The organism is Pseudoxanthomonas dokdonensis, assembly GCF_001431405.1.
GTDB classification, from domain to species: domain Bacteria; phylum Pseudomonadota; class Gammaproteobacteria; order Xanthomonadales; family Xanthomonadaceae; genus Pseudoxanthomonas_A; species Pseudoxanthomonas_A dokdonensis.
Genome location: NZ_LDJL01000017.1, coordinates 56,190 through 113,228 on the forward strand (window position 1 = coordinate 56,190; position 57,039 = coordinate 113,228).

52 protein-coding genes (2 of these 52 running past the window's edge) are annotated in these 57,039 nt (G+C 62.3%); 33 read left to right on the top strand and 19 right to left on the bottom strand.

Annotated features, from left to right (window positions below; all coding sequences use genetic code 11):
- The 3 genes from ABB29_RS14615 to fusA form a co-directional block, all read right to left on the bottom strand.
- On the bottom strand, window positions 1–209 hold the 5' portion of the coding sequence (locus tag ABB29_RS14615) for a DUF3861 family protein (protein ID WP_057660354.1). It extends 106 nt beyond the left edge of the window; the window shows 209 of its 315 coding nt (coding positions 1–209); it begins with the start codon at window positions 207–209; its stop codon lies beyond the left edge, outside the window.
- Between the two features lie 177 nt (window positions 210–386).
- A complete protein-coding gene (locus tag ABB29_RS14620) occupies window positions 387–785 on the bottom strand; it encodes an HU family DNA-binding protein (protein WP_057660356.1) in 399 nt (132 codons plus the stop codon).
- A 221-nt stretch (window positions 786–1,006) separates the two neighbouring features.
- Window positions 1,007–3,052 carry an elongation factor G gene (gene fusA / locus ABB29_RS14625; protein WP_057660358.1) on the bottom strand — a complete coding sequence of 682 codons (2,046 nt, stop codon included), beginning with the start codon at window positions 3,050–3,052 and terminating at the stop codon, window positions 1,007–1,009.
- Window positions 3,053–3,335: 283 nt separating this feature from the next.
- Between fusA and ABB29_RS14630 the strand changes: the two genes are divergently transcribed.
- Window positions 3,336–3,773 carry an OsmC family protein gene (locus tag ABB29_RS14630; protein WP_057660360.1) on the top strand — a complete coding sequence of 146 codons (438 nt, stop codon included), beginning with the start codon at window positions 3,336–3,338 and terminating at the stop codon, window positions 3,771–3,773.
- A 110-nt stretch (window positions 3,774–3,883) separates the two neighbouring features.
- Window positions 3,884–5,551, top strand: a complete 1,668-nt coding sequence (locus ABB29_RS14635; RefSeq protein ID WP_057660361.1) for an amidohydrolase — start codon at window positions 3,884–3,886, stop codon at window positions 5,549–5,551.
- Window positions 5,552–5,600: 49 nt separating this feature from the next.
- Here ABB29_RS14635 and ABB29_RS14640 read toward each other — a convergent pair whose 3' ends face one another.
- On the bottom strand, window positions 5,601–6,479 hold the full coding sequence (locus tag ABB29_RS14640) for a PhzF family phenazine biosynthesis protein (RefSeq protein WP_057660363.1): 879 nt from the start codon (window positions 6,477–6,479) through the stop codon (window positions 5,601–5,603).
- 28 nt (window positions 6,480–6,507) lie between these two features.
- A complete protein-coding gene (locus ABB29_RS14645) occupies window positions 6,508–7,389 on the bottom strand; it encodes a PhzF family phenazine biosynthesis protein (RefSeq protein ID WP_057660534.1) in 882 nt (293 codons plus the stop codon).
- A 140-nt stretch (window positions 7,390–7,529) separates the two neighbouring features.
- Here ABB29_RS14645 and ABB29_RS14650 point away from each other — a divergent pair, with 140 nt between their 5' ends.
- From ABB29_RS14650 to ABB29_RS14665, 4 genes are all read left to right on the top strand, one after another.
- Window positions 7,530–10,190, top strand: a complete 2,661-nt coding sequence (locus tag ABB29_RS14650) for a bifunctional aspartate kinase/diaminopimelate decarboxylase (protein ID WP_057660364.1) — start codon at window positions 7,530–7,532, stop codon at window positions 10,188–10,190.
- Between the two features lie 90 nt (window positions 10,191–10,280).
- Entirely contained in the window at window positions 10,281–11,639 is a 1,359-nt protein-coding gene (gene murL / locus ABB29_RS14655) for a UDP-N-acetyl-alpha-D-muramoyl-L-alanyl-L-glutamate epimerase (protein ID WP_057660367.1), read from the top strand.
- Window positions 11,620–13,023 (top strand): UDP-N-acetylmuramoyl-L-alanine--D-glutamate ligase, encoded by a 1,404-nt coding sequence (gene murD, locus ABB29_RS14660; protein ID WP_057660369.1) that lies wholly within the window; start codon window positions 11,620–11,622, stop codon window positions 13,021–13,023. The genes murL and murD overlap by 20 nt, the downstream gene beginning before the upstream one ends.
- Window positions 13,024–13,072: 49 nt before the next feature.
- Window positions 13,073–13,861, top strand: coding sequence for a dienelactone hydrolase family protein (locus ABB29_RS14665; RefSeq protein ID WP_057660371.1), 789 nt, complete (start codon window positions 13,073–13,075; stop codon window positions 13,859–13,861).
- A gap of 600 nt (window positions 13,862–14,461) precedes the next feature.
- Here the strand turns inward: ABB29_RS14665 and ABB29_RS14670 are convergent.
- Complete coding sequence (locus ABB29_RS14670; protein WP_057660372.1) at window positions 14,462–15,460, bottom strand: polyprenyl synthetase family protein; 999 nt, start codon at window positions 15,458–15,460, stop codon at window positions 14,462–14,464.
- 155 nt (window positions 15,461–15,615) lie between these two features.
- Here ABB29_RS14670 and ABB29_RS14675 point away from each other — a divergent pair, with 155 nt between their 5' ends.
- The 5 genes from ABB29_RS14675 to ABB29_RS14695 all read left to right on the top strand — a co-directional run bounded on the left by ABB29_RS14675 (window position 15,616) and on the right by ABB29_RS14695 (window position 21,444).
- Window positions 15,616–16,101: a single-stranded DNA-binding protein gene (locus tag ABB29_RS14675; protein WP_057660374.1), complete on the top strand. Its 486-nt coding sequence runs from the start codon at window positions 15,616–15,618 to the stop codon at window positions 16,099–16,101.
- 187 nt (window positions 16,102–16,288) lie between these two features.
- The gene (locus tag ABB29_RS14680; RefSeq protein ID WP_245622650.1) at window positions 16,289–17,566 is read left to right on the top strand and encodes a site-specific integrase; all 1,278 of its coding nucleotides are present in this window, start codon (window positions 16,289–16,291) and stop codon (window positions 17,564–17,566) included.
- Entirely contained in the window at window positions 17,553–19,133 is a 1,581-nt protein-coding gene (locus ABB29_RS14685; RefSeq protein WP_057660378.1) for a site-specific integrase, read from the top strand. Before ABB29_RS14680 ends, ABB29_RS14685 begins: the two co-directional genes overlap by 14 nt.
- Window positions 19,126–20,982, top strand: coding sequence for a hypothetical protein (locus ABB29_RS14690; protein WP_057660380.1), 1,857 nt, complete (start codon window positions 19,126–19,128; stop codon window positions 20,980–20,982). Before ABB29_RS14685 ends, ABB29_RS14690 begins: the two co-directional genes overlap by 8 nt.
- Before the next feature lie 6 nt (window positions 20,983–20,988).
- Window positions 20,989–21,444: a hypothetical protein gene (locus ABB29_RS14695; RefSeq protein WP_057660382.1), complete on the top strand. Its 456-nt coding sequence runs from the start codon at window positions 20,989–20,991 to the stop codon at window positions 21,442–21,444.
- A gap of 140 nt (window positions 21,445–21,584) precedes the next feature.
- Here the strand turns inward: ABB29_RS14695 and ABB29_RS14700 are convergent, their stop codons facing one another.
- Both ABB29_RS14700 and ABB29_RS14705 read right to left on the bottom strand, forming a co-directional pair.
- A complete protein-coding gene (locus ABB29_RS14700; protein WP_157062673.1) occupies window positions 21,585–21,929 on the bottom strand; it encodes a hypothetical protein in 345 nt (114 codons plus the stop codon).
- Complete coding sequence (locus tag ABB29_RS14705) at window positions 21,923–22,354, bottom strand: hypothetical protein (protein ID WP_057660384.1); 432 nt, start codon at window positions 22,352–22,354, stop codon at window positions 21,923–21,925. Before ABB29_RS14705 ends, ABB29_RS14700 begins: the two co-directional genes overlap by 7 nt.
- A gap of 119 nt (window positions 22,355–22,473) precedes the next feature.
- Here ABB29_RS14705 and ABB29_RS14710 point away from each other — a divergent pair, with 119 nt between their 5' ends.
- The 8 genes from ABB29_RS14710 to ABB29_RS16200 all read left to right on the top strand — a co-directional run bounded on the left by ABB29_RS14710 (window position 22,474) and on the right by ABB29_RS16200 (window position 33,048).
- Window positions 22,474–22,755: a helix-turn-helix domain-containing protein gene (locus ABB29_RS14710; RefSeq protein WP_057660386.1), complete on the top strand. Its 282-nt coding sequence runs from the start codon at window positions 22,474–22,476 to the stop codon at window positions 22,753–22,755.
- A 138-nt stretch (window positions 22,756–22,893) separates the two neighbouring features.
- A complete protein-coding gene (locus ABB29_RS14715; protein WP_057660536.1) occupies window positions 22,894–23,085 on the top strand; it encodes a ribbon-helix-helix domain-containing protein in 192 nt (63 codons plus the stop codon).
- Window positions 23,082–25,481 carry an EcoAI/FtnUII family type I restriction enzme subunit R gene (gene hsdR, locus ABB29_RS14720; protein WP_057660388.1) on the top strand — a complete coding sequence of 800 codons (2,400 nt, stop codon included), beginning with the start codon at window positions 23,082–23,084 and terminating at the stop codon, window positions 25,479–25,481. Before ABB29_RS14715 ends, hsdR begins: the two co-directional genes overlap by 4 nt.
- Window positions 25,482–25,514: 33 nt before the next feature.
- Window positions 25,515–26,981 carry a type I restriction-modification system subunit M gene (locus ABB29_RS14725; protein WP_057660390.1) on the top strand — a complete coding sequence of 489 codons (1,467 nt, stop codon included), beginning with the start codon at window positions 25,515–25,517 and terminating at the stop codon, window positions 26,979–26,981.
- Window positions 26,978–28,666 (top strand): restriction endonuclease subunit S, encoded by a 1,689-nt coding sequence (locus ABB29_RS14730; RefSeq protein ID WP_057660391.1) that lies wholly within the window; start codon window positions 26,978–26,980, stop codon window positions 28,664–28,666. Before ABB29_RS14725 ends, ABB29_RS14730 begins: the two co-directional genes overlap by 4 nt.
- 1 nt (window position 28,667) lies before the next feature.
- On the top strand, window positions 28,668–30,245 hold the full coding sequence (locus ABB29_RS14735) for an AAA family ATPase (RefSeq protein WP_083487959.1): 1,578 nt from the start codon (window positions 28,668–28,670) through the stop codon (window positions 30,243–30,245).
- A 5-nt stretch (window positions 30,246–30,250) separates the two neighbouring features.
- Entirely contained in the window at window positions 30,251–31,114 is an 864-nt protein-coding gene (locus tag ABB29_RS16445) for an HNH endonuclease (protein ID WP_157062674.1), read from the top strand.
- An 8-nt stretch (window positions 31,115–31,122) separates the two neighbouring features.
- Window positions 31,123–33,048 (top strand): ATP-binding protein, encoded by a 1,926-nt coding sequence (locus tag ABB29_RS16200; protein ID WP_083487961.1) that lies wholly within the window; start codon window positions 31,123–31,125, stop codon window positions 33,046–33,048.
- 428 nt (window positions 33,049–33,476) lie between these two features.
- Here ABB29_RS16200 and ABB29_RS14750 read toward each other — a convergent pair whose 3' ends face one another.
- Together ABB29_RS14750 and ABB29_RS14755 are read right to left on the bottom strand one after the other, a co-directional pair.
- Window positions 33,477–33,845: a hypothetical protein gene (locus tag ABB29_RS14750; protein WP_057660394.1), complete on the bottom strand. Its 369-nt coding sequence runs from the start codon at window positions 33,843–33,845 to the stop codon at window positions 33,477–33,479.
- 227 nt (window positions 33,846–34,072) lie between these two features.
- A complete protein-coding gene (locus ABB29_RS14755) occupies window positions 34,073–34,825 on the bottom strand; it encodes a hypothetical protein (RefSeq protein WP_057660396.1) in 753 nt (250 codons plus the stop codon).
- Between the two features lie 310 nt (window positions 34,826–35,135).
- Between ABB29_RS14755 and ABB29_RS14760 the strand changes: the two genes are divergently transcribed.
- Together ABB29_RS14760 and ABB29_RS14765 are read left to right on the top strand one after the other, a co-directional pair.
- Window positions 35,136–37,520: a catalase gene (locus ABB29_RS14760; protein WP_057660400.1), complete on the top strand. Its 2,385-nt coding sequence runs from the start codon at window positions 35,136–35,138 to the stop codon at window positions 37,518–37,520.
- 155 nt (window positions 37,521–37,675) lie between these two features.
- Window positions 37,676–38,284: a ferritin family protein gene (locus ABB29_RS14765; protein WP_057660401.1), complete on the top strand. Its 609-nt coding sequence runs from the start codon at window positions 37,676–37,678 to the stop codon at window positions 38,282–38,284.
- Between the two features lie 223 nt (window positions 38,285–38,507).
- Here ABB29_RS14765 and ABB29_RS14770 read toward each other — a convergent pair whose 3' ends face one another.
- Complete coding sequence (locus tag ABB29_RS14770; RefSeq protein WP_057660403.1) at window positions 38,508–40,868, bottom strand: membrane-bound PQQ-dependent dehydrogenase, glucose/quinate/shikimate family; 2,361 nt, start codon at window positions 40,866–40,868, stop codon at window positions 38,508–38,510.
- Window positions 40,869–41,226: 358 nt separating this feature from the next.
- Between ABB29_RS14770 and ABB29_RS14775 the strand changes: the two genes are divergently transcribed.
- Window positions 41,227–41,619, top strand: a complete 393-nt coding sequence (locus ABB29_RS14775) for a response regulator (RefSeq protein WP_057660405.1) — start codon at window positions 41,227–41,229, stop codon at window positions 41,617–41,619.
- Between the two features lie 21 nt (window positions 41,620–41,640).
- Here the strand turns inward: ABB29_RS14775 and ABB29_RS14780 are convergent, their stop codons facing one another.
- Window positions 41,641–41,823, bottom strand: a complete 183-nt coding sequence (locus tag ABB29_RS14780) for a hypothetical protein (RefSeq protein WP_057660407.1) — start codon at window positions 41,821–41,823, stop codon at window positions 41,641–41,643.
- A 207-nt stretch (window positions 41,824–42,030) separates the two neighbouring features.
- Here ABB29_RS14780 and ABB29_RS14785 point away from each other — a divergent pair, with 207 nt between their 5' ends.
- Window positions 42,031–42,261 carry a hypothetical protein gene (locus ABB29_RS14785; protein WP_157062675.1) on the top strand — a complete coding sequence of 77 codons (231 nt, stop codon included), beginning with the start codon at window positions 42,031–42,033 and terminating at the stop codon, window positions 42,259–42,261.
- Window positions 42,262–42,341: 80 nt separating this feature from the next.
- On the top strand, window positions 42,342–44,225 hold the full coding sequence (locus tag ABB29_RS14790) for a mechanosensitive ion channel domain-containing protein (RefSeq protein ID WP_170185879.1): 1,884 nt from the start codon (window positions 42,342–42,344) through the stop codon (window positions 44,223–44,225).
- Between the two features lie 219 nt (window positions 44,226–44,444).
- Here the strand turns inward: ABB29_RS14790 and ABB29_RS14795 are convergent, their stop codons facing one another.
- The 7 genes from ABB29_RS14795 to ABB29_RS14820 all read right to left on the bottom strand — a co-directional run bounded on the left by ABB29_RS14795 (window position 44,445) and on the right by ABB29_RS14820 (window position 48,785).
- Window positions 44,445–44,624, bottom strand: a complete 180-nt coding sequence (locus ABB29_RS14795) for a hypothetical protein (protein ID WP_057660413.1) — start codon at window positions 44,622–44,624, stop codon at window positions 44,445–44,447.
- 159 nt (window positions 44,625–44,783) lie between these two features.
- Window positions 44,784–44,948, bottom strand: a complete 165-nt coding sequence (locus ABB29_RS16450) for a hypothetical protein (RefSeq protein ID WP_157062676.1) — start codon at window positions 44,946–44,948, stop codon at window positions 44,784–44,786.
- On the bottom strand, window positions 44,923–45,216 hold the full coding sequence (locus ABB29_RS14800; protein ID WP_157062677.1) for a hypothetical protein: 294 nt from the start codon (window positions 45,214–45,216) through the stop codon (window positions 44,923–44,925). Before ABB29_RS14800 ends, ABB29_RS16450 begins: the two co-directional genes overlap by 26 nt.
- A 66-nt stretch (window positions 45,217–45,282) precedes the next feature.
- Window positions 45,283–45,516 carry a hypothetical protein gene (locus ABB29_RS14805; protein WP_057660417.1) on the bottom strand — a complete coding sequence of 78 codons (234 nt, stop codon included), beginning with the start codon at window positions 45,514–45,516 and terminating at the stop codon, window positions 45,283–45,285.
- 192 nt (window positions 45,517–45,708) lie between these two features.
- Window positions 45,709–47,007, bottom strand: a complete 1,299-nt coding sequence (locus ABB29_RS14810) for a BON domain-containing protein (protein ID WP_057660419.1) — start codon at window positions 47,005–47,007, stop codon at window positions 45,709–45,711.
- 274 nt (window positions 47,008–47,281) lie between these two features.
- Window positions 47,282–47,482 (bottom strand): hypothetical protein, encoded by a 201-nt coding sequence (locus ABB29_RS14815; RefSeq protein WP_057660421.1) that lies wholly within the window; start codon window positions 47,480–47,482, stop codon window positions 47,282–47,284.
- Entirely contained in the window at window positions 47,475–48,785 is a 1,311-nt protein-coding gene (locus ABB29_RS14820) for a sigma-54-dependent transcriptional regulator (protein WP_157062678.1), read from the bottom strand. The genes ABB29_RS14815 and ABB29_RS14820 overlap by 8 nt, the downstream gene beginning before the upstream one ends.
- Before the next feature lie 200 nt (window positions 48,786–48,985).
- Between ABB29_RS14820 and ABB29_RS14825 the strand changes: the two genes are divergently transcribed.
- From ABB29_RS14825 to ABB29_RS14865, 9 genes are all read left to right on the top strand, one after another.
- A complete protein-coding gene (locus ABB29_RS14825; protein ID WP_057660424.1) occupies window positions 48,986–49,606 on the top strand; it encodes a COG4315 family predicted lipoprotein in 621 nt (206 codons plus the stop codon).
- Window positions 49,603–49,812: a hypothetical protein gene (locus ABB29_RS14830; RefSeq protein WP_057660427.1), complete on the top strand. Its 210-nt coding sequence runs from the start codon at window positions 49,603–49,605 to the stop codon at window positions 49,810–49,812. The genes ABB29_RS14825 and ABB29_RS14830 overlap by 4 nt, the downstream gene beginning before the upstream one ends.
- A gap of 3 nt (window positions 49,813–49,815) precedes the next feature.
- Window positions 49,816–50,478 carry a DUF6766 family protein gene (locus ABB29_RS14835; protein WP_057660428.1) on the top strand — a complete coding sequence of 221 codons (663 nt, stop codon included), beginning with the start codon at window positions 49,816–49,818 and terminating at the stop codon, window positions 50,476–50,478.
- Between the two features lie 235 nt (window positions 50,479–50,713).
- Window positions 50,714–51,769, top strand: a complete 1,056-nt coding sequence (gene rfbB / locus ABB29_RS14840; RefSeq protein ID WP_057660431.1) for a dTDP-glucose 4,6-dehydratase — start codon at window positions 50,714–50,716, stop codon at window positions 51,767–51,769.
- Window positions 51,766–52,680, top strand: a complete 915-nt coding sequence (rfbA, locus tag ABB29_RS14845) for a glucose-1-phosphate thymidylyltransferase RfbA (RefSeq protein ID WP_057660436.1) — start codon at window positions 51,766–51,768, stop codon at window positions 52,678–52,680. The genes rfbB and rfbA overlap by 4 nt, the downstream gene beginning before the upstream one ends.
- Window positions 52,677–53,234: a dTDP-4-dehydrorhamnose 3,5-epimerase gene (gene rfbC, locus ABB29_RS14850; protein ID WP_057660438.1), complete on the top strand. Its 558-nt coding sequence runs from the start codon at window positions 52,677–52,679 to the stop codon at window positions 53,232–53,234. The genes rfbA and rfbC overlap by 4 nt, the downstream gene beginning before the upstream one ends.
- Window positions 53,231–54,127 carry a dTDP-4-dehydrorhamnose reductase gene (gene rfbD, locus ABB29_RS14855; protein WP_057660440.1) on the top strand — a complete coding sequence of 299 codons (897 nt, stop codon included), beginning with the start codon at window positions 53,231–53,233 and terminating at the stop codon, window positions 54,125–54,127. The genes rfbC and rfbD overlap by 4 nt, the downstream gene beginning before the upstream one ends.
- A 128-nt stretch (window positions 54,128–54,255) precedes the next feature.
- A complete protein-coding gene (locus ABB29_RS14860) occupies window positions 54,256–56,211 on the top strand; it encodes an alpha/beta hydrolase family protein (RefSeq protein WP_057660442.1) in 1,956 nt (651 codons plus the stop codon).
- 150 nt (window positions 56,212–56,361) lie between these two features.
- A protein-coding gene (locus tag ABB29_RS14865; protein ID WP_083487965.1) for an alpha/beta hydrolase family protein crosses the window boundary here: on the top strand, window positions 56,362–57,039 show its 5' portion. It continues 1,269 nt past the right edge of the window; the window shows 678 of its 1,947 coding nt (coding positions 1–678); its start codon is at window positions 56,362–56,364; its stop codon lies beyond the right edge, outside the window.

A 57,039-nucleotide genomic window follows, 5' to 3' on the forward strand; every position in this document is an offset into this window, starting at 1 on the left:
TGCAGCAGTTGTACCGCCACCACCAGCGCTGATCGTTCGTCGCCACTCAGGCCACGGCTGCGCTGGTTGCTTTCCAGCAGGCGCATCCAGTCCTGCTCGCAGGCCTGGTCGAATTCAATACTGCAGCGCCCGCTGCATGGGAGCCCGTCGGTTTCGACCGGGGTCACGGTGATGCGGTAACGACTGGGTTTGCGGGGCAGGGTCGACATGGCGGCGGTCTGGCGGGAGTGTGCCTACACGATAGGACCGGCCCGCGCCGGCTGCGAGTGGCGTAGCCGCGACGGAGTGTTCCAGCGCCGCCGCGGCGCTGGCTTCAGCCGCCAGCCAGGCAAAAAAAACGGGACGGCAAGCCGTCCCGTCTTCAACACATGTCGCTGGCGCGCAGATCAGGCTGCGGCGTCCTTCAGCTTCTTCAGCGGACGGACCTTGACCTTGACCGAAGCCGGCTTGGCAGCAAACACCTGCTCTTCCTTGGTGAACGGGTTGATGCCCTTGCGCTTGGGCTTGGCCGGCACCGCCACGGCGGTGATCTTCAGCAGGCCCGGCAGGGTGAAGGAACCGGCGCCTTTCTTGTGCACCGAAGCGTGCACGGCCTGTTCCAGCGATGCCAACACTGCGCGGACGTCCTTTGCAGCCACGGAGGTGGCTTCCGAAATGTGGGCGACCAGCCCGGACTTGCTGAGGGCGTCCTTGATCGGCTTCAGCGCGGCCGGCTTTGCAGCGGCTTTCGGTGCAGCTTTCTTGGCGGCCTTTTTGGGCGCTGCTTTCTTGGTGCTCTTTGCCATAGTGTCCTGTCTCTACGCTAGTAAGTGGGTAATCGTGAGCAACTGCTCCGGGCCGGAAACATCCGGCATGCGAAATGTAGGGCAAAGCCCGCGTGTCGCCAAGTCCAAAACGCAAAAAAACCGGCTTTTTCGTACTTTTCATCCCGAACATGACATCGCGGGCGCTTTTTTTGCCTTCGCTGCCCGACCCATGTGATGTCCTTGCTGCAAGACAGCAGCGTTCAATCGTCATCCGCACGCGGGCGATACTGGCTTGTCAGTCGCTGCTGTACCGCCGCCGGCACCGGCTCGTAATGGCTGAATTCGATGGCGTAGCTGCCCCGGCCGGCGCTGATCGACTTGATCTCGGTGGCATAGCCATCCAGTTCCGACAGCGGCACCTGCGCCCGCACCACGATGTCGCCGCGTTCGCTGTCGGTGCCATTGATGCGTGCACGCCGTGCCGCCAGGCCGCCGGTGATGTCACCGACCTGGGCCTCGGGTACCCGCACTTCCAGGTCAACGATCGGTTCAAGCAGTTGTGGCCTGGCCTTGGCAATCGCCTCCAGGAACGCTTTGCGACCGGCCACCACGAACGCGACTTCCTTGCTGTCGACTGGATGGTGCTTGCCGTCACGTACAGTCACGCGCACATCCTGCAGCGGGTAACCGGCGATGGCGCCGCTGTCGAGCACCTGGCGCACGCCTTTCTCCACCGCGGGGATGAATTGCCCCGGAATGGTGCCGCCCTTGACCGCGTCGATGAACTCGAAACCCTGGCCACGCGGCAGTGGTTCCACGCTCAACTGCACTTCACCAAACTGGCCGGCACCGCCGCTCTGCTTCTTGTGCCGGTGCTGGCCATCGGCGCTGGCGGCAATGGTTTCACGGTAGGCGATGCGCGGCGGATGGGTAGTGACCTCAACGCCATGTCGTTCCTTCAGCCGCTCCAGCATGACCCGCAGGTGCAGGTCGGACAGGCCGCGAATCACGGTTTCGTTGAGCTCGGCATTGTGTTCGACGACGAAGGCCGGGTCTTCCTCGGCCAGCTTGGCCAGGGCGAGCGCCAGTTTCTGTTCCTGGCCCTTGCTGGTGGCCTCGATCGCCAGGCCGAACATCGGTGCCGGCAGCTCCAGCGGGGCCAGGTGCACCTGGTCCTCGTCGTGGCTGTCATGCAGCAGCGCATCGAAATGCAGATCATCGATGCGGGCGATGGCGGCGATGTCACCGGCGATGGCGGCGTCGATTTCCTCGTGATCCTTGCCGCGGATGCGGTAAAGGTGCGCCACCTTGAACGGTTTGCGGGCCTCGTCCAGCAGCAGCGAGGCGTCCTTGCGCACCGAGCCCTGGTAGACCCGGAAGATACCCAGCTTGCCGACGAACGGATCGTTGATCAGCTTGAACACGTCGGCGATGACATGGCCATCGGCGGTGGCGTGGGCGCTGAAGCGGACGCTGCCGGTACCGTGGCCACGGACCAGCGCCGGCGGATTGGCCTCGGTCGGATTGGGGAACAGTGATTCGATGATCGCCAGCAGTTCGGCCACGCCGGTGCCAGTGCGCGCGGAGACGAAACACACCGGCAGCAGATGGCCTTCGCGCAGGCATTGTTCGAACGCGTCGTGCAGTTGCTGGCCTGACAGAGCCTGTTCGCCGGCATCCAGGAACCGCTCCATTACGCTCTCGTTGACTTCGACCACCTGGTCGATGATGTGCTGGTGCCAGCGGGCGACGTCTCCCAGATCGCAGTCACCGTCGGACTGGCGGAAGCAATCGACCACCCGACGGCCGTTGTCGGCGGGCAGATTGAGCGGCAGCGCTTCCGGCCCCAGTTGTTCGCGCAGCCCGGCCAGCACCCGCGCGCAGTCGGCATCGTCCTGATCAATCTTGTTGACCACGATGGCGCGGCACAGGCCACGCTGGCGGGCGCGCTCCAGCAGTCGGCGGCCACCATGGGTCAGGCCGCTGTCGGCGTCGATCACGATTACCGCGGTGTCGGTGACCGACAATGCCGACAGCGCTGGACCGCGGAAATCCGGATAGCCCGGGGTATCGATCAGATTGAGGTGGATGCCGCCGTGATCGAAGCTGGCAATGGCGCTGTCCAGCGAATGGCGCCGGCTCTTTTCCATCGGATCATGGTCGGACACGGTGTTGCCGCGTTCGATGGTGCCTGTCGCTTGCAACTGGCCGCCGGCATGCAGCAGGGCTTCGAACAACGTGGTTTTGCCGGTGCCCGCATGGCCTGCCAGGGCGAGGTTGCGGATGTCTTGGGTGGTGTATGACATGAGGCCGGACTCCTGATCGTGATCGAGGAAGTGCCTGCGCGGGGCAGGTGGCCGTCACGGCGAGCCGGGCAACGCATGCGGACACAGCGGCGCATGCACGGGCGGCAGCCCGGCCGGTGGTCATGGCGGGCAGACAGCATCGGCAGCTGCGTCGCGGCGGTCAAGCCGCAGTGCGGTATCGGCTATGCCGGCGATGGCCTGGCCCGGATCATCAAAAAAGCACGGGGCGCGTTCTACACTGCGGATTCCTTGTCCGATTATTTTTTTCTGGGAGGGTATCGAGATGACACTCAAACGCTACGCCGAAGCGGTCTGGACGGGCGACCTGCAAAGCGGCCAGGGCGCATTGACCACGCCGCAAAGCGGCCTGTTCGACGCCCAGCCGTATTCATTCAAGACCCGCTTTGGCGATGCCAAGGGCACCAATCCGGAGGAATTGCTGGCTGCCGCGCATGCCGGTTGTTTCAGCATGGCGCTGTCGGCGATGCTCGGCCAGCAGGGCTTCGCGGTCGAGGCCATCCAGAGCCGGGCCGAAGTATCGATGGATCCGGGCATGCAACCGGGGCCGACCATCACCGGCATCCGCTTGATCGTATCGGCCAGGGTCCCGGGCATCGACGTCGCCCGCTTCGAGGCGATCGCCGGGCAAGCCAAGGCCGGCTGCGTGATTTCACGCGCGCTGTCGGTGCCGGTGACGCTGCAGGCCAATCTGATCGAATAAGCCATCCCGGCCTGACCTGATGAGCTGGCCAGCATCAGCGGTTGTTGCTCGCTGCTGCAGCAGGCATAGTCGCGGCAACCAGAACAACTGGCACAGCCGGGGAGGCTTGCATGCGTCGTGGTCTTTTGCTGATGGTGTGTTGCAGTGTCTGTGCGCTGGCGTCGGCGGCCGACACGGTGACGGTGCTGACCGCCGAACGCATCCACACCCTGGATCCGGCCCAGCCGCTGGTGCAGGCGATGGCCTGGGACGGCGAGGGCAAACTGCTGGCGCTGGGCAGCCGTGAACAGCTGCTGGGCCGTTTTGCCGACGCGCGTCGGGTTGAGGCGAATGGCAGCACGGTGATTCCCGGTCTGATCGATGCGCACGGCCACATCATGGGGCTGGGCTATGCGCTGACCCGCGCCGATCTGACCGGCACCGCCAGCAAACAGCAAATCGTCCAGCGGCTGCGCGACTATGCCGCGCAGTTGGCGCCGGGTGCGTGGCTGCTCGGCGGCGGTTGGGACCAGAACGACTGGGCGCAGAAGTCCTTTCCCGATGCCGCCGACCTGGATGCGGCATTCCCGGATCGGCCGGTCTGGCTGGAGCGGGTGGACGGCCATGCCGGTTGGGCCAACAGTGCAGCCCTGCGTGCGGCCGAAGCTGGCGCGGGCAAATCGCTGGCCGGCGACTGGCAGCCCGACGGTGGCCGCATCGAACGCATCGATGGCCAGCCCAGCGGCGTGTTGATCGACGGCGCGATGGCGCTGGTCAATGCGGTGGTGCCGGCGCCGACCGCCGCACAGCGCGAACAGGCATTGACCACGGCGTTGCAGGCGGCGGTCAGCAATGGCCTGACCGGCGTCCATGACATGGGCGTGTCGCGCGAGGATCTGGCGTTGATGAAGCAGCTGGCGGATCAGGGCCGATTGCCGTTGCGCATCGACGCCTATGCCGACGGCGACCATGCCGCGCTGGACGATCTGTGCCACAACGGACCGTACCGTCATCCGGGCGGGCGTTTGCAGATGGATGGCGTCAAGCTGTATATCGATGGTGCGCTCGGCAGTCGTGGTGCGGCTTTGCTGCAGGATTACAGCGACGATCATGGCAACCGCGGCCTGCTGGTCACCGATCCACAGACCTACGCGGCCGACGTCGCAAAAGCCCGTGCCTGCGGCGTCCAGGTAGCCACCCATGCGATCGGCGATCGTGGCAACCGGATTGTGCTCGACACCTACCAGAAGGTGCTCGGCACGCATGCCGGCGACGACCACCGCTGGCGGATAGAGCATGCCCAGGTGCTGGCCCCGGAAGATCTGCCACGGTTGGCCCGGTTGGGCGTGATCGCCTCGATGCAGCCGACCCATGCGACCTCGGACATGCCATGGGCGCAGGATCGGCTGGGGCCGGAGCGGATCCACGGCGCCTATGCATGGCAGGCGTTGCTGGACAGTGGTGCGCGGTTGGCGCTGGGTTCGGATTTCCCGGTGGAATCGCCGGACCCACGACTGGGCCTGTATGCGGCGGTCACCCGCCAGGATCGCGATGGCCAGCCACCGGGCGGCTGGTTGCCGGAGCAGCGATTGAGCATCGCCCAGGCGCTGGCCGGTTTTACCCGTGACGCGGCGTTTGCCGGTGGCGATGAAGACGTGGTCGGCACCTTGGTTGCGGGAAAACGCGCCGATTTCGTCATCCTGCGCCAGGACCCGCTGACCCTGGAGCCGGCGCAGCTGGATGCGATGGACATCGAATCGACCTGGGTCGACGGTGCGGCGGTCTACCAGCGCAAGTGAGCGAGGCCGGACGGCAGCGTGCGCGGGAGGGCGACCATGAAACGTTCGCTCACCAGTCCAGCTGCCCGCTGACCACGGTCTGCACGCAGCCGCCGGACCAGACGTCACCTGCGGCGTCGACGTGCAGTACCAGCCGCGCATCGTGGCCGACTTCGCGACCCTGGCTGACGGTGTAGGTGTCGCCGCCACCGGGCATCGCGCCGCGCGAGGCCAGCCATGCCGCCAGCGTCGCATTGGCGGCACCGGAGGCGGCATCCTCGAAGGCCGCGGTGGCGCCGACAAACGCGCGCACCGCCAGATCGTAGGGTTGTCCGTGGCAACGCGCATACGCGCACACGCCCATGCTGTCAGTGGCCTTGGCCAGCGCCATGATGGCAATCCAGTCCGGCTGGGCCGCGCGCAGGCTGGCTTCGTCGCGCAGTTCGGCCAGCCACCAGCGGCGGCCGCCGTCCATCAGCACCGGCGGCAACGCCCCGGCCGGCATGCCCTTGAGCGCATCGCCCAACACCGGCAGTGTCGCCACATCGCCCAACTGCACGACATGCGCGCGCGGCGTGCGCACCGCAATGCTGCGGTCCTTGCCGCTTCCGGTCACCCGTAGTGGCAACAAGCCGGCGATGCCCTGCTGGACCAGCATGCCATCAACCGCGCTGGCGATACCGGCATCGAGCACCGCGTGTGCGGTACCGACGCTGGGATGGCCGGCAAACGGCACTTCCCGGCGTGGGCTGAACATCCGGATCGCATAGCTGGCACCGGCTTCGCTGGGCGGGAACACGAACGTGGTTTCCGGCAGCCGGGTCCAGCGCGCGATCGCCTGCATGGTGGCGTCGTCCAGGCCGTCGGCCTGCAGCACCACCGCCAACGGATTGCCGGCACCGGGCTGATCGGCAAACACGTCCACCTGGACGAAACGGCGTGAGGTCATGACGGAACACTCGAAAGGGCTGGGCAGCTTACCAACTGAGCGTGCCCTGGATGACCAACTGCACCTGACCGCCGATCCAGACCTCGCCTTGCGCATCCACCCGCAGTTGGATACGGCCGTCGCGTTGCAGCTCGCGTCCCTGGCTGGCCAGATAGTGGTCGTGGCCACCCGGCAGGCGGCCGGCCGCAGCCAATGCATGGGCGATGCAGGCATTGGCGCTGCCGGTGACCGGATCTTCAGGCACGTTGTCGGCCGGACAGAAGGCGCGGGTAACCAAGGCTGCCTGCCCGGCGTCGGCGGCAGCGGTCAGCGCGAACACGGCCAGCCCGACCGCGCCGGTATCGCGGCTCAACGCGGCGATCGCGGCCAGGTCCGGTTGCAACCGGCGGACCTCGCTGGCATCGGCCAGTTCCACCAGCCACCAGCCTGGGCCGTTGTTCCACAGGGCCGCGCCCAGCTGGCCGATGCGCGCGCCAGGCAGCCAGCGCGAGCAGGCATCGCCGGTCGCGGCCGGTATCGGCATCCGGCGTGCGGCCGGTGTGCGCAGCTCGATGATGCGGCTGCCCGCGAGCACGCTGTTGCGGACCGGCAGCACGCCGGCGGCGCACTCCTGCTGCAGTTCCGCAACTTCGTCGACCAGGCCCGCATGCAGGGCCGCCCAGGCCGCACCAACGCTGGGATGGCCGGCGAATGGCAGTTCCTGGCCGGGGGTGAAGATACGGATGCGGTAGCGCTGGCCGGGTTGTTCGACCGGCAGGAAAAACACCGTTTCCGACACGTTCAACCAGGCCGCCATTGACTGCATCGCGGCACTGTCGAGGCCGTCGCTGTCCAGGATCACGGCGAGCGGATTGCCGGCGCCGGGGCGGTCGGCGAACACATCCAGTTGCAGGTAGCGGCGGGTGGTCATCGAATGGTTGCTCATGAAAGGAGTTGCGGGGCGGTGTGGAGACACGCTGAAGCAGGTTTTTCAGGGCGATTTACCGGTGGCGCATCGTTTAGAATCGACGGTTCTCGCCCAAGGCCGGGCTTTCCCCACATCCATCTTCCATGTCTTCTGCCAATCCTGCATCTGATCGTTGGGTCGTACTCAAGTTTGGCGGCACTTCGGTGTCGCGTCGCCATCGCTGGGACAACATCGGCCGGATTGCGAAAAAACGGGCGCAGGCGCAGGAGGCGAGGGTGCTGGTGGTGGTGTCGGCCTTGTCCGGGGTTACCAATGAACTGACCGCGATCGCCGATGGCGCCGCCGACAGCAACCAGCGGGTCCAGCAACTGGTCCAGCGCCACCGCGATTTCGTCAGCGAACTGGAACTGGATGCCGAGACGGTGCTTGGCCAGCGGCTGGCGGCGCTGCAGGCGTTGCTGGTCGATGAGCGCGCTGGTCCCCGCAGTCTCGACTGGCAGGCCGAGGTGCTGGCACAGGGCGAACTGCTGTCCTCGACCATCGGCGCCGCCTACCTGGCCGCGCAGGGACTGGATTTTGGCTGGATGGATGCGCGCGACTGGCTCGATGCCACCCTGCTGCCCAACCAGACCGCGTGGGCGCAGCGGTTGTCGGTGTCGTGCCAGACCCGGCGCGACGATGACTGGCGCGCGCGTTTCAACCAGCAACCGCATGGCCTGCTGCTGACCCAGGGCTTCATTGCCCGCCACCCCGAACACGGCACCTGTGTGCTCGGCCGTGGCGGCTCGGATACCTCGGCCGCTTACTTCGGCGCCCTGCTCGGCGCGCAGCGGGTCGAGATCTGGACCGACGTGCCGGGCATGTTCACCACCAATCCGCGCGAAGTGCCCGACGCACGCCTGCTGACCCGGCTGGACTACCACGAGGCACAGGAAATCGCCACCACCGGCGCCAAGGTCCTGCACCCGCGCTCGATCAAACCATGCCGCGATGCTGGCGTGCCGATGGCAATCCTCGATACCGAGCGTCCTGAACTGCCCGGCACCAGCATCGACGGCAACGGCGTCACCGTGCCGGGGGTCAAGGCGGTCAGTCGCCGCAACGGCATCGTGCTGGTGTCGATGGAAGGCATCGGCATGTGGCAACAGGTCGGCTTCCTTGCCGACGTGTTCGCGATGTTCCGCAACCACGGTCTGTCGGTGGATCTGATCGGTTCCTCGGAAACCAACGTCACCGTGTCGCTGGACCCCAGCGAGAACCTGGTCAATACCGACGTGCTGGCGGCGCTGTCGAATGACCTGTCGCAGATCTGCCGGGTCAAGGTGATCGCGCCGTGCACCGCGGTGACCCTGGTCGGCCGCGGCATGCGCTCGCTGCTGCACAAGTTGTCCGATGTCTGGGCGATGTTCGGCCGTGAACGCGTGCACCTGATCTCGCAGTCGTCAAATGATCTCAACCTGACCTTCGTCATTGACGAGGCCGACGCCGAAGGACTGTTGCCGGTGCTGCATGCGGCGCTGATTGACAGTGGCGCGATGCCGACCGGCGACGCCAGCGTGTTCGGCCCGCGCTGGCGAGAAATCGAAGGCCAGGTGCGTCGCCGCGAAACGCCCTGGTGGCATGCGCCCGAGCAGCGCGAACAACTGCTGGCGCTGGCCCAGGCCGGCACACCGCACTACGCCTATCACCTGCCGACGGTGCGCGCCCGTGCCCGCGCGCTGGCGGCGATCAGCGCGATCGATCGCCGCTTCTACGCGATCAAGGCCAACTCGCACCCGCACATCCTGCGCACGCTGGTCGAAGAAGGCTTTGGCCTGGAATGCGTATCGCAGGCGGAGCTTGAACGGGTGTTGCGGGAAGTACCGGCGCTGGCGATGGACGACATCCTGTTCACCCCGAGTTTCGCACCGCGTTCGGAGTACGCGTTCGCGCTCGACAGGGGCGTCAACGTTACCCTCGACAATGTCGAGGCGCTGCAGCGCTGGGGCGAGTTGTTCCAGGGCCGGGCGATCTGGCTGCGGGTCGATCTGGGCCGCGGCGATGGCCATCACGAGAAGGTCAACACCGGCGGCAAGGCCTCCAAGTTCGGCCTGCCGTTGGCGCGCCTGCCTGAATTCGTCAATCTCGCACAGCGCCTGCAGGTACGCATCGTCGGCCTGCACGCGCACTTGGGCAGCGGCGTTGAGACACCGCAGCACTGGCGCCAGGTCTGCGACGAACTCGGCGGCATCGCCGAGCAGATTGGCAGCATTGAAACCATCGACATCGGTGGCGGTTTGCCGATTCCGTACACCGCCGACGACGAGCCGTTCGACCTCGAGGCATGGGGCGCCGGACTGGAGGAAATCAAGGCGGCGTACCCCGGTTACCAGCTGGCCATTGAACCGGGCCGTTTCCTGGTGGCCGAGTCCGGGGTGCTGCTGAGCCGGGTCACCCAGGTGGTCGACAAGCAGGGCATCCGCCGGGTCGGCACCGATGCCGGCATGAATGCGCTGATGCGACCGGCGCTGTATGACGCCTGGCATGACGTCGCCAACCTCAGCCGACTCGCGGATCACCAACAGGATTATTTCGACGTGGTCGGGCCGATCTGCGAATCCAGCGACGTGTTCGGCAAGCGCCGTCCGTTGCCGGCCGCCACCAGCGAAGGGGATGTGTTGCTGTTCGCCGATGCCGGCGCCTATGGCTTCTCGATGGCCAACCAGTACAACCTGCGCGCGCTGCCGGTCGAAGCGATCATCGATGGCGGCGGGCAGGCCGAAGTGCGGGCCGGTGTGGCGCAAGCCGACGTGGTTGCACGATGACACCGGCGTCGCGGTTGACCGCCACCGACGCCATTATTTTTCCCCGCCCGGCATGCGCTGCGGCGGTGACGCAAGACTGACGGAACCTGCATGAACCATTTTGACAAAACCAGCATCACCACTTTCCACTTCGTCCGCTGCACGTTCGATGCGCAGACCGGCGTGGCACGGCTGGTCTATGCGTTTGACGACGGTCCGGAACTGACCGAAACCGTGACCATTCCCGGCGCTCCGTTCGTCCTCGAGCAGGCGCTTGCGGACGCGGTCGAGCAGGCGTTGCGGCTGCTGCACCTGATAACCGGCGTCAGCTATTACAAGGCAGCGATCCCGCCGACCATCGCCATCGACAGCTACCGCATCGATGCCGCCACCGCGGCATTCATGGAGCAGGTCTACCTCAACGGGCTGGGCGAGTTTGCCTACCGCAACGAACTGGATCTGCATGGCCACATCCGCTTTCCGGTCGATGAGTCGTTGCCAGCGGCGTCGGCCCAGGTCCAGGGCCTGGACCAGCACGCGCTGGTTGCCATCGGTGGCGGCAAGGATTCGCTGGTCAGCATCGAGGCGCTGCGTGCGGCCGGCGTCGCCCAGACGGTCAGCTGGATTGGTGGCTCGCAGTTGATCGCCGCCTGCGCCGCGCGCACCGGCCTGCCGCTGCTCAACATCCAGCGCTCGCTGGCGCCGGAACTGTTCGAGTACAACCGCCAGGGCGCCTGGAATGGACACATTCCGGTCACCGCGATCAACTCGTCGATCCTGCTGCTGGCGGCGCTGTTGAAAAATGCCAACCAGGTGGTGTTCTCCAACGAGCGCTCGGCCAGCTACGGCAGCCTGATTCCCGGTACCGGCGAGGTCAACCACCAGTGGTCGAAGGGCTGGGCATTCGAACAGGCACTGGCCGCGCACGTGCACAGCCATATCGCCAGCGATCTGGATTATTACTCGCTGCTGCGGCCGTTCTCGGAGCTGGCGGTGGCCCGCCAGTTTGCCCGCAACGATCATTACGACGCGCATTTTTCCAGTTGCAACCGCAATTTCCACATCCTCGGCGAGCGCCCTGTCAATCGCTGGTGCGGGGTCTGCCCGAAGTGCCACTTCGTGTTCCTGGCGCTGGCGCCGTTCATGCCAAAGCCGCGACTGGTGCGGATATTCGGCCGCAACCTGCTCGACGATGCTAGCCAGGTCGATGGCTTTGACGCGTTGCTCGAATACCAGAACCACAAACCGTTCGAATGCGTCGGCGAAGGCCAGGAGTCGCGCGCGGCGATGGCCACGCTGGGCGACCGGCCGGAGTGGCGCGAGGATGCGCTGGTCAGCCGTTTCAACCGTGACATCCGCCCGCAGCTGGATCCGCAGGCGCTGGCGCTGGCACCGCTGCTGCAGATTGCTGACGAACACAACATCCCGGCTGGCCTGTGGGAACGCCTGCGTGCGCATTTCGCAGCTTGAAGGCCAGCGGGTAGCGTTGTGGGGCTGGGGCCGTGAAGGCCGCGCTGCCTATCACGCGATCCGCGGGCGTTTGCCGTTGCTCCACCTGAGCGTGCTGTGCAACGCCGACGAAGCGGCTGAAGTCGCAGCGCTGGATGATGCCCTGATCGAGATACGGACGCAGATCGACGGCGAGCTGCTGTCCGGCTTCGACGTGGTGGTGAAATCGCCGGGCATCAGCCCGAACACGGCCCCTGTACGGATGGCCATCGCCGCTGGAACCCGTTTCATCGGCGGCACCGCGCTGTGGTTTGCCGAACACGCCAACCCAGAGGGTTACGTGGCGCACAGCCTGTGCATTACCGGGACCAAGGGCAAGAGCACCACCACCGCGTTGCTTGCGCACCTGCTGCGTGCCGGCGGTCAGCGCACCGCACTGGTCGGCAATATCGGCGTGCCGTTGCTGGAAGTGCTGGACCCGCAAGCGGCGCCGGATTACTGGGCGATCGAGCTGTCCAGCTACCAGACCGGTGATGTCGCTGCCAGCGGCGCGCGCCCGGACATCGCCGCGGTGCTGAACCTGTTTCCCGAACACCTGGACTGGCACGGCAGCCAGCAGGCCTATGTACGCGACAAGCTGTCGCTGGTGACGGCTGCCAGGCCACGCATCGCGGTGTTGAACGCCACCGATCCGCAACTGGCCGGGCTGACGCTGCCCGACAGTGAGGTGCGCTGGTTCAACCATGCCGATGGCTGGCATCTGCGTGGCGATGATCTGTATCGCGGCGATGAGCGGGTGATGGACACTTTGAGCGTACCGGTGCCTGGCCGGCACAACCGCGGCAATCTGTGCGCGGTGCTGACCGTGCTGGAAGCGGCCGGCCTGGATGCACGCGCGCTGGCGCCGGCGGCGGTCGACTTCACCCCGCTGCCCAACCGCTTGCAACGGCTTGGCCGCCATGAGGGCGTGCTGTACGTCAACGACTCGATCAGCACCACCCCGCATGCGACGCTGGCGGCGCTGGAATGCCATGCCGGCCAGCGCGTGGCACTGCTGGTCGGCGGCCATGATCGCGGCGTCAGCTGGGACGATTTCGCCGCACGAATGCACAGCCAGGCACCACGCGCGATCATCACCATGGGCGAGAACGGTCCCCGTATCCATGCGCTGCTGGCGCCGCTGGCCGCGCAGGGCCTGTTGCGCCTGTCGGCGGCCACTGACCTGGCCGATGCGGTAGCGCAGGCGCGCCAGCAGTTACAGGGCGAGGGCGTGGTCCTGATGTCGCCGGGTGCACCGAGTTTCGGGCCGTATCGCGATTACGTCGCGCGCGGCCGCGATTTCGCCCGCCTGGCCGGCTTCGATCCGGACCGGATCAGCCATATCCAGGGGCTCGGCATCCGCTGACAACGGCGGCGCGATAGACTGCGGGCTTCCACACAAGCCGGAGCGGGACATGCGCGGGATCCTTGGTTGCTGTGTTGTGTTGCTGATGATGGTGGCGGAGCCGGCGCTGGCCGCCGTGCAGGCAAAACCGCTGGAATGGCAGGTCGATGGCAAGACCTTTTCAGGCTTTCTGGTCTACGACGACGCCAGTCGCGAACAGCGCCCGGGCCTGTTGATGGTGCCGGACTGGCTGGGGGTGACCGATGCGGCGGTGGCCAAAGCCAAACAGATCGCCGGCGACGACTACGTGGTGCTGGTGACCGACATGTACGGCAAGGGCGTGCGCCCGGCCAACAAGCAGGAAGCGCTGGCCCAGGTCAAGCCGCTGTACGCGGATCCGGCCAGCATGCGCGCGCGGGTCAACGCGGCGCTGCAAGCGCTGCGCGCACAGGCCGGGCAGGCGCCGCTGGATGCGAACCGGATTGCCGCCTTCGGTTTCTGTTTCGGCGGCTCCAGCGTACTGGAACTGGCCCGCAGCGGCGCCGACATCGCCGGCGTGGTGACCTTCCACGGCGGCCTGAAGACCGGATTGCCGGCCAAGGCGGGTGCGGTCAAGGCCCCGCTGCTGATTCTCAACGGCGCCGATGATCAGGGCGTGGCGCCGGACATCGCCGGCTTCGAGCAGGAAATGAACACCGCAGGGGCTGACTGGCAGTTCGTCAATTTCAGCGGCGCGGTACATTGCTTCGCACTCGAGAACGCCAACGATCCACCGGGTTGCGTCTACAACCCGCGCGCCGCCAGACGCGCCTACCGGATGATGGACGATTTCCTCGACGAAGTACTCGATCAGGATTGATCACCGCAGCCACTCGACCCCCGTAGAGCGGAGCTTGCTCCGCTGTGGTCACCCGACGCTCGCGCAGTGCTTGTGGTTATGTGGAGACAGCAACAGCAGCCGAGCAAGCTCGGCTCTACGTGCAGGGTCACCCGGATCAGTGCACCGTAGAGCGGAGCTTGCTCCGCTGCAGTTACCGAACATTCCCGTAGAGCGGAGCTTGCTCCGCTGTGGTCACCCGACGCTCGCACAGTGCTTGTGGTCATGTGGAGACAGCAACAGCAGCCGAGCAAGCTCGGCTCTACGTGCAGGGTTACCCGGATCAGCGCACCCGTAGAGCGGAGCTTGCTCCGCTGTGGTCACCCGACGCTCGCGCAGTGCTTGTGGTCATGTGGAGACAGCAACAGCAGCCGAGCAAGCTCGGCTCTACGTGCAGGGTTACCCGGATCAGCGCACCGTAGAGCGGAGCTTGCTCCGCTGCGGGTCACTCGACGCCCGCGCAGTGCTTGTGGTGATGGCGTGATAAAGCAACAGCAGCCGAGCAAGCTCGGCTCTACGGAGGGGGGCGACTGCAACGGGACGCGGGCAGGGAGGTCGGATTCCGGCCGCTGTCCCGCTGATTCAATGCCGGCGTTCGATTGCGTAGCGTGCCAGCCCGCGCAGGGCGGCGACGGCTTCGTTCTGCGCAAGATCCTGCAATGCGCGTTCGGCGGCATCGGCATATTCGGCGGCGCGCTGCTGGCTGTACTGCAGGCCGCCGGTGGCGTGAATCGCGGCCAGCACTTCCGGCATCGCATCGCCTTCGCCGTTCTCGATGATCTGTTTCAGCCGCGCCGCGGTGGCGGCGTCGGAATGACGTACCGCGTGGATCAGCGGCAGCGTGGCCTTGCCTTCGGCCAGGTCATCGCCCAGGTTCTTGCCCAGGTCGGCGGCATTGGCGGTGTAATCGAGCACGTCGTCGGCAATCTGGAACGCATAGCCCAGGTTCATGCCGTAGTCGTACAACTGCTGCTGCACGGCCTGGCTGGCACCGGCGGCCAGCGCACCCAGCTGGGTGCCGGCGGCGAACAGCACCGCGGTCTTGCGCTCGATCACGCGCAGGTAGGCGGCTTCGTCGGTGTCCGGGTTGTGCACGTGCAACAGCTGCAGCACTTCGCCCTCGGCGATGCGGTTGGTGGTGTCGGCGAGGATGCGCATGACGTCCATGCGGTCTAGTTCGACCATCAGCTGGAAGCTGCGCGAATACAGGAAATCGCCGACCAGCACGCTGGGTGCATTGCCCCACAACGCGTTGGCGGTGCTGCGGCCGCGACGCAGGTCGGATTCATCGACGACGTCGTCGTGCAGCAGGGTCGAGGTGTGGATGAACTCGATGATCGCCGCCAGCTGGTGCTGGGCCGGGTTGACCGGCCCGCAGGCACGCGCGGCCAGCACCACCAGCATCGGCCTCAGCCGCTTGCCGCCGGCGGAGACGATGTGGTCGGCAATCTGGTTGATCAAGACCACGTCCGAGGCCAGCCGGCTGCGTATCAACGTGTCCACCGCCGCCATGTCGGCGGCGGCCAGGGTCTGGATGTGGTCGAGAGCCAGTGGGGACGGGGCAGGGGAGGCGACGGACATGGGCAGGCGAGTGGCGGAGTACCACCGATTATACGGCCCCGGCCACGGAGATTTCCTACCTTGCCGCGGTCGCGGCTCTGATGGCGCGGGCCATGGCGGTTATACTCCACTGGTCAATGCCCGCATCTGGCGGGCGCCCTTACTGGAAGAGAAATATGGCCCGCGGCATCAATAAAGTCATTCTGGTTGGCAACCTGGGCAACGACCCGGACACCAAGTACACCCAAGGTGGGATGGCCATCACCCGTATCAGCCTGGCGACCACCAGCGTGCGCAAGGACAAGGAAGGCAACCAGCAGGAACGCACCGAGTGGCACCGCGTGGTGTTCTTCGGCAAGCTCGGCGAAATCGCCGGCGAATACCTGCGCAAGGGCAGCTCGGTCTATGTCGAAGGCTCGCTGCGCTACGACAAGTACACCGGCCAAGATGGCGTCGAGAAATATTCCACCGACATCATCGCCGACGAAATGCAGATGCTCGGCGGTCGTGGTGATGGTGGCGGCGGTGGCGGTGGCGGCGAACGCCAGTCGCGTCCGCAGCGCCAGGAATACGGTTCCTCGTCCGCACCGCAGCGTCGCCAGCCGGCCCCGGCCCAGCAGGCGCCGATGAATGACTTCGAGGACGACGACATCCCGTTCTAGCGAACACTAGATCAAGAGTGGTGATATAGATTCAAGGAGAGCCCCGTTTTTACGGGGCTTTTCTTTTTTTCAACGCTTCTTGCACGGCTAAAAATTTCGTATATAGTCCTACACATGTAGAAACAGTAAAAGAAGGGCAATGCCCATGCTGTCAGTTCACGTGCTTAGCGAAGGGGAGCGAGTCCCAATGCTCCACGATGAGCAGGGCGTGCCTCTGTTCTATCCGACCCTGTTCGCTACCTCCCAGCTTCGGAATGCCGGAGCGGCCGTCAACACGATCCGAAACAAGCTTGCTGATCTCGTTGTGCTCCTGCGATGGGAGCAAGCCAATGGCAGAGACCTGATCACAGAGTTCCGCAACGGCCGCTTTCTTACGGTGGCAGACATAGTCTCGCTTCGAGATTTCGCCAAGCTCGACATGCGGGAGTTGAGTTCTGTTGGAGACGGTGAAAAGGAACGGAGCGTCGTCGTAGATTTCCTCGAGGCGCGAGTTGCCTCATGTCAGGCACTTGCCACCATTGGTGGGCAACAACACTTCAATCGCATCAGCACGTTCGCCGACTACCTCGAATTCACGGCGTCAGTCGTTACACAGCACCAGAACTCATCACGGATCGCACAGGAAATCGCGCGGATGGCCAGAACCATCCGCAAGCACCGACCGCGCGGGTTGGCAAAACAGAGGGATGACGATTCGGATCTGCGCTCGCCACCATCCGAGTTAGTCGAACGATTCATGGCGATAGGCGCTGAGGGTGATCCGCGCAATCCGTTCCGGCACCCGGAAGTCCAGCTACGCAATGCCATCATCTTCGGGCTGCTAAGACACACCGGAATGCGGCGAGGGGAGTTATTGAGTTTGCGGCTCGACCAGTTCGACTTGGGCCATGAACCGCACGTCTGGGTTCGGCGCAATCAGGATGATAGGCATGACCCGCGACCCTATCAGCCGGTAACCAAGACCAAGGAGCGGCCATTGCCGATACCTGAGACGCTCGCCAATCAGATCGACCGTTACATGCTGAATGTCCGCCCCAGGATCGGCCCCGCTAGACGGCACCCCTACCTGCTTGTCTCGCACAGGAAGGGCGGCACATGGGGCAAGCCGCTCTCCGCCTCGGCTCTGAGCAGTCAGATCTTTTCGCGGATGCGCTCGGTGGACTCCGCCTTCGAGGCTATCCATCCCCATGCCTTACGACACCACTTCAACTACGAGCTTTCCGTCAGCATTGACAAGCACAACGCCAAGATCCGGTCGGCAGAAAATGCTGAGGCATCGCCGATCAGCGAGGCTAGGGAGCTGGATGTTCGTGCTTTCCTGAACGGTCATCGCAGCAAGGCATCGGGAGCAACGTACAACCGGCGCCACATCCGTGAAGTCAGCGACAAGGCCGCTCGTCAGGTGCAGGCCGCTCATCCCAAGCGTAGCGATAACTCCAAGGAGGGTGGTGATGATCCGCGCTAATCCAAAGCAGACCGATGCTGGGAGGAAGTCGACTATCCAGGTAGTGTCTAAGGATGGTTATCCGTTCAAACCTTCGGATGACCATTGGCGATTGAATAAGGACGTGCAGATTGCACTGGCGCTTCCGGGGACTATCGACGTTAGAACCGAGGTTGGCTTTCGCTCAACGTTGTTGCGCTATGCGGAAGAGGCATCTGCTCGTCATACGCGAAATATGGAGACGCGTTTCAAGCGCTACCTGCGGGACACAGGAGCGTCGCAGGTTACGGTGGTCGACCTCATCAACTGGCGCGCCAGCCTTGCGGCAGACGAGCAATATCAGTTGGGCGGCTTGAAGGGCTTTCTGCTTGCCTGGCACGACTACGGGTTTGAAGGTGTTACCAGCGAAGTCGTTGATCTTCTTCAAGGCTGGCGAATACAGGGGAACGAAAAGGGTGCGGCCGTCGCCAGTGGTTGCCCGGAGAGTGGGCCTTACACCGACCTCGAGATGGCTGCGCTCTTGGATTGGGCTAACCTCGCGGTGGCACGCAAGGACATCGCATTCGAGGACTACGCTTATCTGCTCACCTTGGCGATGACCGCACGGCGTCCTGTCCAGATTGCAGCGCTCAGGGGGCGGGACCTGGATCGTGAGGCAGGTGATGGCGCGCCCATGTTCAGGCTCAATATTCCGCGAGCCAAGCAACGCGGCCTCGCGTTTCGGGGTGCCTACCGGTCTCTTGCCATCCTTGAAGACCTTTATCTGGTGCTTCGGCAGCAGCATCGACAGTCCGTTGCCGCAGTTTCCGAAGCCATCGGAGGGGCGGTTGGTCCTGCGCTGGCAGGTGAAGTACCAATCTTTCTCAATCGCAACAAGCTTGAGGATGTCGGAAATGTCGACGAACTCACTGACTACCTGATGGGTGGCGCGCCAGATCAACTGCACGCAAAGATTGACTCGCTCGACTCCGCTCTACAGCGTTGCGCGAAGGCGTCGACTGCGCACTCGGAGCGCACTGGTGAATTCATTCGGCTTTCGGCACTGCGATTCCGACACACACGAGGCACAAAGCTTCGCCGAGAGGGATTCGGTGCAGTCATCATTGCCGAGTTGCTGGATCATTCTGACACCCAGAACGTGCGTGTGTACACGGAGAACACTGCTCAGGAGGCGGTAGTCATCAATGAGTTGGTGGGTGCCAAGCTTGCCCCCTTCGCGCAAGCCTGCCTCGGCAAGCTTGTTCGCTCTGAACGTGAGGCAATTCGCGGTGACGATCCACGGAGCCGTGTGCCGAATGACCGTCAACACGCGGTGGGAACCTGCGGGAACTATGGATTCTGCGCTAGCGGCTACCGCGCCTGCTACACCTGCTTTCACTTCCAGCCGTGGGTCGACGGGCCGCACGAAGAGGTGCTGGTGGACCTATATGCCGAGAAGGAGCGCATCCGGGAGGCAGGCTGCTCTAACGTCATTGTTAATGCCAATGACCAGCTGATCCTTGCCGTCGAGCACTGTGTTTCGATGTGCAAGGATGCGAGGGCTGAGATGCTTGACGCGAATTTGTTGGAGGCGGGCGCCCATGGGTGATGTCGTCCAGTTCGTGCCCCGCGCTGAGCGCGAAGCCAGCGAAAACCTTGCCGAATTCATACGCTTGGCAAAAGAGGACCTGACTGCCTTCGAGAATGGTGGTGCTTGGGATCGCGACAAATGGCAGCAAAACGAAACCGTAGTCGTCTTCGCGACGAAGACAGCACATCTGGATTCATACTCTTTCATGCCCTTCGCCGAACCATACATGCAGTTCGCAAAGGCATACATTCGATACCAGTATAGCCACAGGCCGGTGAAGAGCTTGGCAATGATGCTCCAGGCGCTTCGCTGCGTGGAGGCAGGATTGCTGGCGGCTTGTGGCCGAGCAGATGTCGGTCTCCTGAGCGGTGCGGTAATGGACGTTTGCGCCAACAAGTGCAAGGAATTCTACTCCAGCGAAGACGTGCACCACAAAACCGGGCTGCAACTTCAAGCTATATTCAACTTCTTGCGTGAGAAGAGCCTTGTCCCGTCGTTGCCAGCTTGGAAGTCTCCTTTCAAGAAGCCGGTCATCCTGACCGAGGATCTCGGCGAAGCGGGGCAGGCCCATCGTGTGGCAAAGCTCCCCTCTAATGAGGCAATGCTCGCAGTTGCCGACGTGTTCGCGCAGGCTGAGGATCGGGAGAGTCAGTTCTACTCATCAATCTTCATCCTGCTTATGGCTGCGCCAGGTCGCGTCTCCGAAGTCCTGAAGCTTCCTGTTGACTGCATTCAGTGGGAGGAAGATGACGATGGGGTTCTTCAGATGTTCCTGTGCTGGAATGCGGCCAAGGGCAAAGGCGCGACGAAGAAGTGGGTCGTGCCTGTCATGCATGACGTCGTGAAAGAGGCCGTCCGGCGCTTGGTCGAAATCGGTAATCCCGCACGTGAGGTAGCCAAGATGACGTTCGAAGGCTCAGCGTCGTCGTCGAGAGATGTCAGCACGTCCAATCTCATCAAGGAATTTGGCGGCTTCTACTGGCCCTTCCTTGATGAGAAGAGGGTGCTGAAGGCCTGGAGCGCGCTGTGCTTGCATCGAGAGAATGAGTTCAGTCGCGAAAAGGAAATCAGGCCAGACTCATGGCGGATTCCAAGCGCTAACGAGGTGAATAAGCGCCTGGGCGCTGGCAGCGGCCACGGTGAATCTCTTTTTGACCGCATGGGTCTGCGGAATTCGGATAGCACGCGAATCACGTTGACATCGAACCAGCTCCGTCATTGGCTCAGCACGATGTCAGAGCGAGCGGGCATGGACGACTACACCTTGGCGCAATGGGCCGGCCGTGCAAAGGTTTCCGACAACCGTCATTACGACCATCGTTCGCCCGAGGAGCGCCTAGAGGCAGCCCGAGAGCTACTTCCGATGCAGCCAGCGCCGTTGCTTGAGCGAATCAAGCATCGTCAGCCGGTGACATATCAGGAGCTCGGGGTTGATCGGCTGGGAACGGCCAAAGCAACGCTCTATGGTATGTGCGTACACGACTACGCCATGGCGCCGTGCCAGAAACAGCGCGAATGCATGACCTGCAAGGAGCATGTTTGCATCAAGGGCGATCACATTACGCTGGACCGGATTCGTCTTCTGGAGGCGCAGACGGAAAATCTGCTCCAGCAGGCCATGAAAGCTCATAAGGATGGCGACTTTGGTGCCGATCGTTGGGTGGACAATCACAAGTGGAAGCTCGCGCACGTCAAGGCGATGCGGATGGCGTTGGAGCATCCCAATGTTCTGGAGGGAGCGATCCTCAGGATTCCGGATGGGCACGATCCCTCTCCGGTTCGCCGTGCCCTCCTGGATCTTGGCGTGGTGGAGGTGCCCTCCATGGAGGCGCTTGGTCCGGAGATAATTCCCTTGGCCCTGACCTGACCCACCATGCCAAAAAAGATCATCACCAAGGCAACTTTGCCAAAGATCATGCGTGAGCTAGATCGCTGGGAAGGCAAGCTCACTTGGCCGCTTTTCTGCGATCGTGTCGCAAAGGTGCTGAACGTGGCCTCGATTTCGAAGCACACGATGTACCTTTATCCTGCCATTAAGGAGCGGTTTCAACAGCGTCAAAAGGACTCGCGTGAGGTGCGAAGCGCGCTGCCGAGAGATTTTACACTGGATGCGGCTACACGCCGCATCGCTGACCTTGAGGCTCAAGTGAAGCGCCTTGAGGAGACGAACCGTGTATTGCTCGATCAGTTCCGTCGTTGGCAATACAATGCCTACGCGAACAACGTCAGGATGGATTTTCTAACGTGGGATAAGCCGCTGCCGGAAGTGGATAGGTCTGGTCACCGTCGAACAAAGAAGGAACCGAAAAAGGTCAAGCCTAAGGAATGATCTCTCAGTTTGAGTGCTTCCGTTGGCATCGATGCTGTAAATCTCTGCGGAAGTACCTGAGGAATAGAAAGCGCACGAAAGTTTTAGGTCTTTCGCTGACTGCGCCAGTTTTGATTATCTAGCCGGTTCGGCACTCTGGTTTAGTAGAAGTCAGATGCGCATCGCTGATAGATCTGGAAAGCAGTCTGACATGAAGCTTCGGTAATTTCGTTCGGTTTGACGATCCCTTTCTTGGCAATTTTCAAGGCAACCGGATACCAAGCCCGGAACTCCTCGAGTGTCAGTCCCGGTCCGTGTCGCGCAGCTTCGTATTCAGGCCCGGAATATCGCTCGTTGTCGATATCCAGTTCGCGAAGCTGGCGGATAGCCTGGTCTGCCAATCTGATTGCATTGGCCGGATCGCTTGCCAGGGATGCGTAAGAGGAAGCCCAGACAAGTTGCTCCCGTTCGGTCATTTGATGCCAGGGGATTGCTGGGGTCAGCATGCGTCACTGTCGCTTGAGGAGCCGGCTTTCATCTTCTTCGCAACAAGCGCCTGCGCTTTCTCAATTTCCACCGTGTTTTTTGGGGGAAGCTTTGATATCTCCGTCCGGTACTGCTCGTTGTAGGTATCAATGAACAGCGCCATGTGGAACCGATACTTCATGGCCTCTGACGGTATTGATACGTCCAGTTTCCTGCTGATGAGCGCGGCGTAGGACGCCTGTGCAGGGGTAGGTTCCTTCAGGTCCCAGTCCATGCATTCGGCTATAAGGCGCTCAAGCTGCTTCTCGAGCTTACGGACAAAAGTCTGCCGGATGGCCTTGTCCTCGACCCGCTCCCACTGGATGCAAACGGCCTCCTCCATCGTGGGGGCTATGTAAAGCTCCAGAGTGAGATCCACACCGGGATTGACGAGGTAGAGGGCCATGTCTCGGCGGCGGCAGAAGGAACAGGCAAGGACACAGCCCATCTTACCCGATCCCACACAAAATTCATGTAATCGGTAGTCGTGCCATAGATTCATTGATCGCCCATTTCGGTGCGGTCATGGCTACTAAGACTATTTATTCCACGGCTTATCGGCGGCTGGTTACCCAACTGCGGGAGACCCGCGAAGCTGCAGGATTATCCCAATCCGCCCTTGCTGCGACGTTGGGTTGGCCGCAGCAGCGCCTCTCGGCTATTGAGGCGGGAGCCCGCAGGCTGGACGTCATGGAGTTCCTGCACCTCACGGGGGCGCTCGGCCTGTCCCCGGAGGTGGCCATCCAGTTGGCAGTTCCCAAGGCAGGCCCGACGACCAGATCGCGCCAGGTCCGGAAGAGGGGCTGATTCGGGTCTTGTCCCAATGGGTGCGACTGCCTTGCTCTAGCGTGCTGCCTCCAGCGTCGGACGATTGATCGCCTCCACTGGCGGTGTACGCTCAAGATGCAGTACATTGGCAGTACATTCCGGCTTTGGGGAGGCCGCATGAAGCGCCTGAAGAACGAGACTCTGTCGATCCGTACATCGCCGGAGATCAAGGATCTGCTTCGGCTGGCTGCCGAGCGTGAGCGCCGTTCGGCCGCTTCGATGGTCGAATCCCTGGTCCTTGAGTACGCGCGGGAGCACGGGATTACCCAAGCCAAGCCGGCCGCCAAGGGCAAAGCGGGGAAGGCGTGAACAAGAAGGCCCTGTCCGAGCGAGACATTTGTACCAAGTTCATCACCCCGGCGCTCGAAAAGGCTAGCTGGGACATCGTCACCCAGATTCGGGAGGAGTTCCCGCTGACCAAGGGGCGGGTGATCGTGCGCGGGCAAATGCATACCCGTGCCCAGCCCAAGCGCGCCGACTACGCGTTGTTCCACAAGCCTGGCCAGCCGATTGCGGTGATCGAGGCCAAAGACAACAAGCACAGCTTGGGCGATGGTATGCAGCAAGCGCTGGCCTATGCCGAGATGCTGCAAGTCCCCTTCGTGTTCAGCAGCAATGGTGATGGCTTCCTGTTCCATAACCGCATCGCCAAGGATGGGGTAATCGAACGCGAGTTGGCCCTAAGCGAATTCCCCAGCCCGCAAGCCTTGTGGCAGCTCTGGGCGGAGCACCAGGGCCTGACTGAGGCTCAGCAACAGGTTGTCACCCAAGACTACTATAGCGACGGCAGCAACAAGACCCCACGCTACTACCAGCTGCTGGCAATCAACAAGACCATCGAAGCCATCGCCAAAGGGCAACAGCGCCTGTTGCTGGTCATGGCCACCGGCACCGGCAAGACCTATACCGCCTTCCAGATCATCTGGCGCTTGTGGAAGTCGCGAGCCAAGAAGCGAATCCTGTTCCTAGCCGATCGCAACATCCTGGTCGACCAGACCATGACCAACGACTTCAAACCGTTTGGTCCGGCGATGACCAAGATCGTCAAGCGCCAGGCGAACAAATCGTATGAGATCTATCTCTCCTTGTACCAAGCAGTGACCGGCACCGAGGAAGAGAGGAACATCTACAAGCAGTTCAGCCCGGACTTCTTCGATCTGATCGTGATCGATGAATGCCATCGCGGCAGTGCAGCCGAGGATTCCGCCTGGCGCGAGATCCTCGAATACTTCTCCAGCGCCACCCAAATTGGCTTAACCGCCACACCGAAGGAAACCAAGGACGTTTCCAATATCGATTACTTCGGCGAGCCGGTGTACAGCTACTCCCTTCGCCAGGGCATCGAGGACGGCTTCCTCGCCCCGTACAAAGTCGTGCGTATCGATATCGACAAGGATCTGACCGGCTGGCGACCCGACAAGGGCATGCTGGATAAGCACGGCAATGAAATCGAGGATCGCATCTACAACCAGCGTGATTTCGATCGCAGTCTAGTGCTCGAGCAGCGCACCAACCTCGTGGCGAAGAAGATCAGCGACTACCTGAAGGCAAGCAACCGCTTCGACAAGACCATCGTCTTCTGCGACAACATCGACCACGCCGAGCGCATGCGTCAGGCACTGGTGAATGAGAATGCCGACCTGGTCGCCCAGAACGCCAAGTACGTGATGCGCATTACTGGCGACAACGAGGAAGGCAAGCAGGAACTGGATAATTTCATCTTCCCAGAGAGCAAGTATCCCGTCATTGCCACTACCTCCAAGCTGATGACCACTGGCGTGGATGCGCAGACCTGCAAATTAGTGGTACTGGATCAGCGCATTCAGTCGATGACCGAGTTCAAGCAGATCATCGGCCGTGGCACCCGGATCAATGAGGATTACGGCAAGTACTGGTTCACCATCCTCGATTTCAAGAAAGCCACCGAGCTGTTCGCCGATCCGGCCTTTGATGGCGACCCCGTGCAGATCTACGAACCAAAAGGCGACGATCCCATCGTGCCGCCTGAGCCGCCAACCGTCGATGGCGTCAGCACGACGGCAGGTTCGAGCCTCGATCCCGATGGCAACTACCCGCAAGGCTCGGGTTACAGCTCGCATCCGGTTAATGACCGCGATGACGACCCCGACGACAAGCCACGGCGCTACGTAGTGGCGAATGTTGAAGTCAAAGTGCTGGCCGAACGCGTGCAGTACTTCGATGCCAGCGGCAAGCTGATCACCGAGTCTCTGAAGGACTACACCCGCAAGACCATCGGCAAGGAATTTTCCACCATCAATGATTTCCTCAAGCGCTGGAACGGCGCCGAGAAGAAGCAGGCGGTGATCAACGAGTTGGCCGAACATGGGATCTTCTTCGACGCGCTGGCCGAGGAAGTAGGCCAGCAAGGGAAAGCCTTCGATCCCTTCGATCTGCTGTGCCATGTGGCTTGGGGTCAGCCGCCGCTGACCCGGCGCGAGCGCGCCGAGAATGTGAAGAAGCGCAACTACTTCGGCAAGTATGGCGAGCAAGCGGGACGTGTGCTGGAAGCCCTGTTGGACAAATACGCCGATGAGGGCGTCGGCCCGATCGAAGAGCCACAGATCCTCAGCATTGCTCCGATCAACCAGCTCGGCACCCCCATCGAGCTAATCCGCGCCTTTGGTGGCAAGGAGAAATACCAGCAGGCCTTGGCTGAGCTGGAACAAGCCCTTTATAGCGCCTGATGCGCTGACCCATTCAAAAAAGACTCACGCAACATGACCATTACCACGCTTATCAAGTCCATCCAAGACATCATGCGCAAGGATACGGGCGTCGACGGCGACGCCCAGCGCATCAGTCAGATCTGCTGGCTACTGTTCCTGAAGATCTTTGACGACAAGGAGCAGGAATGGGATGCCATCCAGCCCAACTATCGTTCCCCGCTGCCGAGCCGCTTCCGTTGGAGCAACTGGGCCAAAGATCCAGAAGGCATCACCGGTGAGGAGCTGATCGACTTCGTCAACAACGACCTGTTTCCTGCACTGAAGGCACTGGCTACCCGTGCCGGGGTGTCCCGTCAGGGCAAGGTAGTGGGTGCGGTGTTCGAGGATGCCTACAACTACATGAAGTCGGGCACCCTGCTTCGGCAGGTCGTCAACACGATCGAAGAGGACGTGGACTTCAATTCATCCAACGATCGCCATCTGTTCAATGACATCTACGAGAAGATCCTGGCCGACCTGCAGTCTGCGGGCAATGCCGGCGAGTACTACACCCCACGTGCCGTCACCCAGTTCATGGTGGACGTGATCAATCCGCGGTTGGGCGAAAGCATCCTTGACCCGGCCTGCGGAACCGGCGGCTTTCTGACCTGCGCCATCGAGCATTTGAACAAGCAGGTGAAGACCCCGGAAGACAAGGAGCGGCTGCAGGAAAGCATCCACGGCGTGGAGAAGAAACCCCTGCCGCACATGTTGGCCATCACCAACATGATGCTGCACGGCATCGACGTGCCAACCAATATCCGGCACGACAACACACTGAGCCGTCCGTATAAGGACTACTCACCGCGCGAGCGGGTGGACGTCATCATCACCAACCCGCCGTTCGGCGGCATGGAAGAGGATGGCATCGAGAAGAACTTCCTGGCCAAGCATCAGACGCGCGAGACCGCGGATCTGTTCATGGCGCTAATCATGCATTTGCTCAAACACGATACCGGCCGCGCTGCCGTAGTGCTACCGGACGGCTTCCTGTTTGGCGAAGGGGTGAAATCCACACTCAAACGCGAGCTGCTGGAAGAATTCAACTTGCACACCATCGTGCGCCTGCCCAAGGGCGTGTTCGCCCCCTACACCAGCATTGCAACCAACATCCTGTTTTTCGACAAGGGAGGTCCGACCAAGGACGTGTGGTTCTTCGAGCATCCATACCCGACTGGTTACAAGAGCTACTCGCGCAGCAAGCCGCTAACGATTGGCGAGTTCGATCTGGAAAAGAAGTGGTGGGGTGGGGCCGCGCGCAAGGGTCGCAAGGTAACCGAGCAGGCCTGGAAGCTTAGCGCGACCGAGATCGTGGCGCGCAACTACAACCTGGACTGCAAGAACCCGCATCAGGTGGACGTGGTCCACGCCGAGCCGGAAGTTCTGCTAGCCGAGTACATGGAGCTGGCGAAGCAGGTACAGGCCGCGCAAGCGACGCTGAAGGCCGAATTGTTGTCGGCAATGGAACACGGTGCATGAGCGCGGTGTTGGCCGAATCTGACTGCCACATAGCATGGCTGGAGCCTTTGTTCGACGTGGCCTTCGATGCACCTGACGGCATCGCGCGCCTCCGTCAGTTGGTTCTGACGCTAGCCATGCAGGGCAAGCTAGTACCGCAAGACCCGAAAGACACATCGATTTCCGAATTACTGAATCAGATCACTGAGGAGAAATCGGAACGCGGGAAGGCCGGGAGAATCCGTTCGCCAAGAATCCTTGTTCCGGTTTCAGAAGCTGAAAAGCTCCATGAGATTCCCACGAATTGGAAGTGGGTTAGGCTCGGTGAATTTGCTGAATACAACGGCAGGGAAAACATCGAACCGGAGAAGATAAAGAAGAACGCTTGGGTTCTCGACCTCGAAGATATAGAGAAGGAAACTTCCAAGCTATTGTATCGAGCAACCTATTCTGAGCGTGAGTCAAAATCCACGAAATCGACCTTCAAGGCCGGTGACGTACTTTATGGAAAACTTCGTCCCTACCTGGACAAGGTGATCGTTGCGGATTCGGATGGTGTCTGCACGACGGAAATCGTACCGATTGTTCCAAGCAAGGCGGTAATACCTGAATTTCTACGCTGGCTTCTGAAAAGGCCAGCCTTCTTAGCACATGTGAACAACCTAATGTACGGCGTGAAAATGCCACGTCTCGGCACGGATGATGCAATCAACAGCGCTCACCCGCTGCCTCCACTGGAAGAACAAAAGCGCATCGTCGCCCGTATAGAAGAGTTGATGTCCCATTGCGACGAGCTCGATCGTCTGCGCCAGCGGCAAGCCGAAAAACGCGCCGCCACCCGCGCCGCAACCGTGCGCCAATGGCTAGCCGGCGACGATGCCGCCGCAGCGCTGCTTCGCAAGAACTTCTCCACACTCGTCAGTACCCGCGAAGACGTGGCCGAGCTCCGCAAGGCCATTCTGCAACTGGCGGTGATGGGCAAGCTGGTTCTGCAAGACCCGACGGAAACGCCCGCCTCTGTATTTCTGAAGCAAGTTGAAGCCGAGAAGGCGCGTCGTGAGAAGGAAGAAGGATTGAGAACGAGCGCTGAACCAAGCGTTGGCGCTGACGAGCAGTATTGCGGGACGCCAGATGGCTGGTCATATGGTCGCCTCGGAAATCTCGCGAAGTTCATCGATTATCGCGGCCGAACTCCTAAAAAAGTAGGCGCTGGCATTCCGCTGATTACAGCGAAAAACGTCCGTTTCGGTTACATCAGCCGTGAACCGCGCGAATACGTTTCAAATTCTGAGTACAACGAATGGATGACGCGCGGATTTCCGCGTGTCGGCGATATGTTATTTACTACCGAAGCGCCGCTCGGAAACGTCGCGATCATCGACATCCCAGAGAAATTTGCTCTGGCCCAGCGCGTCATTTGTTTCCAATTTCATGCTCCAGCGATGGCAGAATTCCTCAAGATCGTGATGATGTCCGAGATACTCCAGAGCCGACTTCTGACCGATGCTACTGGCATGACTGCGACAGGCATCAAAGCTTCCAAGTTGAAGGAAATCCCGGTCCCAATCCCGCCGCTGAATGAACAAAAGCGTATCGTCGCCCGCGTCGACGCCTTAATGCGGCTGTGCGACATGCTAGAGCAGAGCATCGACGTCGCTCAAGCCAAGCAAGCCGAACTTCTGTGTGCAGTGATGGCGAGGGTGTGAGATGGCGGTTACATTCAAAGTCCTTTCGCCAAAAGCGTACGTCGACCACAAATTGCGTGGCGTGGCTCAGCTTATCCCAGACAATTGGGACGACTTTTCGTTCAAGACGCTATTTGTCTTGCACTACATCGACTCAGATGGACGTCACGTTGAACTTGGTGCGGTAAAGATTGGCTTCAAAGGTCAGAAGACTGGAAGAACTACCGACAAACTTTCGCCTCAGTTCGACAGGCTCACAGATGAGTGGTTCTCGGTTGGCCAGGATGTCGAGTACTATGAGAATGCTTTCGGGAAGCTTTCTCCGGAAGATCGCGATGAAATCCTGAATGGGTTGCGCGATGTCGCCTTCGTCGAGGATGCGCTCGAAGTTGCGGAGAACGAGGAAGTATTCACGACATCCTTGCTGCGCAATGTCAATGAGCTGACGGTGCATGCTCAGTTCCGCCGCGTCCTTCGCGGTGAGGCTGTTCTCAGCGATTTCAAGTTTGCGTATGAGGATCCGGGGAGTGAGAAGCGATCCAAAGTCGATCTGCAGTTCCAGGTCGATGCGGGCTCAAAGCCCCCGACCAATGTGCATGTTTTGATCGGCCGTAACGGGATCGGCAAGACAACTGTGTTGAATGGAATGGTCAAAGCGGTGCACCCCGAATATGGTGAGGAACGAACTGGGAGGTTCGTCTCAGGGGAATCCTTCAGTGCAGGGGACGAACTTTCCGATGGTTATTTCGGAAGTGTTGTCTCGGTTTCCTTCAGTGTGTTCGATCCGTTCGTGCCACCGCCAGACAATGACGAGCCCAAGAAGGGACCAAAGTACTTTTACATTGGCATGAAAAAGGGGCGGCTCGGAGCGGTTGCAGACCCAGACTCTTCGCTGAAATCAGAGGCCGATCTGATTGACGACTTTGTTTCAGCCTTCGGTCAATGCATGAGCCAGGAAACGAAGGCAAGGCGTTGGTTAAAGGCTATCGAAAGACTGTCTTCGGATGCGAATTTTGCGTCCATGGAGCTTCCGATACTTGCGGAGATGGCGCGGAAACGTCATGAAAAGACGGAAGAGGCTGCAAGAAAGGTTCTGGGGCGGATGAGTTCAGGACATAAGATCGTCCTGATAACTATCACGGCTCTGGTGAATCTTGTCGAAGAAAAGACGCTCGTTCTGTTGGACGAGCCAGAGAGCCATCTGCACCCGCCATTACTGTCTGCGTTCACTCGATCTCTCTCGGAACTTCTTCATGATAGAAATGGTGTGGCCATTGTCGCCACGCACTCGCCGGTTGTGGTTCAAGAGGTTCCGAGATCCTGCGTATGGATTTTAAACAGATCAGGATTGGAGTGGCGAAAAGATCGCCCGGTTCGTGAGACCTTTGCGGAGAATGTTGGTGTTTTGACAAAAGAAGTCTTCGGGCTGGAAGTTTCCAAGTCCGGATTCCATGCGATGCTACAGGATGCAGTCGATTCCGGAGCTGCCTTCGAGGACGTATCCCGATCTTTCGGGGACAGGCTTGGAATGGAAGGCAAATCAATTCTGATGGCCATGATTGCCTCTCGTGACAGCAAGAGAGGCGGAGGTGGCACTTGAGGCGCTTGACTAAGCCCAATCTTACGCAAGCGGCTGTATATGCTGCCTGCGTTCAGGGCATTGGCGACGGCAACGTGCGAGCCAGGTTCAATGCAATTGCCCAGCAGGTTGATCAGAACGAGCTCGTTTATGACCAGTTGGCTTCAGCTGGACACCTCTATCAGTGGGTTTCACATGCGCGTGGAGAAAATCATGTTGCCGCGCTTGGGCAGGTAACTAGAGGTGAATTTAAGCAGCTATACAAAAATCATATGGCGCGTGCTGGGAAGCCAGCAAGACCAATTTATGATCAGATTCGAATGTCGGCACCAAACAATATATGTCCATATTGCGGTTTTGGGTCGGTGGAGACAGTGGATCACTTTCTTCCGAAAGGGCGTTATTCCTCATTGTCCGTCCTGCCTTTAAATCTCGTGCCAGCTTGCCGTGACTGCAATGGGGGGAAACTTGATTCAATACTTATGGCGGACAACGTTCATTCGCATCCGTATTACGAACAGCAATACGTTTTTGATGATGAGTGGCTGTACGCTTCGATCGTTCAAACACAAATTCCATATATTGAATTTTTATTAGTAGTGCCGGCCGCATGGCCTGCTGATGTATCTCACAGGGTTGCTAATCATTTTCAAGAGTTTGATCTTCAGAGGCGCTTCGCAATACAGGCCTCGGAAAGGTTGGTATATTTTGCGAATGTGATTCAGGGGTCGGTCGCCGATGGTGCCACGGCAATGATTGCTGAGACTCTTCAGCAGCAAGCACGGGCAGAACGTGTCGCGCATGGAGTGAATTCATGGCAGTCCGCCCTCGCCAAGACTGTGGCCAATGATGCTTGGTTCCAAGCTGTCGGCTATACGCAACTTCTATAGGGGGGAGAATGACTGATACTGCGGTTCAAAACTCCCTCTTTGAGGACGACTATCTGCTGCGTGAACTTGGGCAGGTGGGGCATGTGCCTCAGGTTGCACTAACCGAGCTGGTTGCAAATGCGTGGGATGCCGGTGCCTCCAAGGTCGAGTTAGTACTGCCTGGCGAGTTGGATGGCATGCTGACTATTACGGACGATGGACATGGCATGTCATCGGACCAGTTCAAGAAGCGCTGGATGACACTTCGCTATGATCGGGTTAAACATCAAGGAAAGAGCGTCGAGTTTCCAGCATCGCGCCAAGGTCTGAAGCGTACGGCATACGGCCGCAATGGCGTTGGACGCCATGGTCTACTGTGCTTTTCTGATGAATACCAGGTTGAGACTTGGCGCGATGGCGTTCTCGGCACTTTCAACGTAAGCACCGGGTCCGGTGAAAGTCCGTTTGTTTTGCGTAGCGAAGAGACGGGGAAAAGAGCTGGGAGCGGCACGCGCCTAAGCGTTCATGTTGGTCGGAATATGCCCAAGGCGGATGAAATTCGCTCTGTTCTGGCCGCGCGGTTCGTTCATGATCCAACGTTTGAAGTACTCGTCAACGGTGAAAAGCAGCCGTTTCAAGAAATCGGCGGCAGAGTTAGTGAAGTGACTATTCCGCTTGCTGGCGGCAAGAAAGTGACGGTCGTCGTCATCGATACAACCAAGCTGAACCACACATCCATTCATCACGGAATTGCTTTCTGGGTCCAGAAACGGCTAGTTGGTTCTCCCAGCTGGATGGTTGGTACTGCGGGTAGCATCGATGGCAGGACTCGATTTGCACGACGCTACACGGTAATTGCTGACACGGAGGGTTTCGAGCAGCACGTCGAGCAGGATTGGACAGCCTTCAAGGACGACGCAGATGTCAAAGAGCTCTTTTCTGTCGTTTTAGAGCATGTAAATACGGTTGCCTTTGACCTGGCCTCCGAGGTGGTCCTGGAAACCTCCGAAGATGCGCTCACTCAAAATCGAGACGGGCTCGAATCGCTGGGGCGCGGTGCCCGTGCGGAGGTTGTTGAATTCACCAAGGCTTTGGTTCAAGAACATCCGACCATGTCGCCGGATCTACTTGCTACCGCGGTAAAGGCCGTTATTAATCTCGAGAAGTCCAAGAGCGGTGCTGCGCTTCTGCAAAAGCTGACTTCGCTTTCGCATGACGATATCGAGGGGCTCGATCGTCTGCTGGACGAGTGGTCTGTCAAGGATGCTCTACGAGTTCTCGACGAGATCAATGATCGGCTTAGCGTCATCGAAACCATAAGCCGTCTTTCTAATGACCCGGAAGTCGATGAATTGCATACGTTGCACCCGCTCGTTTTGAGGTCGCGCTGGTTGTTTGGGCCAGAGTTTGAGTCTCAAGAATATTGTTCCAATCAGTCGCTAAAGACGATTGCTCAACAGATCTTCAAGAGCAAGGACGCGAAATTCATCAACGAAAGGAATCGACCAGATGTCGTTGTGCTGGGTGAGAATTCCTCCTTGCAGCTAACTGGGGTTGAGGGGTTTGATCCTGCTGATCCGTCCATAATCGCTTTGCAGTATGTGCTTGTCATCGAATTGAAGAAGGGTGCCTTTCAGATCGGGCGAGATGAAATCTTCCAAGCGGATGGATATCTTCAGGATCTGAAGACTTCCGGCGCCATGTCAGGCAGTCCCTTCATCAATGGTTGGGTCGTGGGCAAGACAATTGATTCCAAGGCGGAGCGCAGTAAGAAATTGGGCGATCCTCAGTGGGGTACTCTCAAGGCAATTACCTTTGATCAATTGGTCAGTACTGCCAACGCCAGATTGTTCAAGCTCAGGGAGAAGCTAAAGGATCGTGTGGATGGGGTGCCGACCGACAGTCTTTTGGAAAAAGTCTTTGCCAGTCCTGTCCAGCCGAAGCTGGTTGCTTAGGCTGAGATGCGAACTGTCCGCTGAGCTGAGCGGTCAATAAGTGTCTGTGATGCTCTGGCCGATCCACTTTTTCCCGGCAAACCAAGCCGTAGAGACCGTTGAGAAAGCGGTAGAATTGATCCCGCAAAGGGTCTTTAATCACCTCTTCGAATAGAAAAGGGTGAAATATGGAACGAGGAATCACATTGAAAAATATTTATAATCAATCAGTTACGTTGAATCTCTTGATGGCTCTTGTGCCCGCTATGTGTGCACAACCCTTCTGATACGGCACTGCGCGCGGATCAGCGCATTGCGGTAATCCACCCAGGCCCTCGCAGACGAGGGCCTGTTGTTTTCCGGGTCCGCAAACGTTGATTTGCCGGTGCCAGGACGCCGTTCCCGCGACGTATGCGACCGCGTGAGCTACCTGCCGTGCGCCGCTCCGGTCAACGTTGATTGCCGTCGTCGCGATTGTTGCTGTCGGTCGGGGTTGGCGTGCGGTTGCTGGGGGCGGCCGGGTCGACCGGTGGCGGAGTGGGTGTCGGATTGAGCGGATCGTTCTGGGTCGGTGGCATGGTGGCATCGGTCGAATCATAGGGTTCAACCGGGTCGCTGCCGCCGGCGCCGATGCGTTCCGGGCTGGTCTGCGCTGCAGCGCCGTCCTGCGGCGTGGTGTCGACGGTTTCGCCCGGCGGATTCACCGTGCCGGTGCTCGCCCGGTCGACGTCGGCATCATCACGGCGGTCGCAGCCGCCCATCAGCAGCATCGTCAACACCGCGGCCAGTGGCACGGTCAGTCGTGGCTTTGCGTTCATTTCATCTCTCCTGTAGTGGCCGCCTGGCCCGCTGCCTGGCTGTGCTGGTCGGCGTGCTGAAGCCTGTTGGCAAGATGCGCTTCCAAAGCAGCCGGCAAGCGGAATCGGGGGCTGGCTGAATTGCAGCAGCGACCTCGACGTTCGAGGGAATGAGTCGTCGAAGTCGCGGCCTTGAGCGGGCTGAGCGGGCAGCAGCTTGCCCGCCCAGGGCCAACGACACGTACCGCTCAGTGCGGACGGCTGTGCTGCAGGGTGAAGGCGTCGGCGACAGCGTCCTTGGCGTGCTCCCAGCTCAAACGCGACTCGCCCTTGATCCGATCCCAGCCGGAGGCAAGCTCGCTTTCAAGATCCGGATCCCATTCGCGATCGACGTACTGGTGGCGGGCGTAGGTGCCGTAGCGGTAGGCCGGGCGGTAGTCATCGAAGGTATAGCCATCGCCGCGATAGGGCGCGCGCTCGAAGCGGCCTGCATAGTAGTCATCGCTCCAGCGGTAAGCCTGATGTGTGCGGTCGGTCCGGTCCCAGGCATCGCGTACGGCCGGGCGCGCATCCTCCCAGTCCAGCGTCGAGGCGCCGCGCAGGCTGCCCCAGTCGCGATGCAGGTGCGGCTCGATATCGTTCCAACGGAGGTTCGGCTGCTCTTCGCGTGCGCGGCGGCCCGCGTCGTAGGCGCTGACGTAATCGCGGTCGAAGTCGCGTGATGCGTCGTGGTACGGACGGGTCTCGTGCTCGCGCCGCCAGTAGTCGATGTCGGTAGTCGGATCGATGCGCTCGGCAACGCCCTTGCCAGCGGCGGCGCCGGCAACAGCGCCGGCGGCTGCGCCGATCAGCGTGCCGATGGGGCCGAAGAAAGTGCCGGCGACCGCGCCGGCCGCGGCCGCACCGGCGACGCCGCCAACGCCCACGCCGAGCGGGTGCGAACCGGGTGCGCCGGTGATGGGGTCGGGGTTGCGGTCGGGAATGTCGTTGTCATGTGCCATGTCGATGATCCTTGTTCTGGTGATGATTGTTCTGGTGATGGCAGCCGCGGGGCCGGTTGAAATCGCTACGGCAATCAGGCGCTGGCGCGCCCGGCCATGTCATCGAGGCTGCTGCTGCCTGCGTGATGAGGATGTGCAGCGGATGATTTCGAAATGAACGCGACGGCGCGGCCACCCATGCGCCGCGAACAACGCATCGAAGGTGCGCACGGACGCTGATCGATGTCGTTGCCTTCACGCTCGCGTTGACGCGTTGCTTACCTGCGCCTGACTAGCGTCGCCGTGGATCCCCCCTCGTCCAGGACAACTCATGGCCAGCAACAGGAAATCGTCGCCCGACCAGGCCGCCATCGCGGCGATGGCGGCGGCACGCAACACCGACAGTGGTCCGGCTGGTGAACCGCCGGCGGTTGAAAGCGACGCAGCGGCGATGAAGATGCATGACACCGCGAGGACTGCGGCGGCGTTTCCGCACAACGCGGCCAAGCCATCCGAACACGGCGAGGACAGCCGGCAGCCGGCAACCGGCCAACACCAGGCGATGTCGCTGGGCGCGGCCGCCAGCAGCCTGTCGGAGAACAACGACAGCGGCAAGTCCGGCGAGCCGGCGCGCGACGGTTGCAATCCCACCGTGGGCGCGATGGATCGGGTCCGGGTTGATTCGGCTGGCCGACCGCTGACCACCAACCAGGGCGTGCAGGTCGCCGACAACCAGAACTCGCTGAAAGCCGGTCTGCGCGGCCCGGCACTGCTCAAGGATTTCATCCTGCGCGAGAAGATCACCCACTTCGATCATGAGCGTATTCCCGAGCGCGTCGTGCATGCGCGCGGGTCGGCGGCGCACGGTTACTTCGAAGCGTATGACTCGTTTGCCCATCTGACCTGTGCCGCACCGTTGCAGCAGAAGGGCAAGCGGACCCCGGTGTTCGTGCGCTTCTCCACGGTGGCCGGCGAGCGTGGCAGCAAGGATACCGCGCGCGACGTGCGCGGCTTCGCGGTCAAGTTCTATACCGAAGATGGCAACTGGGATCTGGTCGGCAACAACATGCCGGTATTTTTCATCCAGGATGCGATGAAGTTTCCCGACCTCATCCACGCGGTCAAGCCCGAGCCGCACCATGCGATGCCACAGGCGGCGTCGGCGCACGACACGTTCTGGGATTTCGTGTCGCTGATGCCCGAGTCCACCCACATGCTGATGTGGCTGATGTCCGACCGCGCGATACCGCGCAGCTACCGGATGATGCAGGGTTTCGGCGTGCACACGTTCCGGCTGGTCAACGCGCAGGGCGAGTCGGTACTGGTCAAGTTCCACTGGACACCGCTGCAGGGCGTGCATTCGCTGACGTGGGACGAGGCAGTGAAGATCAGCGGCGCCGACCCCGATTTCCACCGCCGCGATCTGTGGGAGGCGATCGAAGCCGGCCAGTATCCGGTCTGGGAGCTGGGACTGCAGGTGTTCAGTGATGCCGATGCCGAAGCCTTCTCGTTCGACGTGCTGGACGCGACCAAGCTCGTGCCCGAGGAACTGGTACCCATTGTCCCGGTTGGCCGGATGGTGCTGGACCGCAATCCCGACAACTTCTTTGCCGAGACCGAGCAGGTTGCGTTCTGTACCGCGCACGTGGTGCCGGGCATCGACTTCACCAATGATCCACTGCTCGCCGGGCGCATCCATTCCTATGTCGATACCCAGATCACGCGCCTGGGTGGACCCAATTTCCACGAGATTCCGATCAACGCGCCGATGGCACAGGTGCACAACAACCAGCGCGACGGCATGCATCGGCAGGCGGTCAACCGTGGCCGGGTCGCCTACGAACCCAACTCACTCGGTGGCGGCTGCCCGTTCCAGGCCGGCAGCGCTGGATTCACCTCGTTCCCGGAGCCGGTCGCCGGCGAGGAACGGCGTGGCAAGCCGGAGAAGTTCGCCGAGCACTATGCCCAGGCGCGCCTGTTCTACCAGAGCCAGAGTGCGATCGAACAAGCCCATATAGCCGCCGCGTTCCGCTTCGAACTGAGCAAGGTCACGGTGCCGGCGATCCGTCGCCGGACGTTGTCACTACTGGCCAGCGTCGCCGATGATCTGGCCCAGCAGGTCGCCGACGGTCTGGGCATGCCAGTGCCCGAAGCTTTGCCGCCGTTGCCAATGGCTGCCGAATGCGCGCCGGAAATCACCGAGTCGCCGGCGTTGTCGCAGCTGGGCATGCCGGGCGAAGTGGGCATCGCCAGCCGCAAGATCGCGATCCTGATCGCCGATGGCGTCAATGGCGAGACCGTCAGCGTGCTGCAGAAGGCGTTGCTGGATGCAGGCGCGGTGCCGCGGCTGGTCGGGCAGCGACTGGGGGTGGTCAACAGCCAGGGCACCGCCGTGCTGGACGCCGATGCCTCGCTGGAAAACAGCCCTGCGGTGCTGTTTGACGGCGCGGTGGTGGCCGATGGCAGCCTGGCGCAGACCCTGGCCAGCGACGGTCGCGCCGCGGAATTCCTCAAGGACCAGTTCCGGCATTGCAAGACGCTGCTGGCCGTGGGCGAGGGCGCAAGCCTGCTGGAGGGCGCCGGCATCCTGCGCGATGCCGACGACGCCGGCCTGTTGATCGTCGATGAGTGCGATGACCGGGCCATCGAGTCCTTCATCGAGGCATTGGCGCGACATCGCCACTTCGAACGCGAGCGTGACCCGCCGCCGGTCTGACGTTCAGCAAACGGTTGCCAGCAGCAGCCTTGAAGATGGCGCAATGATGATCGGCGGCCTCACGCCTCTTTCACGCCCGTTGTCACCGCTCCTTTATCCGGCAGCCGATATAACCGTTCCATTCCCATCCCTACCCGACGGCAAGGAGAATACCGATGGCACGTAGTTCACTCACCGACCAGCCCTATGTCCACGAACTGCTTTTGCAGGCGCTGGAAACCGAGCGTGGCGGCATTCAAATCTATACCGCGGCGATCAATGCGGCGCAGAACGAGGATCTGGCCGAGGAATGGCAGAAATACCTCGACGAAACCAGGCATCACGAGAAGATTCTGCTGGGTGTTTTCGAGGAACTTGGCAAGGATCCCGAAGAAGCCAGCCCCGGTCGCGAAGTCGTCGCCCACCATGGCAAGTCGCTGGTGGCCGCGATCAAGATGGCGATGCAGAGCGGGAACGCCGCGGGCGCCGAACTGGTCGCCGCCGAATGCGTGGTGCTGGCCGAAACCAAGGACCACCAGAACTGGGAGTTGATTGGCAAGGTCGCCGAAAAAGGCGGCAAGGAAGGCAAGATCCTGCAACAGGCCTTCGACGAGGTCGAGCAGGAAGAAGATCACCATCTCTACCACACCAAGGGCTGGGCACGGGAACTGTGGATGCAATCGCTTGGCCTGCCTGCGGTGTTGCCGCCGCCGGAAGAGCAGAAGAAAGTCGAGACCGCGATTGGCGCCGCCCGCGCGCAGAATGCACGCGAGGACATGCTGTAAACGATTATTCGGTCTGTTCCGTCGGTTCCTCCCGGCATCTGCCTCGGCGGAGGCCACGGGCGGGCAAAGATGATGGCCGCTGCGACCTGCAGTTTGTTCATGCAGGTCGCAGCGGCTTTTTGCTACAGCCCTGACCAGCGCGCTTTGCAGTCGACTGGTGGCGACATTGGATATATCCCGGTTGCGCTACCCGCGACATGCATAAGCCGTGTGTCAGCTGCGGCTATCGCGCCGGCAGCGCATAGGCGATGACGAAGTCGCCGGGTGCGGTCTCCATGAAGTGATGGCCAGCGGCGACGATGACCAGGTACTGGCGACCGTCCACCGAGTACACCATCGGCGTGGCCTGGCCGCCGGCCGGCAGCTTCGCGTGCCACAACTCGTCGCCGCTATCCAGATCCACCGCACGGATCAGGTTGTCGGTCGCCGCGGCGATGAAGATCAGGCCGCTGGCGGTGATCACCGCGCCGCCATTGTTGGGCGTGCCAATCTCGACCGGCAGGTGCGAGGCAATGCCGAACGGGCCATTGCCGCGGGCGCTGCCGAACGGCCTGTCCCACAAGGTCTTGCCGGTCGCCAGTTCGATTGCACGCAGTCCGCCGTAGGGCGGCTGCTTGCACAGCAGGCCGGTGAAGTCGAGCCGCCAGCCGGCGTTGACGTTGACCGCGTAGGGAGTGCCGGCCTGCGGATCGCCCGCGCCTTCGGCGCCACCCATCTCGCCGCGTACGTCCTCGCGCGGGGCCCAGCCACGGCGGTCAGCCTCGGCGCGCGGCACCAGTTGATTGTAATTGGGCATGTCGTTGTAGTTGGCGACGATGATGCCGCGGCGTGGATCGATAGCGATGCCACCCCAGTCGGTGCCGCCGTTGTAGCCGGGATATTCGATCCAGTGGCGCTCCGATTCGGGCGCCGTGTAGAACCCGTTGTAGCTGGCCTGCTTGAAGCGGATGCGGCAGTACAACTGGTCCAGCGCGGTCATCCCCCACATATCGCGTTCGCTGAGGTCAGGCTTGCGCAGTGTGTGGTAGCGCGACATCGGCTGGGTCCTGGCGCGGCGTTCGGGTTCCACGCCACCGCCGGGCACCGGCCGCTCGTCGACCGCTACCAGCGGCCGCCCGCTGCGACGGTCCAGCACATAGATGTCGCCCTGTTTGCTGGGCAGCACGATGGCCGGCACCGGACCATTGCCGGTCGGGAAATCGATCAGCGTGCCCTGTGCACCCAGGTCGTAGTCCCAGACATCGATATGCGTGGTCTGGAAATTCCAGCGCGGCTTGCCGGTGGTGACATCAAGCGCCACCAACGAGGTCGCGTACTTGTCTTCAACGGGTCGCCGCGAGCCACTCCAGTAATCGGCTGCCGAGTTGCCCATCGGCAGGTACACCAGGCCCAGGGTCTCATCAGCGGTCGCGGTGGTCCACATGTTGGGCGTGCCACGCGAGTATTCGTCATCACCTTCCGGCAGGCCATCGCGATCCGGGCGCAGCATGTCCCAGGCCCAGCGCAGTTCGCCAGTCACCGCGTCATAGCCCTGGATCACGCCCGACGGCGCCCAGCGGCGTTGCCCATCGAGGACCTGGTGGCCGGTGACGATCACGCCGCGGACGATGGTGGGTGCGGCCGTGATCGATACGTAGCCCGGTGGGGTATCGCCCATGCCCTGGGTGATGTCGACCTGGCCGTTTTCGCCAAAGCCCGCGCACGGCTGGCCGCTGCGGGCATCGACCGCCAGCAGGCGGCCATCCAGGGTCGGGCCGATGATCCGCTCCTGGCAGTCGCCCGCTTGTTCGGACTTGAAATAGGCCACGCCGCGGCAGGCAGCGGTGTAGGGGATGTCGCTGTCCTGCACACCGGGGTCGAAGCGCCATTTGATCTTGCCGGTGGTCGCCTCCAGCGCCAGTATCTGGCTGCGCGCGGTGCACAGGTACAAGGTCGAGCCGACCTTCAGCGGGGTGGTTTCCGCGCCCCAGCGATGCTTCGGCAGGTCGCCGGTGCGGGCCATCCATGCGACCTGCAGCGTGTCCACGTTGTGCTTGTCGATTTGTTGTAGCGGCGAATAGCGCAACGCATCGTAGCCGCGGCCGTAGGCGACCCAGTCCCCGGCGGGCTGCACGGTGATCGAATCGGCCGAGGCCACCGCCGGCACCGACGCAGCGCGCACCGGGCTGTGGCCATGCGGCAGGAATGCCAATCCAAACGCCACCACCAAGCAGGCCACCAGTGCCGCTGCCAGCCAGCGCGAGCCGCGTCGCGACAGCAGATGCAGCCGCCATTGCACCAGTGCCACCGCCACGGCAAGCGCCAGCATCAGGTCCATGCGCGGCACCCAGCGCCAGTAATTGCTGCCACTTTCCCACCATGTCCAGGCGACGGTTGCCACCAGCAGCAGCCAGAACAGCCACACACCTCGCCGTCTCAGGTGCCACATGTCCCAGGCCGAAACCCACAGCACGACACCGCTGATCAGGTAATACGGTGAACCGCCCAATGCCGCCAGCCAGGCACCACCGGACACGAACAGCGTACCCAGCAAACCAATGGCGACAGCGACCGCACGCAGCGGCAGGGGAGTGGTGGCGGACATGGGCTTCCTCCTGCGGTTGGCATGCCATTGGGGCACGCATCGACAGGTCGCGCCTCGCGCGACAAACCGGCACAGCCTTGCACGGCAACCGTCGTGCATGCGTGAATGGTCGGGAGCCACCCGCGCCGGAATGGGCCCCGCCGCCTGGCCATCAACGACGTCGAACCAGCATGCCAGCCGCTGATGCCATGTCCAGCCGGCCGGATGGAAAGACGCGTGTGAAAACGTTGTCGTGTTCACAGAACAGTGCTGCTGGCGTTGACCCCGGCCCGGGCGCGGCGTATGACGGGACGGGCACCTTCGCTTGTCGTCCGGCGCCGCGCAGGCCGCCGGCAGTCCCCCGCTGCGAGACACCCCTATGAAACGGAATGATGGTGGCCAGGCCGGCCCGCTGGACGGTTTGTCGGTGTTGCTGATAGAAGATGACCCGCTGTTGTCGGACATGGTGGCCGACCTGCTGCAGGATCAGGGTGCCCGCCAGGTCACCACGGCCAGCAGCGTGGCGGCGGCGCTGAAAATGCTGGCCGGTTCAAGTGCTTGTGACGTGGCCGCGGTGGATGTCCATCTTGGCGGCGAAGCAGCATGGCCGCTGCTGGAGCGTCTGGCCCAGCTGCAGGTGCCGCACTTCATCATGACCGGTTACGACATTGGCGAGATTCCAGCAGCGTTCGGGCATGTGCCGGTCGTGCGCAAGCCCTACCAGCTGCACAATCTGGTCAGTGCGTTGGCAGCTGCCAGCGTTGTTTCCTGATCACTACCCCAAGCAGCGCGGTCATCGTTTGCCGGGCGCCGGCACCCCGGCGTCAGGATAATCGTCGTCGGGGTCGCGACCGCTGGGTCGTGGCTGATCGGGTTGATCATGGTCCTTGCGAACAGCGTCATTGTTGCGCAGGCGATCCGGGGTGAGCGACTTTTCCTGATCGCTTTCAGGGTTGCGCTCCGGGCTCTTCGGCATGGTCGTGTCCTCCTGACGACAGGGTGGCGGAACAGGCGTGATGGCGGTGTCGGCAGGCGTGCGCGTGGTGTTGACGTGGTGTTCGCATCGGCGGCGCTATAAATCATGGGTCCCGGTCCGCTTGAGCGCATCGCTCCTCGGCCCGTGGCATCCACTTCGGGCCGCTAGGTTGCCTGGCTACAGGTGACGCGACGGATTCATGGCGATATGGCAATGATCTTCGATGACGACGATGAGGTATCGCAGGGCTGGCAACGGCGCTTGCGTGAGTTGCTTTGCGGGCAGCACGACCCGTTGCTGCGGCAGGCGCTGTACCGGCGGGTCGAGCAGTGCATCCGTGAACACGACGATGGTGGTGCCGATCACGCGTTGCATCTGCGTCAGTTCCAGCTGGTTTATCTGCTGACCGCCGAGCGCGGGGCGGCTGCATTGAGTTGATGGCCGCCCGAGCCCGACAGTGCCTGGCTGGCATGGCGCTTGCGCTGCCGGCTGCGCTGCTGCATGCACAAGCTCCCGTCTTGCCGTCCGCCGAACCGGTGCCGACGCCTGCGCCGCTGGAGCCGGCATCGCTGGCCACGCGCATGCCGTGGCGCGAGATCGTGCGCGCAGTGCGACAGTTGCCCGATGCGGTCGCTGACGCCACCGGCGGTTGGCGCGATGCGCTGACCCAGGCAGCGCCGCATTGGCCGCTGCTGTTGGGCGCGTTGTCGGCCATGCTGCTGGTGATGGCGGCAGCGCGCTGGTGGGCGGAGCCTGCATTGCGGACCCGCATGCAACGGCGTTGGCCGGCGCAGCCGTTGGCGCAGTCGTTGCCTGGATTGTCCGCCCTGCTGTTGCAGACTGTGCTGGCGTGGATGCTGGGCTCACTGCTGCTGCAGATATTCAACTGGGCGGCGCGTCCCAGCGGACAGGTCTTGTCGGTGGCCCGCATGCTGGTGGTCATCGTCACCCTGGCGGTGCTGGTCGCCGCGCTCGGACGTGCCTGCCTGCGGCTGCTGGCATCGCGCAATCCAACCCTGTTCAAACCCGGCCTGCTGCGCAGCGCTCCGGTATGGCTGGCGTTGAGCCTGGTGGCCGTTGCGCTGCTGGATCAGCACGCCATGCAGGCCAGCGCAGCCGGCGGTTCGGCGCTACGGACGCTGGCACCGCTGCTGACCGCCGCCTGGTGGGCATTGCTGATCGGACTGCTATTGCTCAATCTGGCGGCTGCGTTGCAGAGCGCCAGCGTATCGCTGCTGGCGTTGCCCGAGCGCCGCACCCTGCATGTCCTGCGGGCAGTGCTGCTGCTGGGTTGGCTGCTGGTGGCGGTGCTTGCCGGCAGCCTGCTGGCCGGCTATGTCGACGCGGCCGCGTTGCTGGCCAAGCAGGCGGTCTGGAGCGTGCTGGTGCTGGCGTTGCTGTACCTGTGCTGGCAAGTGCTGCGCGATGCCACCGATGCGCTGATCGGTCGACGCGAAGCGCTGCTGCAATGGTCGCGGCGGCTGGGCATGGGCACCCGCCGACTGCAACAGGCGCTGGTGCTGGCCAGCGGCGCCTTGATGCTGACGCTGGCCTGCTTCGCGACGATGCTGCTGACCGCCGGGTATGGCCTCGGTCCGGCCGACGTGCTGGGACGCGTGGTCGACAACGGCGGCCGTCTGCACGTCGGCAGCATCAGCCTGAGCCCGATGCAGATCCTGCGCGCCGCACTGGTGTTGGCGGTGGCGGTAGCGGTCACCCGCCTGCTGGCGCGCTGGCTGGCACGGCGGCTGCTGCCGACCACCCGTATCGAAGCCAGTGTTCAATCATCGCTGACCACGATTGTCGGGTACATCGGCGTGGTCATCGGCATAGGCCTGGCGTTGGCCGCGCTGGGCGTGCAGGCCAGCCGCATCGCCTGGGTGGTCAGTGCGCTGACCGTCGGCATCGGTTTCGGCCTGCAGGCGATTGTGCAGAACTTCATCTCAGGCATCATTCTGCTGGTCGAACGACCAGTGAAGGTTGGCGACTGGGTGGTGGTCGGCGATGCCGAGGGCGACGTGCGCCGGATCAACGTGCGCGCGACCGAAATCTCGCTGCCTGACCGCACTACCGTGCTGGTACCGAATTCGGAATTGATCACCAAAGCGGTCCGCAACCGCACCTTCGCCGCCAGCGACGGGCTGGTCAAGATACTGTTGCCGGTGGCCGCAAGCGCCAGCATCGAGCAGGTGATGCCGATGCTGCAATCGGTATTGCAGGCACACCGCGAAGTGAAGTCGGCGCCGGCGCCGCGGGTCCAGGTGGAAGACATCAAGGACAACAAGATCTGGATCGGCGCGTCGGCCTATGTCGACGGCCCGCGCCAGGTCGCACGCATCCGCGGCGAACTGCTGTACGCAGCGTTGCAGAAACTGCAGGCCGCTGGCGTGGCGCTGGGTTGAGCAGCGATTGGGATTGAACTGAACAGACGCCGGCGCGGCCGCGACGCCAGCGGCACGGCGCTGCTCCTTGTATTCAGCGGCGCGCTGTCGGCGTCTGCAGGCGAGGGCGGGATGTAGGGCGGGGTGTAGTGCGCGCTGAGCGGAGGTCGTGCACACCTGCCAGTGCTCGAGTGCATGCGCTGCTTGCCCCTTGTGAGGCTACTGCCTGTGCTGCCAGTTTCAGTCCGGTGCTTTGGCGGGCACGAATGGCGAGACCGGATCACTTGCCGGGAATGTCTCCTCCAGGGCTTCGTCGGTATTCTCGCTTTCGTGTTGCTTGCGCTGGCGGCGTTCGCTTTGGGATTCCGTTTGCTCGTTCTTTTCGTCGGCGGCCGGTGGGTCTTTGCGATCTCGGTTCATGATGGTTCTCCTGTGCGGCAAAGTCTGTGCAAGCAGACGTAGCGAATCCGTGAAGCCGGCGATCAGGAACCGTTGCCGGTGTCGCTGCGTCGGAGCAGCGATTCAGGATCGACAGGCAGCGCCTGCATCGGCGCGCGTGCCACGATCCGCGCTGCCGGCTTACCCGCAAGCTTTGCAGACCACGTTGTTGTCCAGGTCGTGCCCCGCCAGGGCCATCTCGCTGCCGGCGGGAAACTCGCTGACCGGCCGGCCAGCGAAATCGGCCTCGGTGCCCGCCCCATGACGGTGATGCCTGCCGTCATGGGCATGTCTGGCGTGGCTCATGGCGACGTCCTGCCACCAGTGCCGCCAGTTGCGGCGCCCTCAGCTTGCTCCAGCGGGCGCCCCAACGCATGCCGGCGGCCGGAGAGCGTACCGCGACCATCGGCGCCGGTAGCTGCGAATCGTTGAGGTGTACCTGGACCACCCAGCCACCGCGTTGCTGGCGTACTTCCAGGACTTCGATGTTATGCAGGAACAGCCGCTGCCGGCCGGCTTCGTCTTCAACCCAATGGAAGCAGTCAGGGAGTTTCGAGGGCATCGCTCTGGTCATGGCAGTCTCGTGGGTGGCGGTGTTCCGCGACGTGGCCGCCGCTGTCGTGAGGTGGTCGAGCCCTGGTCACTGACGATCGACCATGCCGCTGTCGCCGGCCTGCTCGGCGCAATGGGCGCAGCAGTAGATCGCATCGGTGGTTTCGCTGCCGTGGCCGATGATCCGGCAACCGCAGTGGGCACAGGTCGGTGCAAAGGCGTGGATGGCGCATTCGAACGAATCGAAGGTGCCGGTATTGCCCTGCTGGTTGATGGTGAAGGATTTGTCGTACTCGTTACCGCATACATCGCAGCGCGCCATGAGCGTCTCCTGTTCTGTGTCGTGTCGGATGGAACTATGGTTCCGTCCATCGCCCTGAGGGTCGTTGCAGCTGGCGTGGCCGGTCGCCTTGCCGGTGGCAGTGATGGATTACCGCAGCCGCCCCGACCAAGCCGTGTTCCACACCGCAGCGGGCGACGTAGACCGACAACGCAGCCGGCTGCGCCGCCGGACTCAGTGATTGCCGCTGCTGGCATTGCCGCTCGTGGTGCCGGTGGCACTGGTGCTGGACTTCTGCTGACGCGCGGCGCTGGCATCGGCCGTCGTTGCCGCGGCGGTATCGCTGGGCGCGCTGGCGCTGGTGGTGGTTTGACCCTGGCGAGCACTGATGCGGATTTCGTTGCGTACGTCCTTGACCCCGCTGCAGCTGTCGGCGACATCTTCGGCGCGATGCTTCATCCAGCGGTTTTCCACCGAGCCCTGCAATGTGGCCACGCCTTCCTTGACCGACACCGTGATCTCGCTGGCATCAAGCAACGGATCTTCAGTCAGCTTCTCATTGAGGTCTTCGCTGATGCGTTCGTCCGAGCGCTTGTAGCCTTTCGGCCCGCGGCCGCGGTGGTGGCCGTAGTCACCCTGTGCCTGCCAGGCGCGTGTTTCATCGACGCCACCATAACCGGGCTGGCCGTCGCGACCATAGCCGTATTGCCCATCGCGATGATGCTGGTCGTCCGACTGACCATCACGACCATAGCCGTAGCCCCGCGGTCGTGAGTCGCCTTCGTCGCCGCGGAAGCCGTGGTCGTAGTTGTCCCGGCGCAGCGGTTGATCGAAGCCGCCGCGACCCTGGCGGCCAGCTTGCTGCCAGCCTTGGCCACTGCCACCTGGATTGAAACCGCGCAGTTCGTTTTCGTCGTCACGATAACCGCTGCGGCCACTGTAGTAGGCGCTACCGCGACCGGAGCGCCCCATTCCGGCCTGGTCACCATAGCCGCTGCGGCCGCTATAGGACCTGCCACCGCGGATATTGTCTTCGGCGAACGGCGACCCTGGCCGGCTATCGGCGCCAGCGTACTGCCTGTCCGTGTCGAATTCGTCGCCATGTGCGTGCTCGCGGCCGGGTTGCGGGCCATACAGCCCACTCCTGCTGCCGCGCAAACCCGAGGCCTCCCGACCCGCACGGTGAGCGCTGTCCGCGTCCTGCCACGTCTCGGTCTGCCAAGGGCCGCGCCGGATGTCTTCGTCGCCGTGGTCACCGCTGGTCTGGCGCACTGCTGCGCGGCTGTCAACGTCGCGGTCCTGCGGATAGCGCCCCTCTTCATTCGCCGGGGCGCGTGGAGCGCTGCCGCCATGGCGTTGGCCATAGCCACCTTCGTATCTGCCGTCCCGGTCTGCCTGGTCACCTCGATATTGATTCATGTCCTCGCTCCGATTGTTCAACCATTCGCGGCTGCTGCTGGCCAACCGCGTTGCCAAAGCCTGCAGTTCGCTGAAGGCGGCCTTCAGCTCGGTGCCTACGTGTTTGTCGGTCACGGCTCCTCCCGAATCGATGTTGTCTGTCCGGACGTCGCAATTAGCGTGCCAGTGTCCGGAAGCCGTCACAGCGGCACATACCGGCGCGGCGCGCGCGGCTGCCCTGCAGCGATTGCAGGGATATGCATTTTTTTCACTATCGGCACTCAGCGACCGAGGCTGGCGCCGCGGCGAGCAGGCTGACTTGGCCGCGGCAACGCGCCGGTTGCTTCATGCCGGCATCCGTCATGTAAAGAGTCGAGAACGGGCAGCCACTGTCGGATGCCGGGTCCCTTCAGTCGCGTGCGGACGCACCAATGCCGGTGGGTGGCATACGCACCAGTGTCGTGCAGCGGTCCGCCGCCTGCTCCAGCTTGTCCAGCGCCAGCTGCGCTTCCGCTGGCGCATCGATCGGCATGCTGGTGCGCAGCATGATGATGCCGACGTTGATCAGGTTCAGCTCATTGCGCAAGGCGTGCAGCCAGCCTTCATCCATCATCGCGTCTCCGCGCCAGATGGTTGTGCACGGTGCGCACACTGACACCCAGGCTGCGCGCGGTCGCGGTCTTGTCGCCGCGATGATGGGCCAGCGTCAGTTGCAGCATTTCATCTTCGATTTCCTCGAAGGTCATACCCACATGGAAGCGCACGCCATCGTCATCGCCACCGTGGCCGACGGCTGCCAGTGGCACCACGTCCACCAGGCGCGAGCCGGAGCGGATATAGGCACGTTCGACCGCGGCGTGCAGTTCGCGCACGTTGCCTGGCCACGGGTGCCGCAGCAGCCTGTCCAGGCAGGCCCGGTCCAGACTCTTGTCAATGCCGGTCTCATGGTTAAGTTCGGCAATGAAGGCGTGTGTGAGGCGCTCGATATCGGCACCCCGCGCGCGCAGCGGCGGCAGCTGGATGGGATAACGGGCCAGGCGGTAGTAAAGGTCTTCGCGCAGGTAGCCGGTACCAGCACCATCGAGTTGATGGGTGGCGGCGATGACGCGCACGTTGACCGGAATCTCCTCGCTGCCACCGACACGGACGATATGACCAGTCTCCAGCACACGTAACAGGTACACCTGCAGTGCCTGCGGCATCTCGCCGATTTCGTCGAGGAACAGGGTACCGCCCGAGGCCTGTTCGAAAAATCCGGCATGACGCTGGACCGCACCGGTAAAAGCGCCGCGTTCGTGGCCGAACAACTGGCTGGCCAGCAGCTCGGGTGCAACCGCGCCACAATTGACGCTGATCAGGCGTCCGCTGCGGCCACTTTGGGCATGGATGGCACGCGCCACCAACTCCTTGCCGGTGCCGGTTTCGCCGCTGATCAACACGCCAAGGCGCGTTGGTGCGACGCGCATGATGTCTTCTTTTACCCGCAGCATACAGGCGCTTTCGCCAATCAGTGGATCGCATTGCCGGCGTAGCAGCTGCAGACGATGCTGCACGCGCTGCTGGGTCTGATCGAACAGGCGTTCCAGGGTGTCGCGTCGCAATGGCTTGCCGATGAATTCACTGGCATGGGTGGCGACCGCGCGGCGGATGTCGTCGGCGTTGTCGGTACCGGACACGAATACGATCTGCGCGTGGCGCGACGACGGTATGCGGTCGATCACATCAAGCCCGCTGCCGTCAGGCAACGCCATGTCGAGCATGGTCAGGTCGGTGTCGTTGCTGGCCAGCCATGGAGTGGCGTCGGCGACGCTGTGAAACCGTCGCGCGGCGAAGCCACGGCGCTCGGCGAAGTGCATCAGGAATGCGCTGAAATCCTGATCATCATCCACGATGGCCAATGTTGGTGAGTTCACTCGGTGTCTCCTGCACCAGGATGGAGCGAGCGTAGTCGGCGCGCCGTTACTTTGATGCGAATGACTGTCGGTGCGTCATCACGATGCCTCCACCCGGCGTGGCACAACCTTGCGCTGACTGATGGTGGCAGTGGGCGCTGCGCCGACCCTTGCCGCCGCCATCGCCGTGCGTATTCATGTACCTATCTGGAGACACGACAATGCGGACTTCATGGTTGCTCGGCTGCATCGCGCTGTGCCTGGCATCGACCGGCTGCGGCAGCGATTCCACTGCGTCCGGCGACGGAGACGGAACAGAGCAGGCGGTGCGCCCGCAGCAGACCCCGTTGCAGGCGCCACCGACGGCGACGGCCGAGGAGGGCACCGCACTCGAGGGCGGGCCTGATGCCGCCGGCGCCACACAGGCGCGAGTACGCTTGTCGCAAGGCAGCCCCTCGTACCTGGTCGATGCCAGTGGCGCGTCGTTGTACTTCCTGCAGGACAACAAGGACGGCAGAGGTTGCGATGCGGTATGCGAGAACGCCTGGCCGCCGGTGCTGAGCGCAGGTGCGGCGGCGGAAACCGGTGTTCATGGCGAGCTGCTGGGGAGGCTGCAGCGGCGGGACGGCCGCCAGCAATTGAGCTACAACGGGCACCCACTGTATCGCTACGCCGGTGATGCCGGCGCCGGGCGCACCTCGGGCCATGATGTGCAGGATCGATGGGGGCATTGGCAGCTCCTGGCCCCCGACGGCAACGCTCTCAGCCACGAGCCGCCGCTGGAGAACGCCGCCGAACGCGCGGTCCCCGCGCAGGCAAGCCAGGCGAGCCCGACCCGATGACGCCGCTCGACCGCCCATTGCGCAGGGAGGTCGCGATTGATGGCGTTGCCTACACGCTGGTGCTGGATCCGGAAGGCCTGAGCCTGACCCGCAAAGGCCATCGGCGTGGGCTGGCGCTGCGCTGGCAGGATCTGGTGAACGGCGACGCCGCACTGGCCGCCGGGCTCAATGCCTCGCTGGACCAGCTGGCCGGCCACGGCGACTGAGGCATGTCGGAGGCGGATTCCCCCGGCTTCTTCAGGCGCAACGGGCTGTCGCTGGTCCTGTTGCTGCTGTTCGTGGTCTTCCTGATCGGCCAGGCGGAGTCCGGCTTCGCCTCGTTCAATGATGAAAGGACCGCGCGGCAACAGCCGACGCTGACATTGGACCAATACCTGCACAGCGGGCACTTCATATCGGCCACCTTCGAGAACTGGGAAAGCGAATTCCTGCAGATGGGCATGTACGTGCTGTTGACCGTGGGGCTGCGACAGCGCGGGTCGGCAGAATCGCGGCCATTGGATCCGGCCAGCGAGAGACAGCGCATCGACCCGGGTCCAACGCCGTGGCCGGTTGCTGCTGGTGGGGTGTGGCGGGCGCTGTACGCGCACTCGCTGGCGCTGGTGTACGCGGTGCTGTTCGCGCTGTCGTTCAGCCTGCACGCCTATGGCAGCTGGACGATGGAAAACGAGCAGCGGCTGCTGGAAGGTAAAACCGTCATATCGCTGGCGCATCATCTGCGGGGCCCGCAGTTCTGGTTCGAGTCGCTGCAGAACTGGCAAAGCGAGTTCCTGGCCGTTCTGTCGATCGTGGTCCTGAGCATCTACCTGCGGCAGCAGGACTCGCCGCAATCAAAGGCGACCGCGGCGCCGCATTCGCAGACCGGTGGCTAGGGACCGGTGCGGCACGGCGGCATCGGCGGTGGCGGGCTGAGGGTGGGGCGGAAAGCGGTTAGAATCCAGCGCTTGCCTGTTTCGTCGGCCCGGCAAAGAACCTGTTTTCCCGCGGGCAATCGGGAAAACAAAGTAAAATCATGATTTTGATACAGGCTGGATGATTCAGCCACGATCAGTCTGCGGGCGCTTGCCTTGCGCATTGCTGACACAAAGGCATGAAGGGAGAAGTTGCGTGGCGACATGGTTGGTGACCGGCGGGGCAGGATTTATCGGCGGTAATTTCGTTTTGCGTGCAGTGGAACTCGGCCACACGATCGTCAACCTGGATGCGCTGACCTACGCAGGCAACCTGGATACATTGTCATCGCTCGAGGGCAATCCCCGGCACATATTCGTCCATGGCGACATCGGTGATGCGTCGCTGGTTGGGCGGTTGCTGGCCGAGCATCAGCCGGACGCGGTGGTCAACTTCGCCGCCGAAAGCCATGTCGACCGTTCGATTGACGGGCCCGGCACCTTCGTCCAGACCAATGTGGTCGGTACCCTGGGCCTGCTTGAGGCCGTGCGCGACCATTGGAAAGCCCTGCAGGACCAGCCCCGCGAGGATTTCCGCTTCCTGCACGTATCAACCGATGAGGTCTATGGCTCGCTGGGTGATACCGGCAAGTTCACCGAGACCACGCCATATGCTCCCAACTCGCCGTACTCGGCCTCGAAGGCGGCGTCGGACCACCTGGTGCGCGCGTTCCACCACACCTACGGGTTGCCGGTGCTGACCACCAATTGCTCCAACAACTACGGGCCTTACCATTTCCCGGAAAAACTGATTCCACTGATCATTGCCCGTGCTTTGGCCGGTGAGCCGTTGCCGGTGTATGGCGACGGCAAGAACGTGCGTGACTGGCTGTATGTCGGCGACCACTGCGCCGCCATCCGTCGCGTGCTTGAAAAAGGCCGCGTTGGCGAAACCTACAATGTCGGCGGCGATGCCGAGCGGCAGAACATCGAAGTGGTACGGACCATCTGCGAACTGCTGGATCAGCGCCGCCCGCGTGAGGATGGCCAGTCGCGTGCCAGCCAGATCACCTTCGTTGCCGATCGTCCCGGCCATGACCGCCGCTATGCCATTGACGCTTCCAAGCTGAAGAGCGAACTGGGCTGGGAGCCGCAGCATTCGTTCGAACAGGGCATCGCCGAAACCGTCGACTGGTATCTGCAGCACCAGGACTGGGTGCAGCGGGTGCTGGACGGCAGCTATCGACTGGAACGCATCGGGACAGCCGCATGAACGAAGTCAGCAACACGGCCGGCCAGCATCGGCGCAAGGGCATCATCCTCGCCGGCGGGTCTGGTACACGCTTGTATCCGTTGACCCAGGCGATCAGCAAACAGCTGCTGCCGGTGTATGACAAGCCGATGATCTATTACCCGCTCAGCGTGTTGATGCTGGCCGGGATCCGCGAGGTCCTGATCATCAATACGCCGCACGAGCAGGCCCTGTTCAAGCAGTTGCTTGGCGATGGTTCGCAGTGGGGCATGCAGATCGAGTATGCGGTGCAGCCAAGTCCTGATGGCTTGGCGCAGGCCCTGCTGATCGGCCGCGAGTTCCTCGACGGCCATCCCAGCTGTCTGGTGCTGGGCGACAACATCTTCCACGGACATGGATTTACCGAAATCCTCAAGCGCGCCGACAGTCGCCAGCAGGGTGCCACCGTGTTCGGTTACTGGGTCCGTGATCCCGAACGCTACGGCGTGGCCGAGTTCGACGCCAGCGGCCGGGTCGTTGGCATCGAGGAAAAGCCGGCCAGGCCGCGTTCCAACCACGCCGTCACCGGCTTGTATTTCTACGATGGCCAGGCCAGTGACTACGCGGCTTCGCTGAAGCCATCACCGCGTGGCGAACTGGAAATCACCGATCTCAACCGCTGTTATCTGGATGCCGGCAACCTGCATCTGGAAGCGCTGGGGCGCGGTTACGCCTGGCTGGATACCGGCACCCATCAGTCGCTTCTGGAGGCCTCGACCTTCATCGAAACCATCGAAGCGCGGCAGGGCTTGCGGGTCTGCTGTCCCGAGGAAATCGCCTTTGGCAACGGCTGGATTGATGCCGCGCAGATCGAAGCCCTGGCCGCGCCGCTGTTGAAGAACAGTTATGGACAGTACCTGATGATGTTGGCCAAGCGCGGAGTGCCGCGATGAAGGTTATGGAGACCGGTCTGACCGGTTGCCTTGTCATCGAGCCGGCGGTATTCGGCGATGAACGTGGTTTCTTCATGGAGACCTGGAACGCCGCGCGCTATGGCGAGCAGGGTCTGCCAACCTCTTTCGTGCAGAGCAATGTTTCCTCCTCAGCCAAGGGCGTGCTGCGTGGCCTGCATTACCAATGGCCGAACCCGCAGGGCAAGCTGGTCAGCGTCCTGGAGGGCGAGGTCTATGACGTGGCAGTCGACATCCGCCGCGGATCACCGCATTTCGGCCAGTGGGCGGCGGTCGTGCTGAGCGCCGACAACAAGCGCCAGTTCTGGATTCCGGAAGGTTTCGCGCATGGCTTCGCGGTGCTGTCCGAGCGGGCTGTATTCAGTTACCTGTGTACCGCACAGTACGACAAGGACGCCGATGCCAACGTGCGCTGGGATGATCCGGCGATTGCCATCGACTGGCCGGTCAGTGCCCCTTCGCTGTCGGCCAAGGACGCGGCTGCCCCGTTGCTGCAGGACGTGCCGGCAGCACGGTTGCCGGAATACCAGCCATGAAGCTGCTGGTGCTGGGCGCGACCGGCCAGGTCGGGCATGCATTGCTGCCTGCGCTGCTGCCATTGGGCGAAGTGGTGGCGGCCACCCGCTCGGGACGCCTGGCCGATGGCCGTCCGTGTGAGCGCATCGATCTGGCGTCGGCGGATTCGTTGCGGCAAGGCGTGTCCGCGATCGCGCCGGACGTTGTCGTCAACGCGGCCGCTTACACCGCGGTCGACAAAGCCGAAGACGAGCGTGACCTGGCGTATCTGATCAACGCCACCGCGCCGGCGATCCTGGCCGAGGCCTGCCGGGAAGCGGATGCAATGCTGGTGCATTACTCAACCGACTATGTATTCGACGGACAAGCCAGCAGCCCTTACCGGGAAACCGACCCGACCGCACCGATTGGCGTATATGGGGCGTCGAAGCTGGCCGGCGAGCAGGCCATCCGTGACGCTGGCGTGCGCCATTTGATCCTGCGCACCGCTTGGGTGTATGGCAACCATGGCGGCAATTTCATGCGCACCATGTTGCGACTGGCGGCCGAGCGGGATCAGTTGAACGTGGTCGCGGATCAGTTCGGTACGCCGACGCCGGCGCCGTTGATCGCCGAGGTCACCGCGGCGATGCTGGCGCTGCCAGTGATACCGCAGGGCACCTTCCATCTGACCGCCAGTGGTGGCACCTCCTGGCACGGCTTCGCCGAAGCCATCATGCGCACCGCGCACACCGCAGGCCTGCTGGCGAAGCCGCCGACGGTGCTGCCTATCGGCACCGCCGACTATCCCACCCGTGCCCAGCGTCCAGGCTATTCGCGGTTGGACAACCGGTCCATCCAGGACGCCGCGCAGTTGCAGCTGCCGGATTGGGAAATCGCACTGCAAGCGGTCATCGACAGCGCCAGACCTTGAACTGAGTCACATTACTAGTGACTCATGTCGCGGTTTTCCGGGCGACTGGTTTGCTTTATCTTTGCAGCGGGGAGCCCGCACGGAAGCGCGGTGTTCGCCTCAATCGGATGAAGCAAACAAGGGGAGTCATGAGAAAGCTGATACTGGCCACGCTGCTGGCCTTGGTGGCACCTGCCTACGCACAGGTGGATCTGGACCCGTACCTGAAGAACAGTGAGTTTGGCGACATCGTCATCTCGCCCGACGGCGACTATTACGCGGTCACCATACCGTTCGAAGATCGGACTGGCATGGCGATACTGCGGCGCGCCGACCAGAAGGTCATGAGCTCGTTCACGCTGGGCCCGAACAAGCACGTGGTCTATTTCGAATGGGCCAACAAGGAGCGGCTTCTGATCCGGATCAAGGAGAAGTTCGGCTTCCTCGATCAACCGCAGGGCAACGGTGAAGTACTGGCGATGGATGTCGGCGACACCTTCCCCGAGCCCATCATCGGCTACCGCGCCACCTCGGACCGCGCCACGGGCACGATGATTCGTGGCAAGGGCGACAATGACAAAGTGGCCGCGCTGGATTTCGCCACCATCCCCGGCGACGACCGCAACGTGATCGTCACCGTGATGCCGTATACGGACAAGGAGTCATGGCAGCGTGCTGATCGGATGGATATATACAATGGCCGCCGGACCACGGTGGCGCGGGCGCCGGTCAAGGGCTCGTCCTTCCACATCGACAATGCCGGCCAAGTCAGGTTCGCACTGGGCTCGGAATTGGACAACGCCAGCAAGCTCTTCTATCGCGACAATGACCAGAGCGAATGGAAGCTGATCAACAGTGAGTTGGACAGTGGCCATGCTGAAGTGCCAGTTGGTTTTTCCGACGACAACCAGATTGCCTATCTGCGGGTCGAGCAGCCCAAGGGGCCGGATGCCATCGTTGCTTTCGATACCCGCAGCGGCACCCGCAGCGAAGTGCTGCGTGACCCGGTGGCGGACCCGGCCGCGATCATCTTCGCCTTCGATGGCCATGGCCCGGTCGGGAGCATGTATACCGATGGCAAGCTCTCCACCCGCTTCTTCGATGGCAAGGGCAGGGAAGCAAGACTGTATGCGATGTTGCAGGAAGCGTTTCCCAACGAAGCCGTCGTCGTCACTTCCACGACCGATGACGGCAAGCTGGCGGTGGTCGAAACCTATTCCGATCGCGACCCGGGCAGCTTTTACCTGTTCGATACCCAGAGCAACCAGGCCGGCTATCTGCTGAGCCGTCGCAGCTGGGTAGAGCCCGAAATGATGGCCGTCACCAAACCGGTTGAACTGGCGGCGCGCGATGGACTGGCCATGCGCGGATACCTGACCCTGCCCAGGCAAAGCACCGGCAAGAACCTGCCGCTGGTGGTATTGCCGCATGGCGGACCTTTCGGCATATATGAAGCATGGGGTTATGACGCCGAGCCGCAGATCCTGGCGGCGGCCGGCTATGCGGTATTGCAGGTCAACTATCGCGGCTCGGGCAACTACGGCCGGGCGTTCATGCATGCCGGTGCACGGCAATGGGGCGGCAGCATGCAGGACGACCTGACCGACGCGACCCGCTGGGCCATCAACGAAGGTATTGCCGATGGCAATCGCGTGTGCATGGTTGGCGCCAGCTATGGTGCGTACGCGTCATTGATGGGCGTGGCCAAGGAACCGGATCTGTATCGTTGTGCCGCGGGCTATGTCGGCGTCTATGACCTGGCGATGATGCGCGACGATGACATTCGCAAGAGTGATCGCATGAAGACCTGGACCAGCGAATGGATAGGCTCCGATCCGCAGAAGCTGGCCGCCGCTTCTCCCAACCTGCTGGCCGACAGGATCAAAGTACCGGTATTCCTGGCCGCCGGTGGCAAGGACGAAACCGCGCCATTGGCGCAGTCGCAGAAAATGGAACGCGCGCTTAAGGCGGCCGGCGTGCCGGTGGAGACCCTGTACTACTCGACCGAAGGCCACGGCTTCTACACGTTCGAGCACCGCAAGGCGTACTACACCCAGTTGCTGGACTTCCTGTCACGCAACATCGGTGGGCAGAAGGCGAAGTAGCCGTGCCTGACGGGAGTCCTGATCATCCCAGGCTCCCGTCGTTGATTGAATTCCGTGCAAGCAAACCACTGCCCTGGTGTCGCAGCGGCACCGTCACCGGTTTTCGGCGTCGCTGTGGCAGGGGCCCCAATGCAGGTTCAGGACGGACCCATGCCAAGCGCCATCAATTCCCGACTCTTGTCCACCATCGTTGCCGTGTCGTTGATGCTGGCGGCCGCGGCGGCCCAGGCCGCAGTGGATCTCGCCGGTTTCCTCAAACATCCGACGTTTCTGGACCTGAAGTTGTCGCCCAGCGGCGAGTACTTCGCCGCCACCGTGCCGCATGAAGACCAGGTCGGCATGGTCATCATCCGCCGCGCCGACAACAAGGTCGTCAGCAACTTCAGTCTGGGCAAGGATACCGCGGTCACTGCTTTCTACTGGGTCAGTCCGACCCGGGTGGTACTTTCAGGCGCCGAGAAGTTCGGTTCCCTGGAAGTCCCGGTCGCGACCGGCGAGCTGTATGCGGTAAGCGTGGATGGCAGCAAGCCCACGCTGCTGGCCGGGTTCCGTGCACCGCGCGCGGAGAACCGTGAAGTGACGTTCCTGGCCGATGACCTGCCCGGCGATGACCAGCACATGATTGTCTCGGTCTGGTCCTATTCGTCTTCGGGCAAGGCCCGCGCCGACCGCATGGATGTGGCCACCGGCAAGAGCAAGCGGGTGGCCCGCGCGCCCATGCAGGATGCCAGCTTCAAGGTCGACAATGCCGGCGAAGTCCGGTTTGCCCAGGGCGAGGAAGACGACAACAGCACCCGGCTGTACTACCGCCAGGGCAGCGATGAGGAC

What these genes read in the sequence shown, in the direction of transcription:
- ABB29_RS14700 (WP_157062673.1), bottom strand. Translation starts at nt 21,929, where the DNA reads ATGCTGACCCCAGCAATCCCCTGGCATCAAATGACCGAACGGGAGCAA.
- ABB29_RS14630 (WP_057660360.1), top strand. Translation starts at nt 3,336, where the DNA reads ATGACACTCAAACGCTACGCCGAAGCGGTCTGGACGGGCGACCTGCAA.
- ABB29_RS14710 (WP_057660386.1), top strand. Translation starts at nt 22,474, where the DNA reads ATGGCTACTAAGACTATTTATTCCACGGCTTATCGGCGGCTGGTTACC.
- rfbD (WP_057660440.1), top strand. Translation starts at nt 53,231, where the DNA reads ATGAAGCTGCTGGTGCTGGGCGCGACCGGCCAGGTCGGGCATGCATTG.
- ABB29_RS14860 (WP_057660442.1), top strand. Translation starts at nt 54,256, where the DNA reads ATGAGAAAGCTGATACTGGCCACGCTGCTGGCCTTGGTGGCACCTGCC.
- ABB29_RS14735 (WP_083487959.1), top strand. Translation starts at nt 28,668, where the DNA reads ATGGCGGTTACATTCAAAGTCCTTTCGCCAAAAGCGTACGTCGACCAC.
- ABB29_RS14800 (WP_157062677.1), bottom strand. Translation starts at nt 45,216, where the DNA reads ATGACCAGAGCGATGCCCTCGAAACTCCCTGACTGCTTCCATTGGGTT.
- ABB29_RS14780 (WP_057660407.1), bottom strand. Translation starts at nt 41,823, where the DNA reads ATGCCGAAGAGCCCGGAGCGCAACCCTGAAAGCGATCAGGAAAAGTCG.
- ABB29_RS16450 (WP_157062676.1), bottom strand. Translation starts at nt 44,948, where the DNA reads ATGAGCCACGCCAGACATGCCCATGACGGCAGGCATCACCGTCATGGG.
- ABB29_RS14715 (WP_057660536.1), top strand. Translation starts at nt 22,894, where the DNA reads ATGAAGCGCCTGAAGAACGAGACTCTGTCGATCCGTACATCGCCGGAG.
- ABB29_RS14690 (WP_057660380.1), top strand. Translation starts at nt 19,126, where the DNA reads ATGGGTGATGTCGTCCAGTTCGTGCCCCGCGCTGAGCGCGAAGCCAGC.
- ABB29_RS14640 (WP_057660363.1), bottom strand. Translation starts at nt 6,479, where the DNA reads ATGACCTCACGCCGTTTCGTCCAGGTGGACGTGTTTGCCGATCAGCCC.
- rfbA (WP_057660436.1), top strand. Translation starts at nt 51,766, where the DNA reads ATGAACGAAGTCAGCAACACGGCCGGCCAGCATCGGCGCAAGGGCATC.
- ABB29_RS14775 (WP_057660405.1), top strand. Translation starts at nt 41,227, where the DNA reads ATGAAACGGAATGATGGTGGCCAGGCCGGCCCGCTGGACGGTTTGTCG.
- ABB29_RS14835 (WP_057660428.1), top strand. Translation starts at nt 49,816, where the DNA reads ATGTCGGAGGCGGATTCCCCCGGCTTCTTCAGGCGCAACGGGCTGTCG.
- ABB29_RS14685 (WP_057660378.1), top strand. Translation starts at nt 17,553, where the DNA reads ATGATCCGCGCTAATCCAAAGCAGACCGATGCTGGGAGGAAGTCGACT.
- ABB29_RS14635 (WP_057660361.1), top strand. Translation starts at nt 3,884, where the DNA reads ATGCGTCGTGGTCTTTTGCTGATGGTGTGTTGCAGTGTCTGTGCGCTG.
- ABB29_RS14795 (WP_057660413.1), bottom strand. Translation starts at nt 44,624, where the DNA reads ATGAACCGAGATCGCAAAGACCCACCGGCCGCCGACGAAAAGAACGAG.
- ABB29_RS14765 (WP_057660401.1), top strand. Translation starts at nt 37,676, where the DNA reads ATGGCACGTAGTTCACTCACCGACCAGCCCTATGTCCACGAACTGCTT.
- ABB29_RS14805 (WP_057660417.1), bottom strand. Translation starts at nt 45,516, where the DNA reads ATGGCGCGCTGCGATGTATGCGGTAACGAGTACGACAAATCCTTCACC.
- ABB29_RS14825 (WP_057660424.1), top strand. Translation starts at nt 48,986, where the DNA reads ATGCGGACTTCATGGTTGCTCGGCTGCATCGCGCTGTGCCTGGCATCG.
- ABB29_RS14705 (WP_057660384.1), bottom strand. Translation starts at nt 22,354, where the DNA reads ATGGCCCTCTACCTCGTCAATCCCGGTGTGGATCTCACTCTGGAGCTT.
- ABB29_RS14670 (WP_057660372.1), bottom strand. Translation starts at nt 15,460, where the DNA reads ATGTCCGTCGCCTCCCCTGCCCCGTCCCCACTGGCTCTCGACCACATC.
- ABB29_RS14645 (WP_057660534.1), bottom strand. Translation starts at nt 7,389, where the DNA reads ATGACCACCCGCCGCTACCTGCAACTGGATGTGTTCGCCGACCGCCCC.
- ABB29_RS16200 (WP_083487961.1), top strand. Translation starts at nt 31,123, where the DNA reads ATGACTGATACTGCGGTTCAAAACTCCCTCTTTGAGGACGACTATCTG.
- fusA (WP_057660358.1), bottom strand. Translation starts at nt 3,052, where the DNA reads ATGTCATACACCACCCAAGACATCCGCAACCTCGCCCTGGCAGGCCAT.
- ABB29_RS14695 (WP_057660382.1), top strand. Translation starts at nt 20,989, where the DNA reads ATGCCAAAAAAGATCATCACCAAGGCAACTTTGCCAAAGATCATGCGT.
- ABB29_RS14750 (WP_057660394.1), bottom strand. Translation starts at nt 33,845, where the DNA reads ATGAACGCAAAGCCACGACTGACCGTGCCACTGGCCGCGGTGTTGACG.
- ABB29_RS14680 (WP_245622650.1), top strand. Translation starts at nt 16,289, where the DNA reads ATGCTCCACGATGAGCAGGGCGTGCCTCTGTTCTATCCGACCCTGTTC.
- ABB29_RS14675 (WP_057660374.1), top strand. Translation starts at nt 15,616, where the DNA reads ATGGCCCGCGGCATCAATAAAGTCATTCTGGTTGGCAACCTGGGCAAC.
- ABB29_RS14830 (WP_057660427.1), top strand. Translation starts at nt 49,603, where the DNA reads ATGACGCCGCTCGACCGCCCATTGCGCAGGGAGGTCGCGATTGATGGC.
- ABB29_RS14665 (WP_057660371.1), top strand. Translation starts at nt 13,073, where the DNA reads ATGCGCGGGATCCTTGGTTGCTGTGTTGTGTTGCTGATGATGGTGGCG.
- ABB29_RS14755 (WP_057660396.1), bottom strand. Translation starts at nt 34,825, where the DNA reads ATGGCACATGACAACGACATTCCCGACCGCAACCCCGACCCCATCACC.
- ABB29_RS14650 (WP_057660364.1), top strand. Translation starts at nt 7,530, where the DNA reads ATGTCTTCTGCCAATCCTGCATCTGATCGTTGGGTCGTACTCAAGTTT.
- murL (WP_057660367.1), top strand. Translation starts at nt 10,281, where the DNA reads ATGAACCATTTTGACAAAACCAGCATCACCACTTTCCACTTCGTCCGC.
- ABB29_RS14730 (WP_057660391.1), top strand. Translation starts at nt 26,978, where the DNA reads ATGAGCGCGGTGTTGGCCGAATCTGACTGCCACATAGCATGGCTGGAG.
- rfbC (WP_057660438.1), top strand. Translation starts at nt 52,677, where the DNA reads ATGAAGGTTATGGAGACCGGTCTGACCGGTTGCCTTGTCATCGAGCCG.
- ABB29_RS14620 (WP_057660356.1), bottom strand. Translation starts at nt 785, where the DNA reads ATGGCAAAGAGCACCAAGAAAGCAGCGCCCAAAAAGGCCGCCAAGAAA.
- ABB29_RS14760 (WP_057660400.1), top strand. Translation starts at nt 35,136, where the DNA reads ATGGCCAGCAACAGGAAATCGTCGCCCGACCAGGCCGCCATCGCGGCG.
- ABB29_RS14785 (WP_157062675.1), top strand. Translation starts at nt 42,031, where the DNA reads ATGGCAATGATCTTCGATGACGACGATGAGGTATCGCAGGGCTGGCAA.
- ABB29_RS14725 (WP_057660390.1), top strand. Translation starts at nt 25,515, where the DNA reads ATGACCATTACCACGCTTATCAAGTCCATCCAAGACATCATGCGCAAG.
- ABB29_RS14815 (WP_057660421.1), bottom strand. Translation starts at nt 47,482, where the DNA reads ATGGATGAAGGCTGGCTGCACGCCTTGCGCAATGAGCTGAACCTGATC.
- ABB29_RS14770 (WP_057660403.1), bottom strand. Translation starts at nt 40,868, where the DNA reads ATGTCCGCCACCACTCCCCTGCCGCTGCGTGCGGTCGCTGTCGCCATT.